The sequence below is a fragment of the Massilia sp. 9096 genome, assembly GCF_000745265.1.
In the GTDB taxonomy this organism is placed as follows: domain Bacteria; phylum Pseudomonadota; class Gammaproteobacteria; order Burkholderiales; family Burkholderiaceae_D; genus Telluria.
Window position 1 is genome coordinate 3,601,617 of record NZ_JQNN01000001.1, and the last position, 57,311, is coordinate 3,658,927.

The 57,311-nt window shown below is 65.2% G+C and carries 48 protein-coding genes (1 of these 48 only partly in view); 22 read left to right on the forward strand and 26 right to left on the reverse strand.

Going from position 1 to position 57,311, the window contains the following annotated elements; genetic code table 11:
• Positions 1-102: 102 nt before the first annotated feature.
• Positions 103-1,548 (reverse strand): hypothetical protein, encoded by a 1,446-nt coding sequence (locus FA90_RS27330; RefSeq protein WP_051971831.1) that lies wholly within the window; start codon positions 1,546-1,548, stop codon positions 103-105.
• On the opposite strand from FA90_RS27330, the gene FA90_RS26530 reads away from it, so the two are divergent.
• A complete protein-coding gene (locus FA90_RS26530) occupies positions 1,541-1,771 on the forward strand; it encodes a hypothetical protein (RefSeq protein ID WP_156116726.1) in 231 nt (76 codons plus the stop codon). The two genes, FA90_RS27330 and FA90_RS26530, sit on opposite strands and share 8 nt — an antisense overlap.
• Before the next feature lie 668 nt (positions 1,772-2,439).
• On the opposite strand, the gene FA90_RS15435 is transcribed toward FA90_RS26530, so the two are convergent.
• From FA90_RS15435 to FA90_RS15470, 8 genes are all read right to left on the reverse strand, one after another.
• Positions 2,440-4,080: a glycosyltransferase family 4 protein gene (locus tag FA90_RS15435; RefSeq protein WP_051971832.1), complete on the reverse strand. Its 1,641-nt coding sequence runs from the start codon at positions 4,078-4,080 to the stop codon at positions 2,440-2,442.
• A gap of 131 nt (positions 4,081-4,211) precedes the next feature.
• Positions 4,212-4,919, reverse strand: a complete 708-nt coding sequence (gene pgeF / locus FA90_RS15440; protein ID WP_051971833.1) for a peptidoglycan editing factor PgeF — start codon at positions 4,917-4,919, stop codon at positions 4,212-4,214.
• A gap of 90 nt (positions 4,920-5,009) precedes the next feature.
• Entirely contained in the window at positions 5,010-6,128 is a 1,119-nt protein-coding gene (locus FA90_RS15445) for a ribonucleotide-diphosphate reductase subunit beta (protein ID WP_036170130.1), read from the reverse strand.
• A 68-nt stretch (positions 6,129-6,196) separates the two neighbouring features.
• On the reverse strand, positions 6,197-9,106 hold the full coding sequence (locus FA90_RS15450) for a ribonucleoside-diphosphate reductase subunit alpha (RefSeq protein WP_036170131.1): 2,910 nt from the start codon (positions 9,104-9,106) through the stop codon (positions 6,197-6,199).
• 420 nt (positions 9,107-9,526) lie between these two features.
• On the reverse strand, positions 9,527-10,999 hold the full coding sequence (locus FA90_RS15455) for a sigma-54 dependent transcriptional regulator (RefSeq protein WP_036170134.1): 1,473 nt from the start codon (positions 10,997-10,999) through the stop codon (positions 9,527-9,529).
• A gap of 33 nt (positions 11,000-11,032) precedes the next feature.
• The gene (locus FA90_RS15460; protein WP_036170137.1) at positions 11,033-12,706 is read right to left on the reverse strand and encodes a PAS domain-containing sensor histidine kinase; all 1,674 of its coding nucleotides are present in this window, start codon (positions 12,704-12,706) and stop codon (positions 11,033-11,035) included.
• A gap of 45 nt (positions 12,707-12,751) precedes the next feature.
• Entirely contained in the window at positions 12,752-13,036 is a 285-nt protein-coding gene (locus tag FA90_RS15465; RefSeq protein WP_036170140.1) for a PP0621 family protein, read from the reverse strand.
• Entirely contained in the window at positions 13,033-13,839 is an 807-nt protein-coding gene (locus FA90_RS15470; protein WP_036170142.1) for an inner membrane protein YpjD, read from the reverse strand. The genes FA90_RS15465 and FA90_RS15470 overlap by 4 nt, the downstream gene beginning before the upstream one ends.
• A 195-nt stretch (positions 13,840-14,034) precedes the next feature.
• On the opposite strand from FA90_RS15470, the gene ffh reads away from it, so the two are divergent.
• A complete protein-coding gene (gene ffh / locus FA90_RS15475; protein WP_036170143.1) occupies positions 14,035-15,402 on the forward strand; it encodes a signal recognition particle protein in 1,368 nt (455 codons plus the stop codon).
• A gap of 265 nt (positions 15,403-15,667) precedes the next feature.
• On the forward strand, positions 15,668-16,072 hold the full coding sequence (locus tag FA90_RS25780; RefSeq protein ID WP_081933873.1) for an SWIB/MDM2 domain-containing protein: 405 nt from the start codon (positions 15,668-15,670) through the stop codon (positions 16,070-16,072).
• 62 nt (positions 16,073-16,134) lie between these two features.
• Here FA90_RS25780 and FA90_RS15485 read toward each other — a convergent pair whose 3' ends face one another.
• Together FA90_RS15485 and FA90_RS15490 are read right to left on the reverse strand one after the other, a co-directional pair.
• Positions 16,135-16,731 (reverse strand): lytic transglycosylase domain-containing protein, encoded by a 597-nt coding sequence (locus tag FA90_RS15485; protein WP_373994639.1) that lies wholly within the window; start codon positions 16,729-16,731, stop codon positions 16,135-16,137.
• A 65-nt stretch (positions 16,732-16,796) separates the two neighbouring features.
• A complete protein-coding gene (locus FA90_RS15490; RefSeq protein ID WP_036170148.1) occupies positions 16,797-18,533 on the reverse strand; it encodes a proline--tRNA ligase in 1,737 nt (578 codons plus the stop codon).
• 333 nt (positions 18,534-18,866) lie between these two features.
• Between FA90_RS15490 and FA90_RS15495 the strand changes: the two genes are divergently transcribed.
• The 4 genes from FA90_RS15495 (at position 18,867) to FA90_RS15510 (ending at position 22,773) form a co-directional block, all read left to right on the forward strand.
• Entirely contained in the window at positions 18,867-19,529 is a 663-nt protein-coding gene (locus FA90_RS15495) for an RNA pyrophosphohydrolase (protein WP_081933874.1), read from the forward strand.
• Between the two features lie 153 nt (positions 19,530-19,682).
• Complete coding sequence (locus FA90_RS15500; RefSeq protein WP_036170151.1) at positions 19,683-21,236, forward strand: retroviral-like aspartic protease family protein; 1,554 nt, start codon at positions 19,683-19,685, stop codon at positions 21,234-21,236.
• A gap of 32 nt (positions 21,237-21,268) precedes the next feature.
• The gene (locus FA90_RS15505) at positions 21,269-22,285 is read left to right on the forward strand and encodes a retroviral-like aspartic protease family protein (protein WP_036170153.1); all 1,017 of its coding nucleotides are present in this window, start codon (positions 21,269-21,271) and stop codon (positions 22,283-22,285) included.
• A gap of 62 nt (positions 22,286-22,347) precedes the next feature.
• Complete coding sequence (locus FA90_RS15510) at positions 22,348-22,773, forward strand: DUF1841 family protein (protein ID WP_036170155.1); 426 nt, start codon at positions 22,348-22,350, stop codon at positions 22,771-22,773.
• Between the two features lie 102 nt (positions 22,774-22,875).
• On the opposite strand, the gene FA90_RS15515 is transcribed toward FA90_RS15510, so the two are convergent.
• From FA90_RS15515 to FA90_RS15525, 3 genes are all read right to left on the reverse strand, one after another.
• Positions 22,876-24,426: a SulP family inorganic anion transporter gene (locus tag FA90_RS15515; RefSeq protein WP_051971835.1), complete on the reverse strand. Its 1,551-nt coding sequence runs from the start codon at positions 24,424-24,426 to the stop codon at positions 22,876-22,878.
• A gap of 94 nt (positions 24,427-24,520) precedes the next feature.
• Positions 24,521-24,877, reverse strand: a complete 357-nt coding sequence (locus FA90_RS15520) for a cytochrome c (protein WP_036170157.1) — start codon at positions 24,875-24,877, stop codon at positions 24,521-24,523.
• 10 nt (positions 24,878-24,887) lie between these two features.
• The gene (locus FA90_RS15525; protein WP_036170159.1) at positions 24,888-25,226 is read right to left on the reverse strand and encodes a c-type cytochrome; all 339 of its coding nucleotides are present in this window, start codon (positions 25,224-25,226) and stop codon (positions 24,888-24,890) included.
• Between the two features lie 170 nt (positions 25,227-25,396).
• On the opposite strand from FA90_RS15525, the gene FA90_RS15530 reads away from it, so the two are divergent.
• On the forward strand, positions 25,397-26,251 hold the full coding sequence (locus FA90_RS15530; protein ID WP_036170161.1) for a MoxR family ATPase: 855 nt from the start codon (positions 25,397-25,399) through the stop codon (positions 26,249-26,251).
• A 102-nt stretch (positions 26,252-26,353) separates the two neighbouring features.
• Positions 26,354-27,523, forward strand: a complete 1,170-nt coding sequence (locus tag FA90_RS15535; protein WP_036175926.1) for a VWA domain-containing protein — start codon at positions 26,354-26,356, stop codon at positions 27,521-27,523.
• A gap of 3 nt (positions 27,524-27,526) precedes the next feature.
• Here the strand turns inward: FA90_RS15535 and FA90_RS25095 are convergent, their stop codons facing one another.
• Positions 27,527-28,147, reverse strand: coding sequence for a CPBP family intramembrane glutamic endopeptidase (locus FA90_RS25095; RefSeq protein WP_197065310.1), 621 nt, complete (start codon positions 28,145-28,147; stop codon positions 27,527-27,529).
• Between the two features lie 375 nt (positions 28,148-28,522).
• Here FA90_RS25095 and FA90_RS15545 point away from each other — a divergent pair, with 375 nt between their 5' ends.
• Positions 28,523-30,595, forward strand: coding sequence for a diguanylate cyclase (locus tag FA90_RS15545; RefSeq protein WP_081933877.1), 2,073 nt, complete (start codon positions 28,523-28,525; stop codon positions 30,593-30,595).
• Positions 30,596-30,604: 9 nt separating this feature from the next.
• On the opposite strand, the gene FA90_RS15550 is transcribed toward FA90_RS15545, so the two are convergent.
• The 3 genes from FA90_RS15550 to FA90_RS15560 all read right to left on the reverse strand — a co-directional run bounded on the left by FA90_RS15550 (position 30,605) and on the right by FA90_RS15560 (position 33,346).
• On the reverse strand, positions 30,605-30,973 hold the full coding sequence (locus FA90_RS15550; RefSeq protein WP_051971837.1) for a hypothetical protein: 369 nt from the start codon (positions 30,971-30,973) through the stop codon (positions 30,605-30,607).
• 101 nt (positions 30,974-31,074) lie between these two features.
• A complete protein-coding gene (locus tag FA90_RS15555; RefSeq protein ID WP_156116727.1) occupies positions 31,075-32,226 on the reverse strand; it encodes a GGDEF domain-containing protein in 1,152 nt (383 codons plus the stop codon).
• 154 nt (positions 32,227-32,380) lie between these two features.
• Complete coding sequence (locus FA90_RS15560) at positions 32,381-33,346, reverse strand: gamma-glutamyl-gamma-aminobutyrate hydrolase family protein (protein ID WP_036170167.1); 966 nt, start codon at positions 33,344-33,346, stop codon at positions 32,381-32,383.
• A gap of 340 nt (positions 33,347-33,686) precedes the next feature.
• On the opposite strand from FA90_RS15560, the gene FA90_RS15565 reads away from it, so the two are divergent.
• Together FA90_RS15565 and parC are read left to right on the forward strand one after the other, a co-directional pair.
• A complete protein-coding gene (locus tag FA90_RS15565; RefSeq protein ID WP_036170169.1) occupies positions 33,687-35,687 on the forward strand; it encodes a DNA topoisomerase IV subunit B in 2,001 nt (666 codons plus the stop codon).
• Between the two features lie 13 nt (positions 35,688-35,700).
• Positions 35,701-38,034, forward strand: coding sequence for a DNA topoisomerase IV subunit A (parC, locus tag FA90_RS15570; protein WP_036170172.1), 2,334 nt, complete (start codon positions 35,701-35,703; stop codon positions 38,032-38,034).
• 160 nt (positions 38,035-38,194) lie between these two features.
• On the opposite strand, the gene FA90_RS15575 is transcribed toward parC, so the two are convergent.
• The 3 genes from FA90_RS15575 to FA90_RS15585 all read right to left on the reverse strand — a co-directional run bounded on the left by FA90_RS15575 (position 38,195) and on the right by FA90_RS15585 (position 40,947).
• Positions 38,195-38,686 carry a hypothetical protein gene (locus tag FA90_RS15575; protein WP_036170174.1) on the reverse strand — a complete coding sequence of 164 codons (492 nt, stop codon included), beginning with the start codon at positions 38,684-38,686 and terminating at the stop codon, positions 38,195-38,197.
• Between the two features lie 151 nt (positions 38,687-38,837).
• Entirely contained in the window at positions 38,838-39,401 is a 564-nt protein-coding gene (locus FA90_RS15580; protein ID WP_036170177.1) for a hypothetical protein, read from the reverse strand.
• Between the two features lie 103 nt (positions 39,402-39,504).
• Positions 39,505-40,947: an IgA Peptidase M64 gene (locus tag FA90_RS15585; RefSeq protein ID WP_036170179.1), complete on the reverse strand. Its 1,443-nt coding sequence runs from the start codon at positions 40,945-40,947 to the stop codon at positions 39,505-39,507.
• Between the two features lie 172 nt (positions 40,948-41,119).
• Here FA90_RS15585 and FA90_RS15590 point away from each other — a divergent pair, with 172 nt between their 5' ends.
• From FA90_RS15590 to FA90_RS15600, 3 genes are all read left to right on the forward strand, one after another.
• Positions 41,120-42,196, forward strand: coding sequence for an alpha/beta fold hydrolase (locus tag FA90_RS15590; protein WP_081934105.1), 1,077 nt, complete (start codon positions 41,120-41,122; stop codon positions 42,194-42,196).
• 128 nt (positions 42,197-42,324) lie between these two features.
• Positions 42,325-42,834 carry a DUF1579 family protein gene (locus tag FA90_RS15595; RefSeq protein WP_051971839.1) on the forward strand — a complete coding sequence of 170 codons (510 nt, stop codon included), beginning with the start codon at positions 42,325-42,327 and terminating at the stop codon, positions 42,832-42,834.
• Positions 42,835-42,909: 75 nt separating this feature from the next.
• Complete coding sequence (locus tag FA90_RS15600; protein ID WP_051971840.1) at positions 42,910-43,494, forward strand: hypothetical protein; 585 nt, start codon at positions 42,910-42,912, stop codon at positions 43,492-43,494.
• A 21-nt stretch (positions 43,495-43,515) separates the two neighbouring features.
• Here the strand turns inward: FA90_RS15600 and FA90_RS15605 are convergent, their stop codons facing one another.
• A complete protein-coding gene (locus FA90_RS15605) occupies positions 43,516-44,685 on the reverse strand; it encodes a cyanophycinase (protein ID WP_239700764.1) in 1,170 nt (389 codons plus the stop codon).
• A 154-nt stretch (positions 44,686-44,839) separates the two neighbouring features.
• The gene (locus tag FA90_RS15610; protein WP_036170184.1) at positions 44,840-45,283 is read right to left on the reverse strand and encodes a GNAT family N-acetyltransferase; all 444 of its coding nucleotides are present in this window, start codon (positions 45,281-45,283) and stop codon (positions 44,840-44,842) included.
• A gap of 170 nt (positions 45,284-45,453) precedes the next feature.
• Between FA90_RS15610 and argH the strand changes: the two genes are divergently transcribed.
• On the forward strand, positions 45,454-46,851 hold the full coding sequence (gene argH / locus FA90_RS15615) for an argininosuccinate lyase (protein ID WP_036170186.1): 1,398 nt from the start codon (positions 45,454-45,456) through the stop codon (positions 46,849-46,851).
• A 74-nt stretch (positions 46,852-46,925) separates the two neighbouring features.
• Here argH and FA90_RS15620 read toward each other — a convergent pair whose 3' ends face one another.
• On the reverse strand, positions 46,926-49,784 hold the full coding sequence (locus FA90_RS15620) for a TonB-dependent siderophore receptor (protein ID WP_036170187.1): 2,859 nt from the start codon (positions 49,782-49,784) through the stop codon (positions 46,926-46,928).
• A 223-nt stretch (positions 49,785-50,007) separates the two neighbouring features.
• On the opposite strand from FA90_RS15620, the gene FA90_RS15625 reads away from it, so the two are divergent.
• Positions 50,008-52,668: a M1 family metallopeptidase gene (locus FA90_RS15625; RefSeq protein WP_051971842.1), complete on the forward strand. Its 2,661-nt coding sequence runs from the start codon at positions 50,008-50,010 to the stop codon at positions 52,666-52,668.
• 90 nt (positions 52,669-52,758) lie between these two features.
• Here FA90_RS15625 and FA90_RS15630 read toward each other — a convergent pair whose 3' ends face one another.
• A complete protein-coding gene (locus FA90_RS15630; RefSeq protein WP_036170189.1) occupies positions 52,759-54,531 on the reverse strand; it encodes a glycoside hydrolase family 16 protein in 1,773 nt (590 codons plus the stop codon).
• Between the two features lie 232 nt (positions 54,532-54,763).
• Here FA90_RS15630 and FA90_RS15635 point away from each other — a divergent pair, with 232 nt between their 5' ends.
• From FA90_RS15635 to FA90_RS15650, 4 genes are all read left to right on the forward strand, one after another.
• Positions 54,764-55,003, forward strand: coding sequence for a hypothetical protein (locus FA90_RS15635; protein ID WP_036170193.1), 240 nt, complete (start codon positions 54,764-54,766; stop codon positions 55,001-55,003).
• Positions 55,004-55,088: 85 nt separating this feature from the next.
• Entirely contained in the window at positions 55,089-55,802 is a 714-nt protein-coding gene (locus FA90_RS15640) for an HAD-IA family hydrolase (RefSeq protein WP_051971843.1), read from the forward strand.
• Positions 55,803-55,871: 69 nt separating this feature from the next.
• Complete coding sequence (locus FA90_RS15645; RefSeq protein WP_156116729.1) at positions 55,872-56,306, forward strand: hypothetical protein; 435 nt, start codon at positions 55,872-55,874, stop codon at positions 56,304-56,306.
• A 32-nt stretch (positions 56,307-56,338) separates the two neighbouring features.
• A complete protein-coding gene (locus FA90_RS15650; protein WP_036170197.1) occupies positions 56,339-56,554 on the forward strand; it encodes a helix-turn-helix transcriptional regulator in 216 nt (71 codons plus the stop codon).
• Here the strand turns inward: FA90_RS15650 and FA90_RS15655 are convergent.
• Positions 56,532-57,131 carry a cupin domain-containing protein gene (locus FA90_RS15655; protein ID WP_081933878.1) on the reverse strand — a complete coding sequence of 200 codons (600 nt, stop codon included), beginning with the start codon at positions 57,129-57,131 and terminating at the stop codon, positions 56,532-56,534. The genes FA90_RS15650 and FA90_RS15655 overlap by 23 nt on opposite strands.
• Positions 57,132-57,294: 163 nt before the next feature.
• Between FA90_RS15655 and FA90_RS15660 the strand changes: the two genes are divergently transcribed.
• Positions 57,295-57,311, forward strand: partial view of a hypothetical protein gene (locus tag FA90_RS15660; protein WP_156116730.1) — the start only. 751 nt of this gene lie beyond the right edge of the window; 17 of the gene's 768 nt are visible here — the first part of the coding sequence; the start codon lies at positions 57,295-57,297; its stop codon lies beyond the right edge, outside the window.

The following is a 57,311-nucleotide window of genomic DNA, read 5'->3' on the forward strand; positions in this document are numbered from 1 at the left end:
GGGCAGCACAAAGACTCCTTGAATAAAAAAACCGCCGTGCGGACGCGTTGCGCGCGCCTCACACAGCGGTATTTTGCCTGAACCAGGCGCGGACTGCCCGGATTACGGACGGCTGCTGGTCGGGAACGGCCAGGCGGCCGGTGCGATCACCGACTTGGCCGCCGGCTGGGCGCCGTCCGACTTGGCGTCGGCCTTGGCTTCCGGCTTGGCGTCGTCTTTGGCTTGCGGTTGGGCGTCGGCCTTCGGCGCAGCCGACTTGGCGGCGCTCGACTTCTTGGCGGCCGGCTTCTTCGCGGCCGGAGTCTTGGCGGCGGTAGTCTTGGCGGCCGGGGCAGCGGCGGCGCTGTCGGCCTTCACTTCCGGCTGGGCTTCGGCGGTCTTGGCGGCGGCGGTCGACTTGGTCGCAGCGGTTTTGGTCGCGGTCGACTTGGTTGCAGCCGACTTGGTGGCAGCCGACTTGGTGGCAGCCGGCTGGGTTGCAGCGGACTTGGTCGCGGTCGATTTGGTTGCAGCCGACTTGGCGGCCGGGGCCTTGGCGGCGGCGGTCGACTTGGTGGCTGCGGTCTTGGTCGCAGTCGCGGTCGATTTGGTTGCAGCCGACTTCGTGGCCGGGGTCTTGGCGGCGGTCGACTTGGTTGGAGCCGATTTGCTTGCGGCCGATTTGCTTGCGGTCGCGGTCGATTTGGTTGCGGTCGCGGTCGATTTGCTTGCAGCCGATTTGCTTGCAGCCGATTTGCTTGCGGTCGCGGTCGACTTGGCGGCCGGCGTCTTGGCGGCGGTCGACTTGGTTGCAGCCGATTTGGTTGCAGCCGATTTGGTTGCAGCCGACTTGGTTGCCGGTGCCTTGGCGGCGGTCGACTTGGTTGCAGCCGACTTGGTTGCAGCCGACTTGGTTGCCGGCGCCTTGGCGGCGGTCGACTTGGTTGCTGCGGTCTTGGTCGCGGTCGAATTGGTCGTAGTCGATTTGGCGGCAGCGCCCTTGGCGGCGGTCTTGGTAGCGGCGCCTTTGGTCGCGCTCGATTTAGCTGCGGTCGATTTAGCTGGGGTCGATTTAGCTGCGGTCGACTTGGTGGCGGTCGATTTAGCTGCGGTCGACTTGGTGGCGGTCGATTTGGCTGCGGTCGATTTGGTTGCTGCCGTCTTGCTTGCGCTCGACTTGGCGGCTGCGCCTTTGGCGGCGGTCTTGGTGGCTGCAGTCTTGGTGGTTGCAGTCTTGGTGGCTGCGGTCTTGGTCGCGGTCGACTTGGCGGCTGCGCCTTTGGCGGCGGTCTTGGAGGCTGCGGTCTTGGTCGCAGCGCCCTTGCTTGCTGCCGACTTGGTGGCAGCCGACTTGGTGGCGGCGCCTTTGGCGGCGGTCGACTTGCTTGCCAGCGTCTTGGCAGCGGCCGATTTGGTGCGCGGCGACTTGGCGGCGGTCGACTTCGAAGCCAGGGTCTTGGCCGCGGTCGATTTGGTAGCGGTCGATTTAGCTGGCGTCGATTTGGCGGCGGTCGATTTGGCGGCGGTCGATTTGGCGGCGGTCGATTTGGCGGCGGTCGACTTGGTCACTGCGGTATTGGTGGCAGCGGTTTTCTTTGCAGCCGGTTTCGCGGCGGGCTTGGCTGCCGGCTTTGCTGCGGCTTTGGCAGCTGGTTTAGCTGCCGGTTTTGCGGCGGCTTTCTTTGCGACGGGTTTTTCTGCTGCTGCAGCTTTTGCGGCCGGCTTAGCGGCGGCTTTTGCTGCTGGTTTCTTAGCGGCTGTTGCCATTTTATGTACTCCTTCTCTGCGATGAGAAAATGCGCTACAAGGTTTGAACCCGTCCAACCCGGTCTGCTTGGTCGGGCGAATTATTCATCGGCGCACACGTGGGTGTACGTCAATGAATCCGGCACCAGCTGAATTGCTGCGACTTCTCAAAGGGAAGCTCGAAAAACCTGTCACAGGTTTTGCGAAATCCCCTAGTTCGCAACGCTTCAGCTATCGTCGTCGCCGACGACCGAAACGACTAAAGTTCGATGGTTCATGCCGCTGATTACATCGCCGCACACAGCGCTGCGAAAAGAAAAAGCCGCCATGCCCGAATCCGGTTCAGGCAATGCGGCTTGTTCTTTTCGCTAAGCTTACGTGCATACTGAATGAATCAGCGTCCCATTTTTGATCGGTTTGCTCCACGTTTGACGCCCTATTCGATTGGCGTGTTCACGTTTTGACAAATTCAATCACGTAAAGTACACGAAAACCTTGTCAGTGCGCAACCCGCACACAATATTTTTCATGCACTTGTCAACGGCGAACCGGCGATATCTTCAATACGAATCAATCGCTGCGATCACGTGCGATTCCTTTCATCCTTCTGCTTAGTCTCCAAAAACAAGCGCGCCCAACAAGTCGGGCAAATAAGGCCACACCCGACTGCAATTTCGCATAGCGCCTTTATCTACGGGCGCTATGCAGCGCCGCTCAAGTTTCCTCGGGCGGCGATATCCTCAATAAATCCATCTTGCACAACCATGCCAGACCGCGCAGCAGCGTCGGCCGATCGCAAGGCCCGAGGGTATCGAGCAGTTCGTCGACCTGCATCGGCTGCGATTCGATCGAGCCGAAGATCAGGCCGAATTCTTCGAGCGTCGGCAGCGATGCTTGCGCAAACCGGTTGATCGCCAGCTCGCGGTACTGGCGCAGCAAAGCCAGCGAAGCGTGCGGCGTCAGTTCCACCAGCGACGCCGGCGTGATGCGCGCACTCGGGTAGCTGGCGAACAGTACGAACGGGTCGAGCCGGTCGGGCTCCACCTGCGCCGGCGCCGGGGTCAGGACCGGATCGGCGCGGCGCCGTTCATCGAGCTCGCTCCACAGCTGGCGGTAACGTCCCAGCACGACCGCCCAATCGTGCGCGCCCTGCGCACGCCGGCGCGCGTTGTCGCCGAGTTCGCGACGCAGGCCGGCGCTTGCACTCAAGCGTTCGTAAGCCTGCGCGAGCGCCGCGCCGTCCACCGCCACCGCATGGCTGGTATGACCGCAATACTGGTCGTAGCTGTCCACGCCATCGTCGTAACGCTGCGCGAGATCAAGCCCGGCGCCCGGTCCGGGCATCACGGTCGGGATCACGATACCCTCGACGCCATCGCGCACGGTGTCGCGGTATGCGCCCCAATCGCTGACCACGCACGGCAGCCCGGCCGCCATCGCCTGCAGCAGCGGCGCGGCGCAGTCCTGCACGCTGTCCGCCATCGCGGTGAAGACGTCGGCCGCGGCCCATGCGTCGACGTGATGGTCGGGATGCGCGTCGAGCATGGTCAGCTTGACCGACGGGGCCAGCACGGCAGCCGCTTCGCGCAAACCGTGTTCGGCGCCGGCTTCGTCGAAGCGCCCGCACAGCAGCAGGTGCACGGCGCGGCCGGCCATGGCGGCGCGCTCCAGCGCGACCAGCATCTGCTGCGGGTGCGCATCGCCGTGGAAGGACAGGCGGCCGGCGTGCAGGAAGGCGACGTCGTCCGCGCCAATGCCGAAGCGCGCGCGCGCGCCGTGGCGTTGGGCGTCGTCGAAGACGAAGTCGCGGCTGTGCACGCCGGGCGCGATCAAAGGCAGCTGCGGCAGCTCGAAGCGCGTGGCGCCGAAGCGCGCGGCCAGGTAGGCCCCCTGGCGCTCGAGGATCGCGCGCACGCTGTCGCGCACCACGCGCGAGGGACAGATCAGCGCGTCCCAGCTGCGCAGCGGCGCGGCAAGCAGGCCGGCGATCGCGCTCATGTCGGCGTGCGCTGCGGTGGCGTGCGCGATGCCGCACAAGCTGTAGCGGCGCCCGCCTGCACCGGCCAGGCCGAGGCGGCGCCAGGCCAGGCGCGCGAGGTCGGGCGAGGTCTGGAGCAGGGTGCCGAAACGTTCGATGTCCTGCGGGCGGCCGGGTGCGATGTGGTCGACACCGCCGCGGTAGCCGAGCTGGCGCAAGGCGTCCTTGAAAGCCCTCGACTGGGCGTCGCCGGCGCCGAAGGCCGCTACCTGCGCCAGGTCGTCGCACTGCGCGATCGCCCGCAGCAGGCCGGCGCGAAAGCCGGCGTCGGCGTCGTCGGCATCGGATGCGACATGCAGGGCGAAGCGGTCGGTCATGCGAAGTCTCCTGGGCCGGTCATGGCTGTGCTGTTCGATTTCAGCGCATGATAGCCTCAGTGCCAAGCTTGTGGAGCACGCGTGCGCACGCGCGTGTGCGCGGGCGCCTCGCAGGCCGCGTCAGCGAACGATCAACGTGGCGCGATGGCGATCGCCGACCAGTGCACGTCGACCACCGGCGTGCGCGTCGCGCGGTCGCGGCGGTAGCTGTGGAAGGTGTGGTGGCCGTCGTCACGCTGGTGGCACATCGTGCATTCGGTGCGCGCATCGATGCTGGCGAACCCGGCGCGCGCAAGCTGCAGGCGCACGATCGCCGGCAGGTCGAGCATGCGCGGACGCGGCGCCACGACCTCGGGGGCGAAGCCCCAGCGCTCGACGAAGCCGTCGACCACTTCCGGTCCGACCTGGTAGCAGCACGCGTGCGCGGCCGGTCCGGCCGCCGCGATCCAGTCGCCGGGCGCGCCCCCGCGCGTGCGCACGAGATCGGCGAACGCATCGACGATGCCGTGCATCGCGCCGCGCCAGCCGGCGTGCAGCGCCGCGACTTCGGCGCCGTCGCGGCGCGCCAGCAGGATCGGCACGCAATCGGCGGTGGCGATCGCCAGCAGCAGGCCGGGCCGGTCGGTGAACATGCCGTCGGCCTCGCCCCCGTCCTGGTTCGGCTCGGTCACGATGGCGATGCGCGTGCCGTGGCGCTCGTGCTGGATCGGGCGGCGCGGCCACAGCGCGGGAAAGCAGGCCGCCAGGTCGTCGTGGCGGGTGCCGAAGCCGTGCAGGATATGCGGGGTCTGGTGCAGGAGCGGACTGGTGAGCATGGCGGCAGGATAGCACGGCCACATGACGCCTCGATGTCCTGCTCCGCCAAAGAAAAAGCCCGCCGGGCGGCGGGCTTTGCAGACGATACGGTCGAGCAGGAAATCAATCCCAGCTTAGTCCCAACTGAGCGCCCCACCCGTCTGGTACTCGGTCACGCGCGTCTCGAAGAAGTTGCGCTCCTTCTTCAGGTCGATCATCTCGCTCATCCACGGGAACGGGTTTTCCTCGTTCGGGAACAGCGGCTCCAGGCCGATCTGGACGGCGCGGCGGTTGGCGATGAAGCGCAGGTAGCCCTTGAACATCGCTGCGTTCAGGCCCAGCACGCCGCGCGGCATGGTGTCTTCGGCGTAGCGGTACTCGAGCTCGACGGCCTTCACGAACAGCTGCTTGATGTCTTCCTTGAATTCAAAGGTCCACAGCTGCGGGTTTTCCATCTTGATCGTGTTGATCAGGTCGATGCCGAAGTTGCAGTGCATCGACTCGTCGCGCAGGATGTACTGGTACTGCTCGGCGGCGCCGGTCATCTTGTTCTGGCGGCCGAGCGCCAGGATCTGCGTGAAGCCGACGTAGAAGAACAGGCCTTCCATCAGGCAGGCGAACACGATGATCGACTTGAGCAGCTTCTGGTCGTTTTCCAGCGTGCCGGTGTGGAATTGCGGATCGTTGATGGCCTCGATGAACGGGATCAGGAACTGGTCCTTGTCGCGGATCGACGGGATCTCGTTGTAGGCGTTGAAGATTTCCTTCTCGTCCAGGCCCAGCGATTCGACGATGTATTGATAGGCGTGGGTGTGGATCGCCTCTTCGAACGCCTGGCGCAGCAGGTACTGGCGGCATTCCGGCGCCGTGATGTGGCGGTAGGTGCCCAGCACGATGTTGTTGGCGGCCAGCGAGTCGGCGGTGACGAAGAAGCCCAGGTTGCGCTTGACGATGCGGCGCTCGTCTTCGGTCAGGCCGTTCGGGTTCTTCCACAGCTCGATGTCGCGCTGCATGTTCACTTCCTGCGGCATCCAGTGGTTGGCGCAGCCGGCCAGGTACTTGTCCCAGGCCCATTTGTATTTGAACGGGACCAGCTGGTTGACGTCGGTCTGGCCGTTGATGATGCGCTTGTCGTCGGCGTTCACGCGCTTGGCGACGTCGGCGGTGGAGGCTTCGGCGGCGCTTGCGTTGGCAACCGCGCCGGCTGCGGGGGCCGGTGCTGCGACCGGTTCATCGTCCCAGGAGAGAGCCATGATGTGTTCCTTCTTGATTATTCGGGTGTGACGCCGCCCTGCACACGCAGGAGCGGCGGATCATAGGATTACTGGCAGGCTTCGCACTCGTCGAAACCGGCGTCGCCCGGACGCAGGTAGCAGGCCGCACCGTCGACGATCTCGGCCGAAGCCGTCGGGGCCGGGGCCGGCGCCGACATCGCCGCACTGGCCGCGGCCGCGGCCGCCGCACCGGCTGCCAGGCCGCCGTCGACCGGCACCGCGTTCAGCGCGCCGGTGCGGGTGGTCGACTTCTCCATGTGCGTCGCCGCGATGGTGCGCAGGTAGTAGGTCGTCTTCAGGCCGCGCAGCCAGGCCAGCTTGTAGGTCTCGTCCAGCTTCTTGCCCGAGGCGCCGGCCATGTAGATGTTCAGCGACTGGGCCTGGTCGATCCACTTCTGGCGGCGCGAGGCGGCTTCGACCAGCCACTTCGGCTCGACTTCGAACGCGGTCGCGTAGATGTCGCGCAGGTCCTGCGGCACACGGTCGATACGCGACAGCGAGCCGTCGAAGTATTTCAGGTCGTTGATCATGACCTCGTCCCACAGGCCGCGCGCCTTCAGGTCGCGCACCAGGTACGAGTTGATCTCGGTGAACTCGCCCGACAGGTTCGACTTCACGTACAGGTTCTGGAAGGTCGGCTCGATGCAGGCCGACACGCCGATGATGTTCGAGATCGTCGCGGTCGGGGCGATCGCCACGCAGTTCGAGTTGCGCATGCCGAACTGCTTGATGCGGTTGCGCACCAGCGGCCAGTCCATGGTCTCGGACGTGTCTTGCTGCAGGTACTCGGCGCCGCGCGCTTCGGCCAGCAGCTTGATCGAATCCTGCGGCAGGATGCCGCGGTCCCACAGCGAACCCTCGTACGAACCGTAGCGGCCGCGCTCTTCGGCCAGCTCGGTCGAGGCCAGGTAGGCGTAGTAGCAGACAGCTTCCATCGAGCGGTCGGCGAATTCCACGGCTTTATCCGACGCGAACGGCACGCGCATCATGTGCAGGCAGTCCTGGAAGCCCATGATGCCCAGTCCGACCGGACGGTGGCGCAGGTTCGAGTTGCGCGCCTTGTCGACGGCGTAGTAATTGATGTCGATGACGTTGTCGAGCATGCGCATCGCGGTGCGGATGGTCTTTTGCAGCTTGACCACGTCCAGGCCGTCGCCCTTCATGTGGGCCGGCATGTTGACCGAACCCAGGTTGCAGACCGCGATCTCTTCCTCGTTGGTGTTGAGGGTGATCTCGGTGCACAGGTTCGACGAGTGCACCACGCCGACGTGCTGCTGCGGCGAACGGATGTTGCACGGATCCTTGAACGTGATCCACGGGTGGCCGGTTTCGAACAGCATCGACAGCATCTTGCGCCACAAGTCGAGCGCTTCGACTTTCTTGTACACGGTCATTTCGCCGCGCGCCGCACGGGCTTCGTACGCCACGTAGGCTTGCTCGAAGTCCTGGCCGACCTTGTCGTGCAGGTCCGGCACTTCGGACGGCGAGAACAGGCTCCAGGAACCCTTTTCCATCACGCGCTTCATGAACAGGTCCGGAATCCAGTTCGCGGTGTTCATGTCGTGGGTGCGGCGGCGGTCGTCGCCGGTGTTCTTGCGCAGGTCGAGGAATTCCTCGATGTCCAGGTGCCAGGTTTCCAGGTAGCCGCAGACCGCGCCCTTGCGCTTGCCGCCCTGGTTGACCGCCACCGCGGTGTCGTTGGCCACTTTCAGGAACGGCACCACGCCTTGCGATTTGCCGTTGGTGCCCTTGATGCGCGAACCCATCGCACGCACCGGGGTCCAGTCGTTGCCCAGGCCGCCGGCGAACTTCGACAGCAGCGCGTTTTCCTTGATCGCGTCGTAGATGCCTTCCAGGTCGTCGGCGACGGTGGTCAGGTAGCACGACGACAGCTGCGAGCGGCGCGTGCCCGAGTTGAACAGGGTCGGGGTCGAGCTCATGAAGTCGAAGGTCGACAGCAGGTTGTAGAACTCGATCGCGCGCGCTTCGCGGTTTTCCTCGCGCAGCGACAGGCCCATCGCGACGCGCATGTAGAACGCCTGCGGCATCTCGATGCGGGTTTCGCGGATGTGCAGGAAGTAGCGGTCGTACAGGGTCTGCAGGCCGATGTAGCCGAATTGCAGGTCGCGGTCGGCGACGATCGCCTTGGCCAGCTTCTGCAGGTCGAACTTGCCGAGTTCCTCGTCGAGCAGCTCGGCGGCTATGCCCTTGGCGATGTACTGCGGGAAGTAGGTGACGTATTCGGCGGCGGCGCCGGCTTGCGGGACTTCCTTGCCGAACACTTCCTTGCGGATCGTGTGCAGCAAGATGCGCGCGGTGACCTGGCTGTAGGCCGGGTCTTTTTCCATCAGCGCGCGCGCAGCCAGGATCGCGGACTTGTGCAGTTCCTCGACCGGCACGCCGTCGTACAGGTTCTTGACGGTCTCGGCCAGGATGGCGTCGGCGTCGACGTGCTTTTCCAGGCCGACGCAGGCAGCGTTGATCAGGCCGGCGACCTCGTTCATGTCGAGCGCGCGGCGCACGCCGCCGTCGACCACCGTGAATTGCGGCGCAGCGCTGCCGTTGGCGCCGGTCGCTTCGCGCGCGGCGCGGCGCTCGTCCATGCGCTTGGCGCGGTACAGCACGTACTCGCGCGCGACTTCATGCTCGCCCGAGCGCATCAGGGACAGTTCCACCTGGTCCTGCACATCTTCGATGTGGAAGGTGCCGCCGTTCGGCTGGCGCCGCACCAGCGCCGACACCGCGTTGTTGGTCAGCTGGGCGACCAGTTCGCGCACGCGCGCCGAGTCGCGGTGCTGTTCGCCGTTCACGGCCAGGAAGGCCTTGGTCAGCGCGACCTCGATCTTGCTGGGCTGGAACGGCACCACGGCGCCGTTGCGGCGGATGATGCGATAGTCGCCGCCTTCAACCAGTTCGGTTGCGTCGGGAAGGGTGGAAATGTCCGTAGATGTTTGCATTGAGCCTCCAGGGATGACGAGCGGCCATCACAGGGTTACAAATGGATGCTGCCAACACGCTAAAGTTGGCAGCCTGATAACTTTTTGGAAACTGGAAAAAGGAGCACCATGTCGAACGCGCCGGGCACGGGCCCCTCTTGCTGCTGTTCCTGCTTCTGTTTCTTTTCTTGGACCGACCACTAGATATAGTGTTCGATCGCTGTATAGGCCTAATTGTAGTCGATATTTGCCAATATCAAAGAGATCGGTCTTCGGATTTTTTTACTGGCTCAGCCTTGACATTTGCCGATGCAAGGAATGTGGGGGCTTCGCATGAAGTGAGCACTAACATGCCGTTCGGAGCGCGCAACCATGGTGCGGAAATCGCACCTTCGACACCACGTTCAATCGTGCGGCATCATGCGGCTTGCATGAGTCATCTCAAGCTTCGGGCGCCTGGATGTCCAGCTTCTGCATCTGGTAGCGCAGCTGGCGCACGCTGATGCCGAGCAGGCCCGCGGCCTGGGTGCGGTTGAACTGGGTCTGGTTCAGGGCGCGCAGGATGATGTCGCGCTCGACCTGGCTCAGGTAGTCCGGCAGGTTGCTGGGCAGCGGATCGGCGGCCGATGGGGTTGCGGGCGCTTCAGCCGTTGCGGGCGCGGCCGGGGCGGTGGCCAACGGCGCCGGGGGCACGGCCTCGGGCGCGGGCGCATGCGCAGGCGCTTGCACGCGCGCAGGCGTGTCCGCGCGCGTGGCCGCGTCGCCCAGGCGCGCGCCCTTGAGCAGCAGGTCGCCGACTTCGATCACGCCATCATCGGCAAAGGCGAGCGCCCGCTCCAGCACGTTTTCCAGTTCGCGCACGTTGCCCGGGAAGGAATAGGCTTGCAGCGCCTCGAGCACGCCGGCGCCGAGGCGCGCCTTGCCCGGTCCGGCCAGGCGCGCCAGGATCGCATCGGTCAGCAACGGCAAGTCGTCCAGGCGTTCGCGCAGCGGCGGCAGGGTCAGCTCGATCACGTTCAGCCGGTAAAACAAGTCCTGGCGAAACCCGCCGTTCTCGACCAGCTTGCCCAGGTCCTTGTGGGTGGCGCTGACGATGCGCACGTCGACCGCTTCCTCGGCCGTGGCGCCGATCTTGCGCACGCGCCGCTCCTGGATCGCGCGCAGCAATTTGACTTGCATCGCCAGCGGCAGGTCGGCCACCTCGTCGAGCATCAGCGTGCCGCCGCTGGCGGCCTGGAAGAAGCCGTCGCGCTCGTCGTTGGCGCCGGTGAAGGCGCCCTTGCGGTAGCCGAAGAACTCGGCTTCCATCAGCGCTTCCGGAATCGCGCCGCAATTGACGGCCACGAACGCCTTGCCGGCGCGCGCGCTCTGGGCGTGGATCTCGCGCGCCGCGAGTTCCTTGCCGCTGCCCGATTCGCCGTTGATGGCGATCGGCGCCTGCGAGCGCGCCAGCCGCTCGATCTGTGCACGCAAGGCCTGCATCGCCTGCGAACCGCCGATCAGGCGCGAACCGCCCGCGTGCGGCGCGCCCTGCGCGCTTTCCGCATCAAGCAGCTTCAGGGCCGAGCGCACCATCCGGCGCAGGTCGTCCAGCACCACCGGCTTGGAGACGTAGTCGAAGGCGCCGGCTTTCAGCGCGACCACCGCGTTCTCGGCGCTGCCGTAGGCGGTGATCACGGCGATCGGCGTATGGCGATGGTTGCCGGCCACCTCGCGCACCAGCTCCAGGCCCATGCCGTCGGGCAGGCGCATGTCGGTCAGCACCAGCGCGTACTCTTTTTGCCCGAGCAGGCCGCGCGCCTCGCGCACGGTGGCGGCGCTGTCGACGTCCAGGCCCATCTTGAGCAGGGTGATCTCGAGCAGCTCGCGCAAATCCGCTTCGTCGTCCACAACCAAAATGCGGGGTGCACTCATCGCAAGCAATCTCCGTGACTATATGGTTGTATTTTAAGATGCCGCGAAAGTGATCACGAAGCGCCCGCCCGCCGTACCGCCGGCGGACTCGTCGGCGCGGTATTCGTAATCGAGCATGGCGCCGTTGTTCAGGCACAGCTCGCGCGCCAGGTACAGTCCCAGGCCGGTGCCCTTGCTCGAGGTCGTATAAAACGGCTCGAACAGGTGGGCGCGCACTTCCGGCGTGATGCCGGGGCCGTCGTCCTGCACGTGCAGCTCGATGCGCCCGGTGGCGTCGGGCACGGGGAACACGCGGATGCTGCCCGGTGCGCCGCTGGCGTAGCGCACCGCGTTGCCGAGCAGGTTGACCAGCACTTCGCGCAGGTGCAGGCCGTCGAAGCGCACGCTGCGGCCGCCATCGGCGCCGATCCAGACCATGTCCGCTTTCAAACCGTGGGTTTCGGTGAACTCGGCCTTGAGCTCGGCCAGGAAGCCGGCCAGCGCCACCGGCTCGCCGTTCGGCTGCACCTTGCGCGACAGCTTGAGGATGTCCTCGACCATGCGGTTCACGCGCGCCACGTTGTCGTTCACGATGCGCAGCAGGCGCTGTTCGGCCGGTCCGTGCAGGTCTTCGGCCAGCAGCGAGGTCGCGTGGCCGATCGCCGACAGCGGATTCCTCACCTCGTGCGCGATGCTGGCGGTCAGGCGCCCCATCGACGCCAGCTTGAGCTGCTGTGCCTGGTTTTCGATCGCGCTCACGTCCTGCAGGAAGATCACGCTGCGCTCGTCGGCGGCGTTGGCGGTGCTGCCCGCCGCATCCACGCGCGCGAAGCGCAACTTGAGGTGCACCGGCTGGTCGAGCCGGCCGCGCGCCGGGCCGTGCGGCTCGTGCCAGCGCTTGACCGTCACGTAGCCGGTGGGTTGCGCCGCCCTGGCATCAAGGCTGCCGAGCCAGGCCTCGAAACTCTGCGCCACCGGCTCGAGCGCGCCGAGGTCGGCCAGGCGCAGGCCCGCGCCCTCCTCGCCCAGCTCGGACTCCAGCCCGAGCATGCGCCGCGCCGCCGGGTTGGCGCCGAACAGGGAGCCGTCGCGCCCGAGCACCAGGATGCCGTCGTCGACGTCGTCCACCACGATGCGGTAGATCGCCTGCTGGATGCGCAGGTCGGCGCCGCGGCGCGCGGCCAGCTCTTCCTGGTTGATCAGGCGCGCCGCCAGGCGGTTCACCACCAGCACCAGCGCAAAAAAGGCGGCGCCGCTGATCCCGGCCTGCATCAGCGCGGCTTCGCCGCCCAGCAGCAGGTTCCAGGCGCTTTCGCCGAGCACGAACAGGGTCGCCAGCGCGGCCGAGAACAGCGCCAGCAGCAGCGGCGCCAGGATCGCCGCGCCGGCCAGCGGGAACAGGTACAGCAGGCCGAGCCCGCTACGCACCCCGCCGGCGGCGACGTACAGCAGCGAGATCACGCCGATGTCGGTCAGGATCTGGCACAGCAGCTGCAGCACGAAGCGGCGGCGCCAGAAGTACGTCAGGCCGGCGAACAGCAGCGCCGCGGCCAGGTAGGCGACACAGGTCTCGGGATAGGTGTCGCCGATGCCGCGGCCGTAGCGCGCGTCGAAGCTGATGTACAGCAGCAGCACCAGCGTGATCACGATCCGCGTCACGGTGAAGGTCTGCAGCGAGCGCCAGAAGGTCGCGCGCGACTCGGCGGACAGCGCGGGCCAGCGCCTCATGCAAAAACCACAACGTGCGGATCGAGCCGGCGCATCAGCGGCGCATCAGTGACGCGCATGCGCGGCGCAGCAGTACTCGCGGCCGTTGGCGCTGACCGCCTCGGACGAGGGAAAATAGACGCCGCACTGGGCGCAGCAGGACATGCGCTCGGACTGGTCCGGGACGCGCTGCCAGTTGGCCTGCGCGCCGGGCTGCGCACCGGGCTGCATATTGGGCTGCGGTCCCGGCACGGGTCCGGGCGAGCGCGGCGCGGTCATCGCGCGCAGTTTGCTGCGTACCGCCATCACCACGAGGACGATGAGCGCAATCCAGAATAACAGCCGCGTCATACGAACCCCCGATGCAGAACGACTTCAAACACGAAACGGCTGCCGACATAAGCCAGCGCCAGGGTGGCGAAACCCGCCAGCGTGAAGCGCAGCGCGGTCTTGCCGCGCCAGCCGCGCCAGCGGCGCCCGGCCAGCAGCGCGGCGAACAGGATCCAGGACAGCAGCGCGAACACGTTCTTGTGGTCCCAGCGCAGCGCGCGCCCGAACAGCTGTTCGGAAAAGACCACGCCCGACAGCACGGTCAGGCTGAGCAGGACGAAGCCGATGCCGATCATCCGGAAGAGCAGCTTTTCCATGGTCAGCAGGGCCGGCAGCTGGTCGATCGCGGCGGCCAGCCAGCCGCCGCCGGCGGCGCCGCGCGTGTGCAGGCGCGACTCCTGGAAGGCCATCAGCACGGCGTGGAAGGCGGCGATGGTGAGCGTGCTGTAGGCCAGCACGGCCACGGCGACGTGCCAGGCGAAGGCCGGCGACTGGTCCTGCACCGGCATCAGGCTGCCCGGGAACAGCGGCGGCAGGATCGCGGCCAGCGCGGCGAACGGCATCACCATGCGGCGCATGCCGTCCAGCGCGAAATTGCGGTTCTCGACCCACCAGGCGGCCACCGAGATCCACAGCGCGGCCGACAGCATGAAGGCGAAGCCGACCCGCAGCGTGCCGTGCGCGAGCATGTCGGGCCACAAGGCCGCGCCGTGCAGCGCCCATGCCAGCGCGGTGACGCCTGAAATGACTGCGCCCTGCCGCGACGGCAGCAGGGTGCATACCGCATACAGGATCGCAGCGGCAATGAAGAAGGTGATTTGCATACGCGCGAGTCTACACCATCCCGGACGGCCGGGAATACCGGGCAGGCGCGGAAACCGAGTCAGCCATGCGCTTGCGTGAGCCCCAACACTCGGTCTTGTCCAGCGAAAATACGCCCCGACATGGGGTAAAATGGCGATTTGGCCGCTCGGAATTTCTTCCCTGAGTCGCACCTATATATCAGTCGAAGGTAGAACATGCTGGATAACTTAACCCAACGTCTTGCCAAGGTCGTCAAGACCATGCGCGGCGAGGCGCGCCTGACCGAAGCCAACACCGCGGAGATGCTGCGCGAAGTGCGCATGGCCCTGCTCGAGGCCGACGTGGCGCTGCCGGCGGTGCGCGAATTCATCGCCAACGTGAAGCAGAAAGCACTGGGCGAGGAAGTCATCGGCTCGCTGTCGCCGGGCCAGGCCCTGGTCGGCGTGGTGCAGAAGGAACTGGCGGCCCTGATGGGCGCCGACCTCGGCCCCGAAGCCGCCCAGCTGTCGTTCGCGCAGCAGCCGCCGGCGATCATCCTGATGGCCGGCCTGCAGGGTGTGGGTAAAACCACCACCACCGGCAAGCTGGCCAAGTACCTCAAGGAACAGAAGAAGAAAAAGGTGCTGACCGTCTCCGCCGACGTGTATCGTCCGGCGGCAATCGCGCAGCTCGAATCGGTTACCAAGCAGGTCGGCGCCGACTTCTTCCCGTCCTCCGCGACCGACAAGCCGGTCGACATCGCGCGCAATGCGCTCGACTGGGCGAAAAAGCACTACCACGACGTCCTGATCATCGACACCGCCGGCCGCCTGGGCATCGACGAGGCGATGATGCAGGAGATCGCCGCGGTGCACGCCGCCGTCAATCCGGTCGAGACGCTGTTCGTGGTCGACGCCATGCTCGGCCAGGACGCGATCAACACCGCCAAGGCCTTCAACGACGCGCTGCCGCTGACCGGCGTGGTGCTGACCAAGCTCGATGGCGATTCGCGCGGCGGCGCGGCGCTGTCGGTGCGCCACGTGACCGGCAAGCCGATCAAGTTCGCCGGCGTCTCGGAAAAGCTGGACGGCCTCGAAGCCTTCGATCCGGCCCGTATGGCCAACCGCGTGCTGGGCATGGGCGACATCCTGGCCCTGGTCGAAGAAGCGCGCAAGGGCGTGGACATGCAGGCCGCGACCGACATGGCCAACAAGATCAAGTCGGGTGGCAAGTTCGACATGAACGACTTCCGCGCCCAACTGAATCAGATGAAGAAGATGGGTGGCATGTCGGGCCTGCTCGACAAGCTGCCGGCCCAGTTCCAGCAGGCCGCGGCCGGCGCCAACATGGACCAGGCCGAGAAGCAGGTGCGCCGCATGTGCGGCATCATCGACTCGATGACGCCGGCCGAACGCGCCAAGCCCGAGCTGATCAAGGCCAACCGCAAGCGCCGCATCGCCGCCGGCGCCGGCGTACAGGTGCAGGAAGTGAACCGCATGCTGGCCCAGTACGACCAGATGAACACGATGATGAAGAAGCTCAAGGGCGGCGGCCTGATGAAGATGATGCGCGGGATGAAGGGCATGATGCCCGGCATGCGCTGATCGTTTTTGGCGTTCAAACGCCATGAAAGCCGTGCCCGGCAAGCGCCGCGCACGGCTTTTTTACGCCCTTCGTTTACCCGCCACTCAGGCCCGAAACAGCGGTTTTTCCCCTCGGGCGCGACACGGGCGGCCCGCTCTGCCATTTTCATGCTTGTTAGAGTGAAAAAATGTCGAAAAAGACTTGCACGAACACTAAAACCCTACCAATATAAGCCGGTGCGTACAAGACGCAACTTTCCAATGAATTCCGTTAGGAGGCTCGAAGATGGCAACAGCCAAAAAATCCACCGCAGCAGCGCCGGCAAAGAAAGCCGCTGCCAAGCCGGCTGCCAAGCCTGCAGCCAAAAAAGCCGCGGCACCCGCCAAGGCAGCAGCAACCAAAGCACCCGCAGCCAAGAAAGCCGCAGCAGCACCGGCCCGCAAGCCGAATGCCGCTTTCATGAAAGAGATGACCCCGTCGGACACCCTGGCCGCCGTCGTTGGCGCCAAGCCGCTGCCGCGCACCGAAGTGACCAAGAAGGTCTGGGATTACATCAAAGAACAAAACCTGCAAGACCCGGAAAACCGTCGCATGATCAATGCCGACGACAAGCTGAAGGCTGTCTTCGGCGGCAAAGGCCAGGTCTCGATGTTCGAGATGACCAAGCTGATTTCGGATCACCTCAAATAATAAGATCAGGCTGCCTCACAGCCGGATACGCAAAAGCCCCGCTCGCGGGGCTTTTTTGTTTTTCAGCGCGACGCCACCACCGTCGGCGCCATGGCCTGCGGCTTGAGTTCCCAGTTCTTCCACGCCGCCAGCACCGCGTTCGGGTACTCGGGCCGGCCGCGGCTGCCGTTGTAGCGGCCCAGGGCCAGGTACAGGCTGCCGCCTTCCATGTCGATGTACATGCGCAGGATCGAGCAGCCGTAGCGCAGGTTGGTCTGCATGTCGAACAGCGCGCGGCGGTTCGAGTCGCCGATGATGCCGGTCCAGAACGGCATCACCTGCATGTAGCCGCGCGCGCCGACCATCGACACCGCGTACTTGCGATACGCCGATTCGACCTGGATCAGGCCCAGCACCAGGCCCGGATCGAGGCCGGCGCGGGTCGCCTCGTACCACGCCGACTCGAGGAACTCGGTGCGCGTCTGTTCGTCCGGCAGGCGGCGCTTCAGGCGCGCCGACACCGTCTCGAACCACTGCTGGTAACGCGCGCGCGCCTGCTCGTCGCGGAAGGTCGGCTTGGGCGGCCGGTTGTCCTGGATCGCGCGCGCGAGCGCCGAGCGGACCGAATCGGCCAACGCTTCTTCCTTCTGGTTGCCGGCACATGCGGCGCCGCTGCTCATCAATAAGATGGACAGCAGCGCGCCGCCGAGCCAGGCCGGCGCCTGGCGCATACGGTGCTTGCGCATCACTTGTTCAATTTACCCTTGATGAAGCCGGCCATGTCGGTGGCCGGGACGGCGGTGGCCTCGGGATCGCGGCGGCCCTGGTATTCCAGGTTGCCTTCCTTGAGACCGCGCTCGCCGATGACGACGCGGTGCGGCACGCCGACCAGTTCCCAGTCGGCGAACATCGCGCCCGGACGCAGGCCGCGGTCGTCGACGATCACGTCGATGCCGGCCGCCTGCAGTTCGGCGTACAGGCGGTCGGTTTCGGTCTTGACCAGCTCGCTGCGGTCGTAGCCCATCGGGCACAGCACCAGCTCGAACGGCGCGATCGAATCCGGCCAGACGATGCCCTTGTCGTCGAAGTTCTGCTCGATCGCAGCGCCCAGGATGCGGGTCACGCCGATGCCGTAGCAACCCATCTGCATCGGCGCCGGCTGGCCCTTCTCGTCCAGGTAGACGCAATTCATCGCGGCGGAATAGGCGGTGCCGAGCTGGAACACATGGCCCACTTCGATGCCGCGCTCGATCGCGAGCGTGCCCTTGCCGTCCGGCGCGGCGTCGCCTTCGACCACGTTGCGCAGGTCGGCCACGACCGGTTCGGCCACGTCGCGGCCCCAGTTGGCCCCTAGCAGGTGGTATTCGGCTTCGTTGGCGCCGCACACGAAATCGGCCATGTTGGCCACGGTGCGGTCGGCCACGATGTTGACCTTGGTCTTGGTGTTGATCGGGCCGAGGTAGCCCGGCACGCTGCCGTAGGCTTCCAGGATCTCGGCTTCGCTGGCGAAGCGGAAGTCCTTCAGGCCCGCGACCTTCGAGACCTTGACTTCGTTCAGCTCATGGTCGCCGCGCAGCAGCAGCAGCCAGTTTTCCTTGGTGACCTTGCCGTCGTCGGCGGTCGTTTCGACGGTCAGCGCGATCGACTTGACGGTCTTGTCCAGGCCAATGCCGAGCAGCCTGGCGACGTCTTCGCACTTGGTGGTCTTGGGGGTCGAGACCTTGGTCAGTTCCTGCGTGGCGGCGGCGCGCGAAGCGATCAGCGCCGGCGCCTCGGCCGCTTCCATGTTGGCCGCGTAGTCCGAATCCGGGTTGTAGACCAGCGCGTCTTCGCCGGTGGAAGCGATCACGTGGAACTCGTGCGAGCCGGTGCCGCCGATGGCGCCGTTGTCGGCCGCGACCGCGCGGAACTTCAGGCCGAAGCGCGTGAAGATCTTGACGTAGGCATTGAACATCGTCTCGTACGACTTCTGCATGCCTTCGACGTCGCGGTCGAACGAATACGCATCCTTCATGGTGAACTCGCGGCCGCGCATCAGGCCGAAGCGCGGACGGCGCTCGTCGCGGAACTTGGTCTGGATGTGATAGAAGTTCAACGGCAGCTGGCGGTAGGACTTGACCTCGTTGCGCACCACGTCGGTGACGACTTCTTCCGAAGTCGGCTGCAGCGCGAAGTCACGGCCGTGGCGGTCCTTCAGGCGCAGCAGTTCCGGGCCCATCTTGTCCCAGCGGCCGGTTTCCTGCCACAGTTCGGCCGGCTGCACCATCGGCATCAGCAACTCGATCGCGCCCGCATTGTTCATCTCTTCGCGAATGATGGCCTCGACCTTGCGGATCACGCGCAGGCCCAGCGGCATGTAGGTGTAGATGCCGGAGCCCAGGCGCTTGATCATCCCGGCGCGCATCATCAGTTTGTGGCTGACGATCTCGGCATCGGAAGGCGCTTCTTTAAGAGTTGAAATAAAAAATCGTGAGGCGCGCATATCGGTGAATTCTTTTTAAAAAGAGAGAGTTATAATCGACCTAATTTTAAAGGATTAGCTGGCCGATGCATCCAATCTTTATACAAATGGGTCCGAAACAAGAGGTGCGTGCCGTTGTTCCTGTGCAAGATTACGACGGTAGTAGCCTAAAAGTGCCTTGCAAAACCGTTGCGAGCGGCCGCAGTTCTGGTTGAGAAGCGCAGCTGTACGGATGTACAGCGAGCATCACAAACCAGAAATGCAACGCGCAGCAGGTTTGGCAAGGTTCTTGGATTTATAAGTAAAAAATTAAGATTTAAGGACTAAGGCCAGCAGAAAGTTTTGAGGTGAATCATGCTCGATCGTGAAGGGTTTCGCCCCAACGTCGGCATCATCCTGCTGAACGCCAACAACGAGGTGTGGTGGGGCAAGCGGGTGCGCGAGCACTCATGGCAATTCCCGCAAGGGGGGATCAAGTACGGCGAGACGCCGGAGCAAGCGATGTACCGCGAGCTCGAGGAAGAGATCGGCCTGCGCCAGGAGCACGTCAAGATCGTGGGCCGCACCCGCGACTGGCTGCGCTATGAAGTGCCCGATCACTTCATCAAGCGCGAAGTGCGCGGACATTACCGCGGCCAGAAGCAGATCTGGTTCCTGCTGCGCATGGTCGCGCGCGACAACGACGTCAACTTGCGCCTGACCGACCATCCCGAGTTCGACGCCTGGCGCTGGCACGACTACTGGGTCCCGCTGGACGTGGTCATCGAGTTCAAGCGCGACGTCTACCAGCGCGCGCTGCAGGAGTTGTCGCGGTTCGTCAGCTGGCCGCCGGGCGGCCAGGAGCGGCGCCAGAGTTCGCGCTACCTGCGCCAGCCGCACGAGCGGCGCGGCCAGAGCAGCCAGGGCAACCGGCAAAGCGGCGGCCCGAACACGCGCGTCGCCGACGTGGCCAGCAAGGCCATCGCCGATGCCGCCGGCAGTTCCAAGCTGGTGCTCGTGGTGCGTGACAAAGAGTGAGAATGCTTCTGTAAAGTAGCACAGAAGCAACACAAACGAAGGCAAGAGCGGTCACACAAAGTCACGCTCTTGCCTTTTGCATTTTTTTTCTTGCTATATTTACAAAACTGCGCAGTAGAATCATTTTCATCATGATTCATTCTGCGTGGTCCGATGAGATTCCTTCTTCCGCGTCTGTGTAACACCGCCGCCCTCCTCGCCTGGGCGCTGTCCGCCTGCGTCCTCCCGGTGGCCGCCCACGCTGACGATGCGGCGCCGCGCTGCCTCTACGTCGACATCGCCGACGTGCCGATCCATTACCTCGGCGCGGGCATGATGCCGGCGGTCGAGGGCGACATCAACGGCAAGCCGGCCACCATGCTGGCCGATACCGGCGCGTCCGAGAGCAGCGTGACCATGAACGGCGCCGTGCGCCTCGACCTCGGGCTGTTCATGACCGGCCGCTACGTCCAGGGCGTGGCCGGCGACGCGCGCCTGTACGCGACGCGCGTCAAGGAAATCGGCATCGGCCCGGCCAAGAGCACCCGCAGCGTCGAGCTGCCGGTGATCGGCCAGGACGACTTCGAATTCGACGCGATCGCCGGCGCCCCCTTCCTGCTGCAGGCCGACCTCGAGATCGACCTGCGCGCCAAGCAGATGCGCTTCTTCCGCTCGCGCGACTGCGGCGACCGCCCGCTGCTGTTGTGGCAGGAGCAGACCACGATGGTGCCGTTCCAGTACCACCGCGACCGCAGCCCGAATCCGCACTTCACGGTCAAGGTCAACGGCCGGGAGCTGGATGCGTTCATCGACACCGGCGCCCACCACACCATCATGACGCTGAGCGCCGCCAGGCGGCTCGGCATCGACGTCGACGGCCCGGGCGTCAAGCGCCTGGGCACCATGCACGGCATCGGCTCCGAGCGCGCGGCGCATTGGGCGGCCCGGCTCGACACCTTCGAGATCGGCGACGAGACCGTCAAGAACGCCGAGATCGGCATCGTCGACATGCAGAGCGACGTGAACGCCGACGTGCTGCTCGGGCAGGACTTCCTGCGCGCGCACCGTGTGCTGTTCGCCATGAGCCAGAAGAAGCTGTACTTCGCCTACCTCGGCGGCGACGCCTTCACGCGCAGCACCGGCATGCCGGCCTGGGTGCGCGCCGAGGCGGAAGGCGGCAGCCCGGACGGCCAGTACGCGCTGGCGCTGGCCTACGCGAACGGCGACGGGGTCGAACGCGACCCGGTCCAGGCGCGCGCCTGGCTGGAAAAATCCGCGGCCGGCCGCCAGCCGCACGCCCAGCTCTGGCTCGGGCGCCAGCAGCTCCAGGCCGGACAGGCCGCCGCGGCGATCCCGCTGCTGCGCGCGGCGCTCGATCAATTGCCGGCCGAGCGCGTGGGCCCGCTCTGGCTCTACCTCGCGCGCGTGCGCAACGGCGAAGCCGCGCTCGCGCAGACCGAGCTGCGCGCTTCCCTGGACCAGCGCCGCGAAAGCGCCTGGCCCGATCCGGTCGCCGAGTTCTATCTCGGCAAGCTGGACGCCGCGCACCTGCTCGAACAAGCCGCCAAGGACAAGACGAGCGCACATGCGCGCAGCTGCATGGCCGACGAGTACATGGCGGAATGGCATGCGGCCCAGGGCCAGCGCGAGCAGGCCGATGCGCTGCGCGCGACGCTGCGTGCGCAGTGCGCACCGGCCCCGGCCGCCAAGCCCGCAGCCGCGCCCTGAACCCGATTCATCCACCTGAAAGCGAGACTCCGATGCCTGCCCTGCGCCACCTCCCAAACCTGCGCCTGTCCCTGGGCGCGCTGGTCTTCTTGTCCACGCTGACGCTGCCGGTGCTGTCACACGCCGCCGGCGAAGCCGGCAGCTGCAAATACGTCCCGATCGCCAAGATCGACGTCGACTATTCCGACCGCACCCGTCGCGTCGTGGTCACGGGCACCATCAACGGCACGCAGGTTCCGATGATGATGGATACCGGTGCCTACGAGACCCTCCTGCTGCGCAATGGCGCCGACCGGCTCGGCCTGAGGCTCGAGGCCACCGGCAAGTACTCCTATGGCCTCGCCGGCGCGACGATCACCTACCGCACCCACGTCAACGATTTCTCGCTCGGGGCCTCCCATACCGGCCGGACAGTGGTGCCGGTGATCGACGTTCCCGGCGAAAAGCGCAATGAAGCCATCGTAGGCGCGGACTACCTGCTGCAGACTGACATGGAGCTGTCGCTGGCGGACAAATACATGCAGTTCTTCCGCGCCAGCGGCTGCGACGACACCTATCTGGCTTACTGGGACCAGAATGCAATGGAAATCCCTTTCATCGGCAAGGAAGGCAAGTCGAACAAGCCTTTCGTGACCGTCGAGCTGAACGGCGTGAAGATGAAAGCCATGCTCGATACCGGCGCGCCACGCACCACGATCGGCCGCCATGCCGCCGAACAGGCTGGCATTAACGTCAACGCGCCAGAGGTCCACAAGATCGGCCAAAGCGGCGGGATCGGGCACGAGCTGCGCGACAACTGGGTTGCCGATTTCAAAAGCTTCAAGATTGGCGACGAAACGGTCAACAACCCCCATATGATCATCCGCGACGACCCGCCGCAGGGCGAAGGCCAGGTCGACGTCCTGCTCGGCATCGACTTCCTGCGGGTCCACCACATCCTGTTCGCGATGAGCCAGCACAAGCTGTACATGAGCTACCTGGGCGGCTCGCTGTTCGGCGCCGGCGAGGAAGGGCCGCAAGTGGCTAAGCAGGTGCCGAAAGCTCCCTGAGCGTCCAAGCGCCCTGACCGCCGGCGCGCTACAATGGTGCCTGTTTCTTTTGCAGGCACCCTATGTTCACCCCCTCTTCCCACGACGTCCGGCGCTTTTTCTGCGAGGCCTACCGCAAGCGCAGCGCCGGCGAAATCCTGACCCCGATGGATGCGATGGCGGCCGACTGGATCGACCAGCATCCCGAATACCACGACGCCCTGCAGGACGCCGACGAGGCCGTCGCGCGCGACTACTCGGTCGAGGGCGGCCAGCCGAATCCCTTCCTGCATCTGTCGATGCACCTGTCGATCACCGAGCAGGTCTCGATCGACCAGCCGCGCGGCATCCGCGCCGCCTACCAAGCCCTGGCCGCGCGCATCGGCGAGCACGACGCCCAGCACGAAGTCATGGAATGCCTGGGCGAGATGATCTGGTCGGCGCAGCGGCACGGCACGCTGCCGGATACCGATGCCTACGTCGAGTGCATCAAGAAACGTATTCGTTGACCAACAAGCCTGCAACGCTTCGCGGCCTTTTGGAAGCGCAGCGAGCATCGCAGCGCTCGGCGCCCCCGCAGCGATGCAACGCCCAGCCGCTGATGACAGGCCTCAATCCAGCTTGTCGTCGGCCACCCGGTAGTTCGGGTCTTCCATCAGGTTCACCTCGATCATGTCGCGCGCACGCGCGAGCAGCGCCTGGCAATCCGGACTCAGGTGCCGCAGGTGCAGCCGCTTGCCGAGCGTGCGATAACGGTCGCTCAGGCTGTCGATCGCCTGGATCGCCGAGTGGTCGGCCACGCGCGCGTCCCTGAATTCGAGCACCACGTCCTGCGGGTCGTCGCGCGGCGTGAACAGCGCCTGGAACGCCGCGGCCGAGGCGAAGAACAGCGTGCCCTCGAGCGCGTACACCTTGCGCCCGAACGCATCGATCGACGTCGCCGCGCGGATCTGCTTGGCGTGCTGCCAGGCGAACACCAGCGCCGACACGATCACGCCCACCACCACCGCAATGGCCAGGTTGAAGGCGAGCGTCACGCCGGCCACGATCACGATCACCAGCGCGTCGGCGCGCGGCACCTTGCCGAACAGGCGGAACGTGCCCCACTCGAAGGTCTTTTCGCACACCACGAACATCACGCCGATCAGCGCCGCCAGCGGGATCTGCTCGATCACGCTCGATCCGAACAGGATGAAGCACAGCAGCGCCGCGCCGGCCGTCATGCCCGCCAGGCGCCCGCGCGCGCCGTTGCCGACGTTGATCATGCTCTGGCCGATCATCGCGCAGCCGCCCATGCCGCCGAACAGGCCGGTGACGACGTTGGCCGCGCCCTGCGCCAGGCTCTCGCGGTTCGGCTGGCCGCGTGTGTCGGTGATCTCGTCGATCAAGGTCAGCGTCAGCAGCGTCTCGATCAGGCCGACGCCGGCCAGCACCAGCGAGTACGGGAACACGATCCTGAGCGTCTCCCAATCGAACGGCACATCCGGCACGTGCAGGCGCGGCAAGCCGCCGGCGATCGAGCCGAGGTCGCCCACTGTGCGCGTCTCGATGTGCAGCAGGTGCGCCAGCAGCGCCACCACGACGATGCCGACCAGCGTCGACGGCACCGCCTTGGTGATGCGCGGCGTCAGGTAGACGATCGCCATCGTAAGCGCGACCAGGCCGAGCATGGTCCACAGCTGGGCGCCGCTCATCCAGTGCGTCGCGCCGTCCGCGCCGAGCGTCTTGAAGTGCTCGAACTGGGCCACGAAGATCACGATCGCCAAGCCGTTCACGAAGCCGAGCATGACCGGATGCGGCACCATGCGGATGAATTTGCCGAGCCGGACAGCCGCGAACAGCATCTGCAGCACGCCCATCAGCACCACGGCGGCGAACAGGTACTGCGCGCCGTGCTGCACCACCAGCGCGACCATCACCACGGCCAGCGCACCGGCCGCGCCCGAGATCATGCCGGGCCGGCCGCCGAAGGCCGAGGTGATGAACGAGACCAGCACGGCGGCGTACAGGCCGGTCAGCGGCGAGACGTGGGCGACCAGGGCAAACGCGATCGCTTCCGGCACCAGGGCCAGTGCGACGGTCAGGCCGCTGAGCAGGTCGGTTTTGCGCTGGGCCAGCGTCGGGGACGGATTGGGTGAAACGGCGGGAACGGCGGACGACAAAGCGGCACTCCAGAAAAAACAAATCCCCGAGCCCGCAAAGGCTGAGGGATTTCACGATCGGAAGCCGCTATTGTAGCGCGATGCGCGCCTGGGCTTATTTGCGCGTCACGAGCGGTCCCGGCAGGCCTTCCAGGTAGGTGGCGATGTCGAGCATGTCGCGGTCCGACAGCGGCTGGGCCATGCCGGCCATGATCGGGTTGTTGCGGCCGCTGATGCCCTTGTTGCCGCGCTTGTACGAGGTGAGCGCGTGCACCAGGTAGTCGGTGTACTGGCCGGCCAGCTTGGGATAGCTCGGGTCGATCGGGGTCTTGTAGTCGGCGCCGTGGCAGGAGGCGCAGTTGTACTTCTTGGTGAGTTCGGCGCCGCGCGCGGCGTCGCCGCCGGCCGAGGCGTTCAGGGATACCGACAACAGGAAGGCGCCGCAGGCCAGCGCAACGGGGACGTTTTTCATGGCGCTTTCCTTATTTGCCGTTGGCGTTCTGGTTCGCGTAATAGGCAGAGATCTCGGCGATGTCCTGGTCCGACAGCAGCTTGGCGGTCGGCGTCATCTGCGGGTGCACGCGGTCGCCTTTTTTATAGGCCTGCAGCGCGGCTTCGATGTATTTGGCGTTCTGGCCGCCGATGCGCGGCACGCGGTAGACCTCGGGGAAGCCGGTTTTATAGTCGGGGATGCCGTGACAACCGATGCACTGCTCGACCTTGTTGCGGGCGTTCTGGGTGGTGAGCGGGCCGGCTGCGCCGGCCGCGCCGGTGGTGCCGAGCGCCGCAGCGAGCAGAAGTACAGCTAATGATGTTTTCATGGTTGGCAATCGTTAGGTGGATCGAATACCGCAAAGCAAAAACTTAGCATTTGTACTATGACTGGCCGATTCTATATGAAGAATATGGCTCAGTCTACCAAGCGCCGGACGGCTCCGGGATGGTGTTCTGGCATATACTCGAAGGCCTCGATCCCCGACAAAAACGCCCCATGCACGCACCTCGACGCTTCGAAGGCAGCGACCAGTACGTCGCCACCGATGACCTGAAACTGGCGGTGAACGCCGCCCTCACCCTGGCCCGGCCGCTGCTGATCAAGGGCGAACCGGGCACCGGCAAGACCATGCTGGCCGAAGAAGTGGCGGCGGCCCTGAACATGCCCCTGCTTCAATGGCATATCAAGTCCACCACGAAAGCGCAGCAGGGTCTGTACGAGTACGACGCGGTCTCGCGCCTGCGCGATTCGCAGCTCGGCGACGAGCGCGTGCGCGACATCCACAACTACATCGTCAAGGGCGTGCTGTGGCAAGCCTTCACCGCGCCCGAGCCGGTGGTGCTGCTGATCGACGAGATCGACAAGGCCGACATCGAGTTCCCGAACGACCTGCTGCGCGAACTCGACCGCATGGAGTTCTACGTCTACGAGACGCGCGAGATGGTGGTGGCCAAGCACCGCCCGCTGGTCATCATCACCTCCAACAACGAAAAGGAACTGCCGGACGCATTCCTGCGCCGCTGCTTCTTCCACTACATCAAATTCCCCGACCGCGACACGATGGCAGACATCGTCAAGGTGCACTACCCGCACCTCAAGCACGACCTGCTGGCCGCGGCGCTGCAGAGCTTTTACGAACTGCGCGACGTGCCGGGCCTGAAGAAAAAGCCGTCGACGTCGGAATTCCTCGACTGGCTCAAGCTGCTGCTGGCCGAGGACATCCCGCCGGAAGCGCTGCGCAGCCAGGACACCCGTGCAGTCGTGCCGCCGCTGCACGGCGCGCTGCTGAAGAACGAGCAGGACGTCAGCCTGTTCGAGCGCCTGGTGGCGATGGCGAGGCACAACCGATGATGCGCGTCGATCCGGCCACCCTGCAATTGAACGGCGTGTGCCTTGAGCCGCTCGTCCGGCACCGCGCGGATGGCCGGCGCGCCGTATAGGCCGGAGCAAGCCATGCTGATCGACTTCTTCTTCACGCTGCGCGACGCCAAGGTCCCGGTCTCGATCAAGGAATTCCTGACCCTGCTCGAGGCGTTGGAAAAGAGCGTGATCGCGCCTTCGCTCGACGAGTTCTACTACCTCGCGCGCCTGACGCTGGTGAAGGACGAGCCCCATTTCGACAAGTTCGACAAGGCCTTCGGCGCCTACTTCAAAGGCATCGAGACGGTGTTCGATACTAAGGCGGAGATTCCGCTCGACTGGCTTGTCAAACGGCTCGAGCGCGAGCTGACGCCCGAGCAGAAAGCCGAGCTGCAAAAACTCGGCTACGACAAATTGATGGCGCGCCTGCAGGAACTGCTGAAGGAGCAGAAGGAGCGCCACGAAGGCGGCAGCAAGTGGATCGGCACCGGCGGTACTTCGCCGTTCGGCAATGGCGGCGCGAACCCGGAAGGCATCCGCATTGGCGGCCAGGGCGGCAAGCGCAGCGCGGTGAAAGTGTGGGACCAGCGCTCGTACCGCGACTACGATGCCGAGCGCGAACTGGGCACGCGCAACATCAAGGTCGCGCTGCGCCGCCTGCGCCGCTTCGCGCGCGTGGGCGCGCACGAGGAGCTGGCGCTCGAGGACACGATCCGCTCGACCGCCAACAACGCCGGCTGGCTCGACATCCGCATGCAGCCCGAGCGGCGCAACCGCATCAAGGTGGTGATGCTGCTGGATGTGGGCGGCAGCATGGACGACCACATCGAACGCACCGAGGAACTGTTTTCGGCGGCCCAGTCCGAGTTCAAGACGATGGAGTTCTTCTACTTCCACAACTGCGTCTACGACCACCTGTGGAAGAACAACCGGCGCCGCCACAGCGAACGCTTCCCGACCTGGGACGTGCTGCGCACCTACCCGCCCGACACGCGCCTGATCTTCGTGGGCGACGCCACCATGAGCCCGTACGAGATCCTGGCGCCGGGCGGCTCGGTCGAGTACAACAACGAGGAGGCCGGCGCCGAATGGCTGGCGCGCTGCTGCAGCGCCTTTCCGAAATTCGCCTGGCTCAACCCCGAGCCCGAGCACCTGTGGAACTACCGGCAGTCCATTTCCATCATCCGGCAGATCCTCAACAACCGCATGTTCCCGGTGACGATCGACGGGCTGGAACGGGCGATGCGGCTGCTGAGCAAGTAAGTTTCAATCGCGCGCCTGGATCACGCTGCGCACCACCAGCAGCCCGACGATGTCGATCCACAGGTGCACCAGCATCGCCGCCAGCAGGCCGACATACTGGTAGATGGTGCCGAGCGCCACGCTGGCAAGGAATACGCCGGCCGCCTGCACCAGCGCCGGCTTGTCCAGGCGCTTCAAACGGTAGACCGGCACGTGCGACGCGAGGAACAGCACCGACACGATCCACACACCCAACAGCGGCTGCAGCGCCGCGCGGAACAGCAGCTCCTCGCCGACGGCGGCGCACAGTGCGATCCACAGCGGGTTGTGGCCGCGCAGGTCGAGCCGCGCATAGCTGGCCACGGTGCGCATGCTCGCTTCCGAATCGGCCGAACGCCGATACAGCAGCCACGATGCGCCGGCAGCCACCAGCGCCAGGCCCTGGCCGATCAGCAACTGCCACAGCGGGTCGAGCGGCTGGCTGAACAGGCGCCAGGGACGCTCGCGCGTGAAGTAAAGAATGAGTCCGGCCAGCAGGCACAGCACCAGGCAGGTCAGCACCTGCGCGGACAGGCGCACGTGCGCGCGCACAGGCGTGGGGCCGACGGCCGACGCCGGATTGGATCGAGGAGGTCGTTGGGTCATTGCGGGCCATTCTATCTGAGTGCGAATCGAACATGCCAATCGAATGGCACGCCGGGTCAGCCACGACCTTGTTAAAACGATCATTTTGTTAAGACTGGCGACGGCTTGCCATTCCGCTTTTACCAAATCGCCTGTAACCGAGATTGCTCATCTTGCACAAAGCAATGATTTTTTGACCACTCAAATATTCTTTCAATACTATGTGGGTGACACATCAATTCAGGCCGTGTCGATCCTCAATGCAGTTCCAGCAATGAAGAGTAACAAAGATGCATTTTGTTGCACATACCACAGTTCAAATCGCCAAGATTCAAGTTGAATTGTGGAATGTATAGTTTCCGGGTGTTACTATTGCAGAGCTGATGTGGAGGAGATATGGCCAAGCGCCGATTATTGGTAGGGCTGCTGTCCTTGTACTGGACAGTCTCGGCGCATGCCGATGCCGCGCGCGACGATTTTACCCGCGACCTTGCCGTCGCCCGCGAACAAGCCTACGTCGCGCCGAGCGAGGCGCTGCGGCAGCTCGAGCTGCTCAAGATCGGGCGCAGTGGACGCGAACTGGGCCAGGTCCTGGCCGAGATGGGCCCCGCCTACTATTGGCAGGGCCACAAGCGCAAGGCGCTCGAGCTTGCCATCCAGGCGGAAAACCTCGCGCGCGCCGAGCATGACGACGCCTTGCTGGCCCGGGCGATGCTGGAACACGGCTTCGCGCTGTCCGATTTCATGCACGACCAGGACACCGCGCATCGTCTCGTGCAGCAGGCGGAACAACTCGCCTCGACCACGCGCGACGCTTACCTGCAGACCAAGGTGCTGGTCACGCAAGGCCTGATCGCCGAGGAAGAAGGCCGCAGCGCCGACGGCATGGAACTGGTCGCGCGCGCCCTCGCCCTGGCGCGCTTCTCCAGCGATCCGGACGCGCTGTCGATGGCGCTGCGCGAACAGGCGCGCCAGCTGGCCGCGGTCGGCGACGACCAGCAGGCCCTCGAACTCACCGACGAACTGGTCGCCCTGGCCGAGAACGGCGGCGTGCCGGCCCAGCTGGCGCGCGCCAAGCTGTCCGAGTACGCCATCGCCGCGCGCATCGGCCGCGGCAGCCGCGCCGAAGCGGCATTGAAAACCGCAGTCGCCACGCTGCAGGACCTGCATGCCGAGGAACGCCTTGCGGTCCCGCTGGCGAACCTGGCCGAACTGAACATCCAGGCCAAGCGCTACCGCGAGGCGCAGCGCGCCAGCCGCACCGCCTTGCGCCTGTCGCGCCAGCTCGACGACCAGCATGGCATCCAGCTGGCCACGTTCCAGCTCGGCATGGCCGAGATCTACCTGGGCGACGTCACCGATGGCAAGACCAAGGCGGAACGCGCGCTCGACGGCCTGGTCAACGACGAACGCTACGTGCGCATGCTGCTCGACTATGGCCATGTGCTGAACCAGGTCGGCGAAAGCGACGCCGCGCTGAACGTGGTCGAGCAGGCCGGCTCGGTGTCGCTGGCCGCCTGGCGCAAGGAAAAGCAGCTGGCCTACCAGGCGCTGCAGCGCGCCCACGCCTTCCAGAAAAAGCAGACCGAGCTGTCCAGGAAGCAGAGCGAACTGGCTGCCCTGCACCACGAAGCCGAACTCAAGGCGGCCGAGCTGGAAAACACCCGGCGCCAGCGCATGCTGTGGGTGCTGCTGAGCGCCACGACTCTGGTCGCGGTCGCGCTGATCGCCCTGCTCTACCGGCGCGTCGCCAAGGCGAACCGCGCGCTGCACGTGAAGAACGAGCAGCTGTTCACGCAGAGCACGCGCGATTCGCTGACCGGCCTGTTCAACCGCCACTATTTTTACGAGCACGTGGTGCCGCTGCACCATGCGGCGGCCGGCATCGCCGATGCGGCGCCGGATCGGCGTGCGCCTGCGGGCGTCGCGGATAGCGCGCAGGGCGGCATGTTCCTGCTGCTCGACATCGACCACTTCAAGTCGATCAACGACCGCTTCGGCCATGCCGCCGGCGACGCCGTGCTGAAGAACGTCGCGGCGCGGCTGTCGGCGACGCTGCGCGAACAGGACGTGCTGATCCGCTGGGGCGGCGAGGAATTCCTGGCCTGGCTGCCGGGCCTGGCCACCGAGGAGACGCGCCAGGTCTGCACGCGTTTGCTGGCGGCGGTGTCGGGTAAGCCGATCGCCGTCGATGCGCAAGCGCTGCAGGTGACGGTCTCGATCGGCTTCTGCCCGAAAGCGGCCGCCGCGCCCGATGTGGCAGCGCCCGGCTGGGAACAGCTGGTGCACCTAGCCGACCTGTGCCTGTACCTGGCCAAGACCGCCGGACGCAACCAGGCCTTCGGCATCAGCGATGCCAGCGCGCTGACGCCGGATGCGATCGCCGCCGCCGATGCGGACATGCGGCAAGCGTCGGACGAGGGCCTGGTGGCGCTGCTGAACGTCAAGACCTCGGGCGCAGCGCCCTGATCGTTTTCTTCACCCCGCCAGCGCCGCCTTGCCCGTCCCCGGGCGCAGGATGCGCGCCAGCAGCGCACGCCGCGGCGGCGCCGGCATGCGGCTGTCGACCAGATCGGCCCAGCGGGTGCGCAATTGCTCGCAGGTGGCGCGCAGCACCGGCTCGGCGTCCGGCAGGCGCGCCAGTGCGTCGAGGTGACGCTCGATCACGGCGGCCAGCTTGACGCAGGGGCCGTCGCCCTCGTCTTGCGCGCCGGATGGACTGTTCGCCCCCGCCGGGCTGCGCATCGTGTACTGCGACATCAGGTGCAGCAGCGCCGCCGTCAACAATGCGTGGCGGGTGCTCGGGCTGCTTGAAACGGGAATATCGTCCAGGAAATCATCGTCCATATCGCCTCCTTTGTTGAGAATGATTCTCATTCAAATTATGAGACTGGGAACTGAGGAAGGCAAGCGATTTTCAAGCGTGCATGCGCAGGTTCGCCGGCAGGCTATACCGCTGCCGGCACGACCCGGTTTTTGCCGGAACGCTTTGCCTGATACAGCGCTTTGTCAGCGGCATCGATGAGCGAGGCGGTATCCGGGCGGTCGGCGCCAAGACTGGCAACGCCGATGCTGACGGTGTACTTCGGCACGCCTTGTGCGATCGATTCTGCAATGCCACTTCGAATACGCTCGGCGATGTCTTGCGCAGCCTCGAGGCCGGTGTGTGGCAGAAGGACCACGAACTCTTCGCCTCCATAACGGCCCATCATGTCGTGGGTGCGCAGCAGCGCCATCGCCCGGCCGGCAAAATCGGCGATGACCTTGTCGCCGGTCAGGTGGCCGTGCGTGTCGTTGATGGCCTTGAAATTGTCCAGGTCCATGATCAACAGCGACAGCGGCGCACCGCGGCGCCGCGCCACGCCGATCTCGCGCTCGAGCACGTCGAGGAAAGCGTCACGCCGGTAGGCGCCCGACATCGGATCATGCAGCGCCTGCGATTCGAGGCGGTGCTGGAGTGCACGGTTGACCATGAGCAGAAATCCCAGGCTCATCGCCACCAGCGAGAACGGGAACGACGAAATATAGATGTCGTGAATCACCGATTTATCGTTTTTCAGCGAGAGCGTACCCGCGGCCATGAGCACGGAAACGCAGCGCACGAGCATGACCAGCGCCGTGCCTGCGTAGATGGTGCAGGTGAACCATTCGGCGAACCGCTTGACGCGGTAGCGGGCGATCGATACGGCGCAGGCGCCGAACAGTACGGTCAGCAGGCCGCTGACGAGAATCACCCGCGCCCGGTAGTCGTCGTCGACGAAGGTGACCCACGCCAGCGCCAGCGCGGTGGCGCCGAGCAGCGTCAGAAAGAGCCGTCCGCGCTGTTTCAGTGCGCCGAACAGGCCGAGGCTGCGGTTCATGGCGACGACACCCGCCGGGATCAGCAGGTTCGGCAGGAAGCTGTGGAACAGCACCGGAAGGGTGCCGCGCGAGGTGAAGCCGCATGCGGCGAATACCATCAGCAGGCATCCCCAGCCCCATTCGGAGAGGCCGCTGATCGACTTCGGAAAGCCGACGCGCAAGGCAAAGAACAGGAAACCGCACAACAACCCGAATGCAGCGGAAATGACGATGAACGAATTTGTGTCAATGCCAAGCACGGCACACAGCCCTTCCCGGGCTGCGCCGGTATCGAAAATCCCCCGTGCCGAAAGAGCCAGCGGCTCACGGGTACCGATGGGCTATGTAACGAGGATATTAATCTTATCACATGATGTTGTGAGAAAGAAAATAAACATCCTGATCAGGTACGTTTTACAACCGGGTTTCACGCGCCGCTCGCAAGAACGCATCCAGCACCGGCGTGCAATCCAGCAGCGCCGTCCCCTTGGCACGATGAAACTCCGGATGCCACTGCAGCCCCATCACGAACGGCGCACGCTGGTAACGGATCGCCTCGACCACCCCATCCGGATCCGACATCGCCTCGACCAGGATGTCGCGTCCCAGGTCCTTCACGGCCTGGTGATGGATCGAATTGACGGTCGGCCGCCGCTGGTCGGGAAACATCTTGCCCAGCGAGGAACCGGGCGGGAACACGATCGCATGCCGGTGCGCGTCGTAATCCTCGTGTACATGGGCCTGGGCCCCGGGCAGGTCGGTCGCGACGTCCTGGTACAGCGTGCCGCCGAACGCGACGTTGATCAGCTGGCAACCGCGGCAGATGCCCAGCACCGGCTTGCCGGCTTCGACGAATTCGTGCAGCAGCTCGAGCTCGTACACGTCGCGCGCGCGGTCGCCGCTCCATTCGGGGCGGCTCGGCGATTCGGCATAGGTCGTCGGCGAGACGTCGGCCCCGCCCTGCAGCACCAGACCGTCCAGGTGGCGCGCGTAGTGGCGCAGCGTGATGTTGCTAGGATGAAGCAGCCCGCTGGTGTTCACGGTCGGCACCATGAAGACCAGCACGTCGCGCGACATCACCCATTGCGCGATCGACTCTTCCAGGTACTGCAGGTTCTTGCTGCGCAGGCCGACGGCGCCCGGCTCGGGGTGGTAGATGCGCGCCGAGACGCCGATGCGCAGCGTGCGCCGCATGAAGTCGCGGCCGAGGCGGTCACCGAGTGCGCGCCAGCGCGAGCGCAGCACGCGGCCGGCCAGGCTCCAGGGCGTGTCGCCCGGACGCAGATAGCGCGAAGCGCCGCCGCCGGCGCGCCGGTCGGGCACGCGTGGCGGGCCGGCCTTGTCGGCGCTGCCATTGTCGTCTGCGTTGTCCTCTGCCATGATTTAAATATAGCCCTGCCATGGCCGCGCACGATTCGGAATCGAAAAAATGGCATCCCGGCAGCGGTGACAGGGCCGTGAAAACTTGCGGCAACGCGCTTCGCCCCCATCTTGCAGAGTGCGCCCGAGCCCGTGCGCATTCGTGACAACCTTGAGAAAACGCACATTCATCGCTTGCAAACTTGCGCCCGACAGGCAAAAATACTGTATTTCCATACAGTCTTATCGCGTCGAACCACGTTGCATAGCCGCCAAGACGGCCCGGTGCCTCATTTTTTGACGTTCCCATTTCCGCGCGACAAGATAGAATGCGCAGCATTCGATTGATTGAATATCCAGCATGGCCACCAAAAAGAATCCGACCGATTACAGCGAATCATCCATCCGTGTCCTCAAGGGACTGGAGCCCGTCAAGCAGCGTCCGGGCATGTACACCCGCACGGAAAATCCGCTGCACATCATCCAGGAAGTGATCGACAACGCCTCCGACGAGGCGCTGGGTGGCCACTGCAAGAACATCGACGTGACGGTGAACGCCGACGGCTCGGTCACGGTCGAGGACGACGGCCGCGGCATCCCGGTCGGCGTCCACCCGGAAGAAGGCGTCTCGACCGTCGAGATCGTCTTCACGCGCCTGCACGCGGGCGGCAAGTTCGACAAGGGTTCGGGCGGCGCCTATGCGTTCTCGGGCGGCCTGCACGGCGTCGGCGTGTCCGTCACCAATGCGCTGTCCAAGCGCCTGGAAATCACCGTCTGGCGCAAGGATGACCAGGGCAACGGCATGCACAAGCTGGCCTTCGAAGCCGGCGACGTGGTCGAACCCCTGAGCTCCGCGCCGGCGGAACGCGGCGGCAAGAAGAACGGCACGCGCGTCACCGCCTGGCCGGACGGCAAATACTTCGATTCGCCCAACATCCCGATGGCCGAGCTGCAGCGCCTGCTGCGCTCGAAGGCCGTGCTGCTGCCGGGCGTGACCGTCACCCTCAAGAACGAAAAGACCGGCGACGTCCAGACCTGGCGCTACGACGAAGGCCTGCGCGGCTACCTGACCGAAGCGCTGGCGCAGACCGCCAACAACGGCCAGACGCTGATCCCGCTGTTCGAAGGCGCGCAGTACGCGGCCGGCGGCGACGACGGCTTTGCCGAAGGCGAAGGCGCGGCCTGGGTCGTGGCCTGGACCGAGGAAGGCGCCGTGGTGCGCGAATCCTACGTCAACCTGATCCCGACCCCGAGCGGCGGCACCCACGAATCCGGCCTGCGCGACGGCCTGTTCGGCGCCGTGAAAAACTTCGTCGAGATGCACTCGCTGCTGCCGAAAGGCGTCAAGCTGCTGCCCGAAGACGTGTTCGCGCGCGTCTCGTTCGTGCTGTCGGCCAAGGTGCTGGACCCGCAATTCCAGGGCCAGACCAAGGAGCGCCTGAATTCGCGCGACGCCGTCAAGCTGGTTTCGACGTTCACCAAACCGCCGCTCGAGCTGTGGCTGAACCAGCACGTCGAATACGGCCGCAAGCTGGCCGAACTCGTGATCAAGCAGGCCCAATCGCGCCTGCGCTCGCTACAGAAAGTCGAAAAAAAGAAATCTTCGGGCGTGGCCGTCCTGCCGGGTAAGCTCACCGATTGCGAATCGACCGACATCACGCGCAACGAACTGTTCCTGGTCGAGGGCGACTCGGCCGGCGGCTCGGCCAAGATGGGCCGCGACAAGGAATACCAGGCGATCCTGCCGCTGCGCGGCAAGGTGCTCAACACCTGGGAAACCGACCGCGACCGCCTGTTCGCCAACAACGAGATCCACGACATCGCGGTGGCGATCGGCGTCGACCCGCACGGCCAGGACGACAATCCGGACCTGACCGGCCTGCGCTACGGCAAAATCTGCATCCTGTCCGATGCGGACGTCGACGGCTCGCACATCCAGGTCCTGCTGCTGACGCTGTTCTTCAAGCACTTCCCGGCCCTGTTCCGCAACGGCCACGTGTGCGTCGCGCGTCCGCCGCTGTACCGCGTCGACGTGCCGGCGCGCGGCAAGAAGCCGATCCAGAAGCTGTACGCCCTGGACGACGGCGAACTGCTGGCCATCGAAGACAAGCTGAAGAAAGAAGGCTTGAAGCAAGGCAGCTGGGGTATCTCGCGCTTCAAGGGCCTGGGCGAGATGAACGCCGAGCAGCTGTGGGAAACCACGATGAACCCGGACACCCGGCGCCTGCTGCCGGTGGCCTTCGGCGACTACAACCTGCAAGAGTCCTCGGCGCGCTTCAACATGCTGATGGGTAAAGGCGAAGCCGCCGCCCGCCGCGCCTGGCTGGAAGAACACGGCAACGAGACCGAAGCGGACATCTGAACCAAACTGAACCATGACGCAAGCGAACCTCTTCGAACAACAAAACGAGCCCGCCGGCGACGCCGGCGAGACGCTCACCCTGTCCACCTTCGCCGAACGCGCCTACCTCGACTACGCGGTCTCGGTCGTGAAAGGCCGCGCGCTGCCGGACGTGGCCGACGGCCAGAAGCCGGTCCAGCGCCGCATCCTGTACGCGATGCACGAACTGGGCCTGGGCCCGACTGCCAAGCCGCGCAAATCGGCGGCCGTGGTCGGCGACGTGCTCGGTAAACTGCACCCGCACGGCGACCAGTCGGTCTACGACGCGCTGGTGCGCATGGCCCAGGACTTTTCGCTGCGCTACCCGCTGATCGACGGCCAGGGCAACTTCGGCTCGCGCGACGGCGACGGCGCGGCGGCGATGCGCTACACCGAAGCGCGCCTGACGCCGATTTCCCGCCTGCTGCTCGACGAGATCGACATGGGCACGGTCGACTTCCAGCCGAACTACGACGGTTCGGTCGAGGAGCCGCGCACCCTGCCCGCGCGCCTGCCGATGCTGCTGCTGAACGGGGCGTCGGGCATCGCGGTCGGCATGGCCACCGAAGTCCCGTCGCACAACCTGCGCGAAGTGGCCGCCGCGGCGGTCGCGATGATCCGCAATCCGAAGATCACCCACGCCGAGCTGATGACGATGGTACTGGGCCCGGACTACCCTGGCGGCGGCCAGATCATCACCCCGGCCACCAACATCGCCGACATCTACGCCTCCGGGCGCGGTTCGCTGAAGGTGCGTGCGCGCTGGAAGATCGAAGAACTGGCGCGCGGCCAGTGGCAGGCGGTCGTCACCGAACTGCCGCCGGGCTGCTCGGCCCAGCGCGTGCTGGAAGAGATCGAAGAGCTGACCAACCCGAAGGTCAAGGTCGGCAAGAAGGCGCTGCTGCCCGAGCAGCTCACGCTCAAGCAGAGCATCCTGGGCGCGCTCGACACCGTGCGCGACGAATCCGGCCGCGAGGCCCCGGTGCGCCTGGTGTTCGAGCCGAAGTCCAAGAACCAGGACCAGGCCGAGTTCATGCTGATGCTGCTGGCGCACACGTCGCTGGAGACCTCGGCGCCGATCAACCTGGTGATGATCGGCGGCGACGGCCGTCCGCGCCAGAAGGGCCTGGGCGAAATCCTGCAGGAGTGGATCGACTACCGCTTCACCACCGTCAAGCGCCGCACCGAGTTCAGGCTGGGCAAGGTCAACGACCGCATCCACATCCTGGAAGGCCGCGAGACCGTCCTGCTCAACATCGACGAAGTCATCGCCATCATCCGCAATTCGGACGATCCGAAGGCGGCGCTGATCGAGCGTTTCCGCCTGTCCGAGCGCCAGGCCGAAGACATCCTCGAGATCCGCCTGCGCCAGCTGGCGCGCCTGGAAGCGATCAAGATCCAGCAGGAGCTGGCCGAGCTGCGCGGCGAAAAGGAAAAGCTGGAAGACATCCTGGCCAATCCGTCGTCGATGAAGCGCCTGGTGATCCGCGAGATCGAGCTTGATGCCAAGCAGTACGGCGACGACCGCCGCACCCTGATCGAGGAAGCGCAGAAGGCCGTGGCCGAGCAGCGCGTCGTCGACGAACCGGTCACCGTCATCGTTTCGGAAAAAGGCTGGGTGCGCGCGCGTACCGGCATCGGCCACGACCCGGCCCAGTTCACGTTCAAGGCCGGCGATTCGCTCGGCGCCGTGTTCGAGTGCCGCACGGTCGACACGCTGCTGTGCATCGGCGACAACGGCAAGGCCTATTCCGTCCCGGTGGCGGCCCTGCCCGGGGCACGCGGCGACGGCGTGCCGATCACGACCCTGGTCGACCTGTCGGGCGGCGGACGCATCCTGTACTACTTCGCCGGCAACGCCGACACGCGCCTGCTGCTGGCCACCACCAGCGGCTTCGGCTTCATCGCCAAGGCCGGCGACATGGTCACGCGCCTGAAGGGCGGCAAGTCCTTCGTCACGCTGGACGACGGCGCGATCCCGCTGGCGCCGCGCGTGGTGCCCGACTCCGCCGGCGCCGTCGCCTGCCTGTCGGAAAAGGGGCGCGTACTGGTGTTCGGCATCGACGAAATGAAGGTGCTGACCAACGGCGGCCGCGGCGTCACGCTGATGGAGCTGGAGCCGAAGGAAACGCTGCTGGCGGCGCAGCCGATCAGCCAGCGCGGCGTCAACGTGGTCGGCACCTGGGCCGGCGACAAGCCGCGCACCGTCGAGCTGTTCGGCGTCGGCCTCGAGCCGCACTTCGGCAAGCGCGCCAAGAAGGGCAAGCCCCTGAGCGCCAAGCTCAAGGCGCGCGAGCTGGCGATGCGCACCACGGGCGACAGCGCTTAAACGGCGCCGCTCAGACGGTCATACAAAAAGGTCGCCCCGGGCAGGCCGGGGTCCACGCTGAGATGAGCGGCATCGCTCACTCAAGGTGGACCCCGGCTTGCACCGGGGCGATGTTTTTTCAGCCGAGCGCCTCGCGCATGCGCGCGAGGCCAGCTAGCGATTACTTGGCGTCAGCCTTGTGCGCGTCGGCGACGGCTTCGGCTTTCTTCTCGGTCGACTTGGCGTGTGCCTTGGCCTTGTCGGCGTTGGCGGCCACGACCTTCTTCTGCGCCTTTTCGTCGGCGGCGATGTCGGTCTTCTGTTCCTTCATGTCGGCCTTGGCGATCTTCTCTTCGGCCTTGGCGCTGGCCTTGGTTTTGTCGTCGGCGTCGGCCTTGGCGACTTTCTCGTTGGCGTCAGCGACTTTCTTGTCGTGCTTGGCCTGGGCCTTGGACTTCTTCTCCGAAGCTTTCGACTCGGCCTTGTTGATCTTGTCGTCAGCCTTGGCGACTTCCTTGGCTTCCTTCTGGTTGGCCTTGTCCATCTTGTCCTGCGCCTTCATGTCGGCGGAGGTCGAGCCCATCGGGGCGTTGGCCGGCATGGTGGTGGTGTTCTGTGCGTAGACCGAGGTAGCGAACAGGCCGGCGATCAGGGTAGCGAGAAGTTTTTTCATGATGTGGTACTCCTATCGTTATGGTGGGGTGGCGCCAGGCGCCGTTCTTTTTTATTAACCGACGAGTTCAGAATATTCCTTTGTATGGCTGAGCTCTGTTCGCCATCGCACGCAGTGCATTCCACTGGGCACTAAGTTGTTACCAGACATTTCAAGAGCCGCTCTTGGCCTGCGCAGCCTTCTGATCGCCCTTGGCTTTCGACTTGGCGTGCTTCTTCTGCGATGCCTCGACCGAAGCATCGGTCTTCATGCGGTCGCCCGGCACTTCGTGCACCGAGCGGGCATTGGCCTTCATGACTTCCTTCTCGGCCTTGGTGCCGGCCTTGCCGCGTCCGCCGCTGGCAGCCGGGCTCGGATCGCTGTTGTTCGGCGAAGTCGTGTTGGTGGCCTGGGCATTGACGTTGTCGCCCTTGCTGCCGATGACCGTGGTGCTCTTGCCGGTGACTTGGCCTTTGCTGTTGACGCCGGCCGCTTCCAGCGCCTGGCCGGTATGGGCCGAGCCGGTGTTGGCCGTGCCGTCGGTGCGCAGGCCGGTGCCCGAGGTGCCCGCTGCGGTCGAGTTGTTGCCCGACACGGCTTGGCCGATGGCGGGCGAGTTGGCCGAGCTGTGACGCTGCGACTCGTGTTGCGGCTTGGCCGTTTCCTGGGTCTGGGCGAAGGCCGAGCCGGCGATCAGCAGGCTGGTCAGGGCGATGAGGGTCTTGTGATGGTTCATGATGTTCTCGCTTTCTATGCTGTTTTGATAGTGAAACGAGAATAGGAGGGCCGCCCGGGTGCATCTGTTCGGCACCGCACCCAGGCACCGTGTTGCGATGTAACTATTTCTTTCCGGCTGGGCGAGCGTACAGGTCGATGATCTCGCTGATGCCGTCGCGGCAGACCTGGCAGAACTGCTCGCTGCGGTCGAACATGATGCACTGCATTGCCGGCCGGTAGTAGCCGCTGGCCTCGTAGTTGGCGCCCTCGAACGCGCCGATCGCCGTGCGGTAGCGCGCGCCGGCGAACAGCTCGCGCGTGCGCGCGAGGTCGTCGCGGAACAGCGCGTTCATCTCCGACTCCGGCCGGTTGGCCGCTCGCAAGGCCGCGCGCTTTTGCTGGTATGCGCGCGAATAGGCTTCGTACTCGGCTTTGGGCCAGGGCGTCGGCAGCGGCGTGCTGGCCTGCACGTGGCGCTTCCACTTCAGGTGTTCGGGGTCGCGCAGCGCGGTCACGTTCGGCTCCCACGGTTCCATCCGCGCCCCGCTCGACTGGTACGCCACCGGCGAGGTGTAGTACTCGTCGGCCAGGCCGGCGAAGTGATGGCCGAACTCGTGCACGAACAGGTAGTTGGCCCATTCGTTGCTCGCCGCGGCCGTGCTGAACTGGCCGAAGATGCCGCCGCCGCCGTAGGTGTCGTTGTTGACCAGGATCTCGATGAATTCGTAGGGCGCATACTGGGCGATGTCGCGCAGCGCGCGGTTGTCCAGCGTCAGCACGTAACGTTCGCTGCCGAAGATGTCGTAGCGCGCCCCCAGCGCGGAGGCGTGGTGCACGCCGGTCGACGGCCGCGAAACGCCCGATTCCTGGCTCGGCACCGCCATCGCCCAGACATTGAAATCGTTCGCACGCTCCTTGAACGGCGAGACCTCGAACAGGTGTTGCGTCAGCCGGCGCGCATCCTGCTCGAACTTCTTCATGTCGCCCTGCGTGTAGCCGTCGCCCAGGATCAGCAGATCGACCTTTTGCGGCGACGGACCGCCGAGATGGATCGGGATCGGCTTGGCTGGGGCCGGCGGCTGCTTGCGCACCACGTCCTGGGCGTCGGCATCGACGTCGACGCTCCAGGCGACCGAAAACTGGTTGCGCTCGTCGCGCTTGAGGATGCGCACGCGCACGGGACGGTCCGGCTTGGGAAATCGCACCGACTCGTGGAAGCCGCGGCTGAGTTTACTGGCTTCGTCCGTGCTCTTCCATTCGCCGAACACGGTCGAGAAATCGCGCGAGTACAGCAGCGCGCCGGTCTTGGCATCGGCCACTTCGACGCGGTTGTTGCCGCGATTGGTGTCGTCGAAGGGCTGTGACATGTCGCCCGGCCAGGGCAAGGGTTCGATCAACACGCGCTCGATGGCGTATTGCTCGGATAGGGTGTTGCCGCTGTGGATGTAGTCGAGGCGGACAGTGGCGGGCGGGCTTGTCGGCTGCGATGCGGCCGCCGCGGCGCCGGTGGCGAGCAGCGTCAGCGTCAGCGTTACGGCGGAAAGCCTGGACAGGAATCGGCGCATTGCATTCCTTGCAAAGTCATTTGAGTAGCACATTGTAGTCCGGCGGCGCCGAAGCTTGATCAGCCCGAGGCCCCTGCCCGGTGATCGTGGCGTCGAGACGCTTATCCATCCCGCATTGACTTTATATTCACAGCGGCAATACGATGCTCCATCGCTACCCATGGAGAATCGCATGCCGCTGCGGCTGATTGCACTTGCCAGCTTGAGTTTGACCGTGGCCGCATTCGCGCCGCACGCCCAGACTGCCGGCGACGACGCGCCGCACCTGTCGAGCGCGGCCTGCACCACGGCTGGCCAGCGCATCGACGAGGAAGGCTACGTCACCATCGGCGGCATCGAGCAATGGGTGCAGGTCAAGGGCGACAGCTGCAGTAACCCGGTGATCCTGCATGTGCACGGCGGCCCCGGCAATCCGGAAACGCCGTACACCGACCACATGTACAAGGAATGGGAGCGCGACTACACCATCGTCCAATGGGACCAGCGCGGCTCGGGCCTGACGTTTGCACGCAACAAGTTGACCGATGACGTGCCACTGCGCATCGAACAGCTGCGCGACGACGGCATCGAGGTCGCGCACTGGGCCATGAAACGCTTCCAGCGGCGCCAGGTGATCCTGATGGGCAGCTCGTGGGGCTCGGCGTTGAGCGTGTTCATGGTCAAGGCCAGCCCGGCGTCGTTCTGCGCCTACGTCGGCACCTCGCAGATCGTCTCGGAAGCGGCGATGCAGCGCCCCAGCTACGAGGCGGCGATGGCGCTGGCGCGCGCAGCCGGCGACCACGATTCGATCGCCAAGCTCGACGCGCTCGGCCCGCCGCCGTGGACCAATCCCCGCAACCCGGGCATCCTGCGCCGCGTGCTGCGCAAGTACGAAGCGACGAGTACCGATCCGATTCCGAAATCCTGGATGACGCCATCGTCGGCGCGCTACACGAGCGCCCAATACGAGACCAATTACACGGCCGGCGAGGATTATTCCTGGCTGCAGTTCGTCGGCTGGAAAGGCGACGGCATCGCTTCGCGTCTCGATTTCTACAAACTGGGCCCGGAGTTCGGCATGCCGGTGTACATGCTGCAGGGCGCGCAGGATCTGCTGACGATGCCGGCGTCGACCAGGCCTTATTTCGACAGCATCGAAGCGCCGCGCAAGGCATATGTGCTGGTGCCGCGCGCGGGACACGATCCGAATCCGCCGATGCTGGCTGCGCAGTTCAAGGTGCTCAGGGAGAATGTGGGGGAATGCAGGTAGTACGCAGGATCGAATAGATTCCGAATGGGCCAGATACAGACGCAGGTTTAGTCCGCGATCGACCGGGAGCCGTCACTCGCTTACCTGACTAACTCGATAACCGCAAAGAAGAGATGACTCCCTTTTACATGAAGCTGACAAAAGCCGTTTCATATTCCTTGTTGTTGTCTTGCGCTGGTAGCACACACGCACAGAACCAAGCCGTCCGTCCGGATTTGCTGGAAAAACTGGACGGCAAGTGGACGATGTTCGGAGATGTTCGAGGCAGGGCCGTCACCTATTCCATGCAGGCCAACCCGACTTTATTGGGGGCATTCACAGAACTGCGGATGCAGGACGTTCAAGTGCCTGCAAAGTATGCTGCCAACGTCTCTATTGCTTATGATAAAGCATCGAAAACCGTCATCGTGCACTGGCTGGACAGCTTCGGGGCCAAGAGCTCGATTCCTCATGGAACCGGTTACATCGATAAAAATACCCTGGTTTTCACCTTCCCCTACGAAGATGGGCAGTTGCGCGATACGTTCACCTTTCATCCCGATGGTGCTTATTGGACCTTTGTGCTGGATGCGATGCAATCGGATGGGAGCTGGAAAAATTTTGCCAAATATAAGGTCGTGAAAGACCCGGCTCCATGATCTGTTCCACGTTTTCCGAGATGGCAAGCGGAGCAAGCTGACCTTGAAGTGCAATCAACGTAATCTCGAGCGCCGATGACCGACTGGACAAGCAAAGCCGCCAGGCACCTCGGCGACATCGCCGTCACGATGCTGGTTTTCCTCGCGCTAAACCGCTTCAACGAGCTTTTGTTCATCCAGTTTGAACACAGCAGTGGCATCAATTGGGTATTCATGCCGGCCGGGATCCGGCTGCTGGCGACGCTGCTGTTCGGATTTGCCGGCTTCGAAGGCCTGCTGCTGGCCGGCTTTTACCTCAACTTCCAGCATTTCGATTTTCACACCGATGCCCGTGCATGGAGCGGCGCCGTGGCGGGCGCGCTCGGGCCTTATCTTGCCTATCTGTTTGCCAAACATTGGTTCAACCTGGGGCCGCGCCTCCAGGGATTGACCATGCCGCGGCTGCTGTTCACCAGCGTGCTGTGCGGAGTCATGAGTCCGATTTCCCATCACGCGTTCATGTGGGTGGAGACCGGCGTCGTGGATTGGCATGGCCTCGGGGTGATGATCAGCGGGGACAGTATCGGCATCGTGATCGTGCTGGTCATCGCCAAGGGTTTGATCGCGCTCGCAGACCGCCACGGTCCAGGCATCCAGCTCGCCAGCCGCTGGCGCCCGTGAGCCGCGCAGGCGCCGGCGTGCTTACTGCTTGTACTGGTACAGCGGCCGCCGGATCAGAATCGGGCGGATATCCAGGCGCAGATTCACGATCGAATACGCATCGGTCGACGCCGACTGGTAGCCCACGCTGTCCCCCGTGCGCGTGAACCGGAACTCGAAGCCGAGATCCGGCTGCACGCCGTTCGGGCTGCCGAGCGTGATGCCGATGGCTTCCGGCTGGTCGCTGTCGATCAGCTTGCTCATCAAATCGACCACCGTACTGTTGCCGAGGATGTCGGCGGAGAACAGGGGTTCGCGGTAGTAGGGCCGCGAGGGGTCGAGCTTGCCGTCGGCCTTGTCTTCGGAGGGCGTGAACTCGTGGGTGGCGATGTTCCAGCGGTCGCCGTTGTCGAGGTAGCTGACGCGCACGCCGCTGACGTTGAAGGCGCCTTCGTGCACGGTGGCGTTGACCAGGTCGAGCACCAGCGCACCCTTGTAGCCGACCACTTCGACGTCGCGGTTGGGCAGCACGACCATCGCCGTGTCCTCGTCGATGCCCAGGCCCAGCTTGTAGCCCTTTTTCAGCATCGCCGGCAGCATGCGCGCGAAGCGGCCGCGCACCAACAGGTGCTGGTCCACAAAAACGTCGTCGCCGATGAAGCCCAGGCCGTCGGTGATTTCCTTGCCCTCTTCCACACCCAGCTTGAGCGTGGCCAGCACCGCGCGCGGGCGGCCGAACATCGTGCTGCTCATGATGGCGGCGCCGGCGCTCGACCCGGCGATCACGCCGCCGCGCCGGTACATGTCCCACAAGGCGTCGAGCACGCGGGTGTTGCTGCCGTCATCGTGGCGCAGCGCGTGCGTGATGCGGCTCTGGTCGCCGCCGGCGAAGAAGGCGCCGTTGGCCGAGCGCACCAGGTCGGCCAGCTTGGGGTCGTCGGCCGCAACCCGGTAGTCGCTACCGGACAATTTGACGGCGACCGGCACGAAAAAGGCTTGCGCGCCGTAAGCGTTGAGGCGGCGCACCAGGTTCTTGCCGTCTTTTTCAGGAAAGCCGGCGGCCGACGGGAACACGGCGATGCGTGCGCCTTTGCCGCCGGCCAGCTGGATGATGCGCTCCCATACCGGCGCGTTGGCAGGCCGCAGGTTGCCGCCGATGATGACCAGCGTTCCCTTGGTTTGACTGTTGTCGGCTGCATTTGCTGCTTCCATCGCTAAAGAGGTCCAAAGCAATATTGACAGCGCAAGGGCGGCACGGAAAGCAAACCGGATCATGGACTCCTCTCCCACGTTTGAGGCGACACCGACCTCGTTAGCCTGATTGTAGAGGAGCGGCGCCGTGTTGAGGCGAATCAGGAGAGCTGAGTCAGGAGAGATAGATATTCGGCAAGACGAGTTCCATCGCCATGTCCGGACGCTGCAGCGGCGTGAAGCCGAACCGCTCGTACAGGCTGTGCGCATCGCTGGTATTGAGGGTGAAGCGGCGCAGGCCCTGCAGGCTCGGATGCTCCATCACCACGCGGATCAATTGCTTGGCATAGCCGTGGCCGCGGTATTCGGGCAGCACGAACACGTCGCACAGGTGGGCCGTGGTGGCATAGTCGGTGACCACGCGCGCGTAGGCGATCTGGCGCCCGTCGATATAGCCGCCGAAGCACAGCGAGCTTTCGATCGCGCGCTCGACCACGGGACGCGTAATGCCTACGGCCCAGGTCGAACTCTCACTCAGGAAGCGGTAGATCATCGGGACGTCGAGCTTGGTGCGGTCGGTACTCACGCGGAAACTCGAGTCGTTGGTTGTTGGAATCATGGACAGGCCAAATCGTTAAATCTGGTAAAAAAGCCAATTCTAGCGCCGATCGCCGTGATCAGGACGATTCCGCCAATCGTGCGAACCATGCTGACCACCGCACGGTCGTCCGAGCCTGGGTGCACAGTTTATAATCAGGAAATCCGAGCACTCTCACCCCCTCCTTCATCATGACCGCACAACTGTCCAAAAAAGCCGAAGCCTGGTCGGCCCGCTTCACCGAACCCGTTTCCGATCTCGTCAAGCGCTACACCGCCTCCGTGTTCTTCGACAAGCGCCTGGCGCTGTTCGACATCCAGGGCTCGCTGGCGCACGCCGAGATGCTGGCCGCGCAGGGCATCATCAGTGACCAGGACCGCGCCGACATCGAACGCGGCATGGCCCAGATCCGCGGCGAGATCGAAGCCGGACAGTTCGAGTGGCTGCTCGACCTGGAAGACGTGCACCTGAACATCGAGAAGCGCCTGACCGAACTGGTGGGCGATGCCGGCAAGCGCCTGCACACGGGCCGTTCCCGCAACGACCAGGTGGCGACCGACATCCGCCTGTACATGCGCGCCGCCATCGACGACGTGCTGGCCTTGCTGAAGGGGCTGCGTGGCGCCCTGACCGATCTGGCCGAGCAGCACTTCGATACCATCATGCCGGGCTTCACGCACCTGCAGGTGGCGCAGCCGGTGACCTTCGGCCACCACCTGCTGGCCTATGTCGAGATGTTCGGCCGCGACGCCGAGCGCATGGCGGACACGCGCCGCCGCGTGAACCGCCTGCCGCTGGGCGCCGCCGCCCTCGCCGGCACCACCTTTCCGATCGACCGCCTGCGCGTGGCCAAGACCCTGGGCTTCGAGGACGTCAGCCACAACTCGCTCGATGCTGTGTCGGACCGCGACTTCGCGATCGAGTTCACGGCAGCCGCATCGGTCTTGATGATGCACATCTCGCGCATGTCGGAAGAGCTGGTGACGTGGATGAGCCCGCGTGTCGGCTTCATCGACATCGCCGACCGCTTCTGCACCGGCTCGTCGATCATGCCGCAGAAGAAAAACCCGGACGTGCCCGAGCTGGCGCGCGGCAAGACCGGCCGCGTCTACGGCCACCTGATGGGCCTGCTCACGCTGATGAAGGGCCAGCCGCTGGCCTACAACAAGGACAACCAGGAAGACAAGGAACCGCTGTTCGACACCGTCGACACCGTGCTGGACACCCTGCGCATCTTTACCGACATGGCGGCCGGCATCAGCGTCAAGGCCGAGAACATGCGCGCCGCCGCGCTGCAGGGCTACGCCACCGCGACCGACCTGGCCGACTACCTGGTCAAGAAGGGCCTGCCGTTCCGCGATGCCCACGAGGCCGTGGCGCACGCGGTGCGCGCCTGCGACGTCGCCGGCTGCGATTTGTCCGAGATGCCGCTCGAACGCCTGCAGGAATTCTCGGCGCTGATCGACGACGACGTGTTCGCCGTGCTGACGCTGGAAGGCTCCGTTGCCGCGCGCGACCACGTGGGCGGCACCGCGCCGAACCAGGTGCGCCAGGCCATCGCGCGGGTGCGCGCGCAGCTGGCTGAATAAACTGGCCGAATGAACCGGCTGGGTGAATAAAAAACGCCGGGACAGCCCGGCGTTTTTTTCGTCCGCGATCCGGCTCAGAACCGGTAATTCGCACCGACGTTGAAGAAACGGCCGACCGCGCCCGCCGAATGCAGCGACAGGTTGTACGGATAGCCGCTGCCGTAGGTGCTGACGTCCACCGGCGGCTGCTGGTTGAACAGGTTGGTGACCGATGCGTGCAGGGTCCACTTCGGATCGACCTTGTAGTTCACGGTCAGGTCGGTCTCCAGGAAACCGTGGACGCGGCAGAACTGGTCCGGCGTATTCCCGCTCGGGAAGACGCCATTCATCGTGCCGCCGTCGGCGCAGGTCAGCTGGCCGCTGGTCGGGTCGGTCAGATCGTAGCCTTTGGTCCAGTGCAGCGTGGTGGCGACGTCCAGCGCGCCGCGTTCCCATTCGAATTCCAGCTGCGCGCGATCCTTTGGATTGGCGGTGTCGGCGCCGATGCCCGCCGGGCCGTGGCCGCCCGCCAGCTCATACGCCTGTCCCGCGATCGTCATCACGTAGCTGAACGCGTGGGTGTACTGCAATTCGGTCCGCAAGCGGCCGTAGCTGCCCAGGTTCCAGCGGTAGCGGGTGTCGAGTTCCAGGCCGCGGGTGCGGGTGCTGTTGGCGTTGATCGGCGTCGCCGGATAGTAGGCGATGCGACCGATCGCCGGCGTGCAGGTGACGGTGCCGCCGTTGCCGTCCGCGCAATCGCCGGGGGCCGGCGCCAGGCGCACCGGCGTGCCCGACAACGGCCCGCCGACGATCTGGTCGTTGACCGTGATCTGGTACAGGTCGAGCGTCGTGCTCCAGCCGCGCACCGGTTCCAGGATCACGCCCAGCGTCGCGGACACCGAGTGCTCCGGCTTCAGGTCGGGGTTGGTCGTCGTCAGGCCGATCAGTGACGCGTTGCACGATGCGATCACGGTGCCGACCGGATAGCGGCCATCCGGCCGGTAGCCGCCCGGGCACAGGATCGGATCGGCGGCGTTGCCCACGCCGCCGCTGCTGGCCGAGTTGCCGTTCTCGGCCGGACCCGGCGCGCGGAAGCCCTTGGCGAGGGTGCCGCGCAAGGCGATCACTTCGTTGGGCGTGAACTTGAAGGCCACCTTCGGCGTGGTCGAGTTGCCGGCCAATTTGTAGTGGTCATAGCGCACGGCGCCGTCGAGTTCGAGGCTCTTGAGCACCGGTGCGCTAAATTCCGCGAACACCGAGCTGACCGTGTCGGAGCCGAACGCGTAGGCGCCGCTGGTGATGCCATCGGCATTCGGCATGGACGGCGCCGACAGCTTGGTATGGAAGATCTGGCCGCCGGCGCTGACCTGCAGATCGCCACCGGCCAGCTTGGCCAGCGAACGGGTCGCATGGCCTTCGGCGAAGTCGAGTTCGGACGTGTCGAACGAGGACGGGGTCGTGGTGATGGACGCCAGGTCGGCCGCGCTCGGGCTGGTGAGAGAGAACGGCGTGCCGCTGCGGTTCAGGGCGGCGTTCAGCGCCGGCACGTTCAGGCTGCCGGGCGCCTTGCGCTCCAGGTTGTCGCGGGTATAGCCGAACGACAAATCGAGGTCCCAAGCGCCCAGGCTGCCGGTGAAATCGGCCACCAGGCGATAGGCTTTCGAATCGGTAATGACGTCATGCTCGGGCGCGCCCGGGATGGCGCCTCGCAGCATGGCCGGCACGCCGAATGGATTGCCGGGGTAGTTGGCCGGTACGCGGATCGCTGGAATCGCCGAGCCGGCGATGTAGTGCGGCGCGATACCCGGCAACATCTCCAGCTGGTTGGCATACGACGATGGGTAATAGGTCGGATCCTGCGGCAGCGTCGCGCGGCTCTCGAACATCGAGGCCTTCAGGTTGGCTTGCCAGTCGCCGCCCAGCTTGCGCGTGTAGCTGGCGAGCAGGTTGATGTTCTCGGTGCGCGGCTGGATCACCTTGTTCGGATTGGTGAAGGCGCAGCCGCCGCCCGCCAGCTGGGCATAGCTGGCGCAGGCGGTGCCCGGCAGGAAGGCGAAAGCCGCGCTGTTGTCGGCGCCCGGCACGCGCGTCACGTTCGGGTTGACCAGGTAGGGCGAGAGCGTGTTCGGCGCCGTGTTTTGCGGCGTGATCATCCCGGGCATGCTGTTGTTGCCGCCGAAAGGCGACATGTCGAGCTGCTGCCAGATGCCGCGCCCCTGGCGCTGGGTGTAGAAGATCGGATCCTGGTGGCGGTATTCGGCACTGACGTAGGCGTTGTAGCCGTCGGCATCGAGGTCGCCCATGCCGTGCGTCACGCTGAAGTGCTGGGTCTTGCCGCCGCCTTCGGTGGCGCGGCCGCCCTCGGCCGACAACATCGTGCCGGTGAGGTTTTTCTTCAGGATCACGTTGACCACGCCCGCCATCGCATCCGAACCATACAGGGCCGAAGCGCCGTCCTTCAGGATCTCGATGCGCTCGATCGAATCGAAAGGGATGTTGGAAATGTCGACAAACGAGCGCGAGCCATCGTCCGCCAGCGGATACGACGTCATGCGGTGACCGTCGATCAGCACCAGGGTCGCGTTGTCGTTCAAGCCGCGCAGCGAAATGCCGCTGGCGCCACCGGCGAAACCGCCGGTGAAATTCTGGCTCAAGGTACCGGCGCCGTTGGCGGTGATGTGCTGCAGCACTTCGGCGACCGAGGTGTAGCCGGAATTCTTCAATTCCTTGGTGCTGATGACCTGCACCGGGCTGGTCGTCTCGGCGTCGGCGCGCCGGATGTAGGAACCGGTGACCTCGACGCGCTGCACGGGGCCGTTGGCGCCCAGGCCATCGGCTTGCGGATCGCTCGGCTGCTGCTGGGCCAGCGCGCCGGCGGCGAAGGTGGCGGAGAAGGCGCCGGCCGCCACCAGCTGGGCGATCGTGCGCGGCAAAATTTTCAGATGACTCGACATGGGTTTCCTGGCTCTCTTGGTTGACTACGCGTTTATTTGCTGAAAACAGCTCTCTTTAAATTTATTTACTAATAAAAATTTTCTCGTGTCAAAAGAGTTCTGAAAGGAGTGTTGTGTTCACTGAAATGTAATGAAACAACGTTTCCCAGGTTGAATTATGATTGACATGCTCCTGAGGCAAGACTAAGTTTTTGGATCGTTTCAACCGAAGAGGTGTCGTTCCATGCGCAGGATCCCATTCGCGACCGCCGTCTTGTGCGCGGCCATCGGCTTGTCGTTCAACCCGGGCGCGCAGGCGGCGCCGGACGCGTCGCAGGCGCCGTTCTCGTTCGCCAAGGCCCCCGGCCACCTGTCCAAGAACGTCGTCCCGCTCGACTACACGGTCGCCATCACGCCGGACGTCGACAAGCGCACGCTGCACGGCACCGAGTCCGTCAAGTTGCAGTTCAAGGCAAGCAGCGACACGATCCAGTTCAATGCGATCGGCATGCGCTTCGAAAACGTGCGCCTGGACGGCAAGCCGGTCAAGAACGTCGCCATCGACGAGACGCGCCAGATGGTCACGGTGACGCTGGCGGCGCCGGCCAAACCGGGCACGCACGTGCTCAGCCTGGCCTACGACGCTAAGATCGAAACCGGCCCGCGCGGCCTGTTCGCCCAGCCTTTCCAGAAGCCGGACGGCAGCCGCGACGTCCTGCTCTCGACCCAGTTCGAAGCGACCGACGCGCGCCGCATGTTCCCCTGCTGGGACGAGCCGGCCTTCCGTGCGCGCTTCCAGCTCAGCGCGACGGTTCCGGCCAAGTGGGCGGCGATCTCGAACATGCCGATCGAGCGCCGCGTGGTGCACGGCGACACCGCCACCACGACCTTCAAGCGCTCGCCGGCGATGGCCTCCTACCTGGTCGAATTCACCGGCGGCGACATGGCCAGCATCTCGACCCGCGCCGGCGACACCGCGATCAACCTGTGGGCCGTGCGCGGCCAGGAAAACAACGGCAAGGTCGCGCTCGAGGACGCGCGCCAGATCCTGCTCGACTACAACGACTACTTCGGCATCCCCTTCCCGCTGCCCAAGCTGGACGCGATCGCGGTGCCGGGCGGCTTCCAGGGCGCGATGGAAAACTGGGGGGCGATCACCTACAACGACCAGACCTTGCTGCTGACGCCGACGTCGACCATCGACAACCGCCAGCTGGTGTTCAGCATCGAGGCGCACGAGATGGCGCACCAATGGTTCGGCGACCTGGTGACGATGGGCTGGTGGGACGACATCTGGCTCAACGAAAGCTTCGCTTCCTGGGGCGCGGCCAAGGAAACCGACCGCCGCAACCCGAGCTGGCACGCGCGCGAATCCGAGGACGCCGGCAAGGAAGCGGCGATGCGCGTCGACGCGCGCCTCGGCTCGCACGCGGTGCACTATCCGGTCGAGGACGAGCTGCAGCCGCAAAACAATTCCGACCCGCTGATCATCTACAACAAGGGGCAAGCGGTGCTGCGCATGCTCGAGGCCTACGTCGGCGCCGACAAATTCCGCGACGGTATCCGCGCCTACATGAAGGCGCGCCAGTATTCGAACGCCACCAGCACCGACCTGTGGAACGCGCTCGGTGCGGCCAGCGGCCAGGACATCGGGGCGCTGGCGCGCGCCTGGACCGAGCAGCCCGGCTTCCCGCTGGTGACCGCAACGGCCGAATGCAGCGGCGACGCGCGCACGCTGGTGCTGAGCCAGCAGCGCTTCCTGCTGCACGGCCAGGACACGACGCGCGCGCACTGGGCGGTGCCGCTGCGCCTGCGCGTCGGCGCCGGCGGCACGCCGCAATCGGTGCTGCTGACCCAGGATAAGCAGCGTATCCCGGCCGGCCGCTGCGACCAGCCGGTCTCGCTCAACGCCGACGCCGACGGCTTTTTCCGCGTGGCCTACGACGAGCGCCTGCTGGAACTGAACACGCGCCAGTTCGCCGGCTTGCCGGACCGCGACCGCATCGCCCTGCTCGACGACGAGTGGGCGCTGGTCGAAAGCGGCGCGCAGCCGCTGTCGCGCTACCTGGCGCTGGCCGCGGCGATGGGCACCAACCCGAACGAACGCGCCTGGAACCAGGTGCTGGGCGCATTCGACACCATCGAACGCGCCGAGCGCGGCACGCCAGGGCACGATGCCTTCGTCGCGTGGGCGCGCGGCGTGGTCAAGCCGGTCGCCGGGCGCATGGGCTGGACTCCGGCGCCGGACGAAACGGCCGGCGTGCAGCGCCTGCGCCGCACCCTGATCGCGCACCTGGGCGCCTGGGGCGATGGGGCCGTGGTGGCCGAGGCACGCAAGCGCTTCGCGGCGTTCGTGGCCGACCGCAACAGCCTGGCGCCGGACGACCAGGGCACGATCCTGACCATCGTCGCGCAGAACGCCGATGCCGCCACCTTCGAGCAACTGCACGCGATCGCGCGCGGCGCGAAAAACGAGACCGAGGTGCGGCGCTTCTACCCGGTGCTGATGCGCGTACGTGATCCGCAGCTGGCGGCGCAGGCGGCGCAGATCGCGCTCTCCCCCGAGATCCCGCCGCAGGCCGACGTGCTGCGCCTGGGCCTGGTGCTCACGCTATCGGCCGAGAACCCGCAGCTGGCCTGGTCGACGTTCACGACGCACCTGGACGCGCTGACCGCGGCCAATCCCGGCAACCGCCCGAACGTGCTGGCCAAGACCGTGCCGGAAGTGTTCTGGAGCAGCGTGCCGCTCGACACCCTGCAGGCCTGGGTCAAGGATCACGTCGAGCCGGGCATGGCCGGGACGCTCGCCGACAGCATGGAAACGGCGCGCTTCCGCCTCGACGAGAAGGTGCGCCTGGTGCAGGCGGCGGACCAGGCGGTCCAGCAGGGGCAGGAGCGGCGCTGAACGAAAAAAGGCCGGCGCGAGGCCGGCCAATCCCGTCGGAAGCTGAAACGGCCCCGGCCCGGCGCATGTCCGGTCCGGGGCTTTTTCGCATCAATGCATCGTGTAGCTCTGCGCGGCGGTATCGACCGCGTAGTTCTTGCCGGCGTCCCAGTAGGTGAAGCTGTACTGGACCACGTCGCCGATCTTCAGCCCGCCCGCCGTGTAGGTGTTGGTGCTGCCGCCGAGCTGCATGCGCACGTTCTGCTGCGCGCCACCGTTGACCGTATAGTGCACGTCGGCCCAGCTGCCGGTGTTGGCGGTGAACTGCAGCATCGTCGCCGAGGTCTGCGTGACCGAGGTCAGGGTGGACGGCGGCGGCGTGGTGCTGGCGGTGCCGGAGTCATAGTAGACATCGTCGATCGCGAACTGGAAGGCCGAACCCGGCAGGTTGTTGGCGTCGCTCGAGATCATGAAGACGTCCAGCAGCGACTGCGCCGCCACCTTGGCGCCGAGCAGCGTCGAGACCGGGATCGAGGCCTGGGCCCAATCGCCGTTGCGCACCAGGCCGTAGGCGGTGGTGTTGGCCGGGAAGTTGACGTAGTTCTGGTTGGTGTAGGTGTCGCCCACGCCGATGTTGAACGAGACGTTGGCCGGGATCTTGATGCGGAACTTCAGCGTGCCGTTGCGGAAGTTGGACAGGTCGCGCGCCTGGCGCGACTGCACGCCGCCGCCCCACCACTGACCCGGCGTCGTGTAAGCCCAGGCGATCACGTTGCTGCCCTCGTACGGGGCGGTGTTGCCGGCGCCGCTCGACGCGCTGTTCCACAGGTAGATGTCGGAACTGGTGCCGGCCACCAGCTTGTTGTTGACCGCCGTGTTATCGGTGAACACGCCGAACTTGCCGGTTTCGGGCTGGATCTGGTTGCCCAGCTTGACCGAACCCTTGCCGTCCAGCTGATACACGCGCACGTAATCGACGTACATCGTGCCCGGCAGCGGCGCCGTGACCTGGCTGGCCGAGGTGGCGTCGGTGAAGTTGCCGCCCACCGCCAGGTTGAGCAGCAGGTAGAACGGCGCCTGCAGCGAGGCCGAATTGACCGGCAGGACGTTGTTGTACATGTTGTACTCGACGCCGTTGTCGACCACCGTGAAGCGCATCTCGCTCTCGGTCCAGTACAGGCGGTATTTCACGAAACGGCCCGCCAGCGAGGTGCTCGGGACGTACCAGTTCTTGGTCTGCCAGGCGGTCGAGGCGGCGCAGCTCTCGTTGCCGGTGACGCAGGCCGATTGCTGCCAGGTGATCACGTTCGAGCCGACGAAGTTGTTGGTCGACGGCGAGCCGGCCGCCGTGCGCTGCGAGGCGCTATGGCCCTGCTCCATGATGTCGATCTCGCCGTTGCGCGGCCAAGTCTGCGCGGCGGTGCCGAGCATCCACGCGGCCGGCCACAAGCCGGTGGCGACGTTCGGCGCGGCCATGCGGATCTCGACCATGCCGTACTGGACCTGCACCTTGCCATGGGTGTCGAGCTTGCCCGAGGTGAAGACGTTACTGCCCACCGTCTGCCTTTGCGCTTTGATCGCGAGCGCGCGCGTGCCGGCCTCGAAGGGCACGTCGACGATCGACAGGTTGTTCGGGCTGTAGTACTCGAGCTCGGCGTTGCCGTAGCCGCACAGGTTGATCTGGCAGCCATTGCCGTCGGTGGCGGTCCAGGTGGCCGTGTTCAAGGTCGAGCCATTGAACTCTTCCGACCACAGCAGCTGGCCGATGACCGGGTTGCTGACGCTGGCCGAGGCCTGCGATGCCGCGCAGGCCAGGACACACCCGGCTGCGATGGCTTGGAAACGATCCCAAACCGCCTGACGTTTTTGATGTTGGTTATTCACTTCGACTCCTCTTTTCACTTCAAAGAAAATGCGGCACACCTCTACGGGCGGGTCGCGCTGTGCCAACTTCGCTTGTTGGTCTTTGATGATCTGCAGGTAGCTAAAGGCGGTGGAAAGGTTTCCAAGTATGTACGAGAAATATAAACCCGTTTAACGAACTCTGCAATGGATTTGACATGTATCAGATCGCGTGTCGGATACAATCGGCTCTCGGGTTTCGGAGGATGGCAGCATGGAACGCTACAAGAACCACGGCGGCGAATCGGGCGTGGTCGCCTACGACATCGACGCCGGCCAGATCATCGTCGAGTTTCACGACGGCAAGCGCTACCTCTACACCGAGGACAGCGCCGGCGCGGCCAACGTCGCCAGGATGCAGGAGCTGGCCCGAGCCGGCGAAGGCCTGGGCGCCTTCATCAACCGGCACGTGCGCGACCACTACGCGAAACAGATCAAGTGGGGGCCGCTGTAGGCGCACTCGGGCGCACGCGGGCGTGCGCGGCATGGTCGGGGCGGAGCCGTTACACTGGCGGGCTCGATCCGTTTCCAGGAAAGCCATGTCCGTCACTTCATCCGCCCTGCCCCAGTCGTCCCAGCTGCCTGAGCGTTCCTTCGCCGCCTTCCTGTTCGACATGGACGGCACCATCCTCACCTCGATCAAGGCCGCCGAACGCGTCTGGGGCGAATGGGCCGCCGGCCACGGCCTCGACGTCGCCGCCTTCCTGCCGACCATCCACGGCAAGCGCACCGAAGAAACCATCCGCGCACTCGCGCTGCCGGGCGTCGACCCGGTGCGCGAGGCCGCCGCCATCACCCGCGCCGAGATCGACGACGTGGCCGGCATCGAAGCGATCGTCGGCGCCCACGATTTCCTGTCCAGCCTGCCGCGCGAGCGCTGGGCGATCGTCACCTCGGCCCCGCGCGCGCTGGCGCAGGCGCGCATCGCCGCCGCCGGGCTGCCGATGCCGGCCGTGCTGGTGGCCGCCGAGGACGTCGAGCGCGGCAAGCCGGCGCCCGATCCCTTCCTGCTCGGCGCCAGCAAGCTGGGCGTGCCACCCGGCGACTGCCTGGTGTTCGAGGATACGCTGGCCGGGCTGCGCTCGGCCGCTGCCGCGGGCATGGCCAGCATCGTCGTCACCACGACGCATGCGCATCCGCTCGAGACGGCGCAGCTGGACGACATCGCGGATGTGCTCGACTACGAGCACATCCGCGCAGTGACGGGCGCGGACGGCATGCTGCGCGTCACGCGCCCGACCCGTCAGAATTGATAGGTAACCGATCGGTGACATTGAGAAGGATAGGTTACATTAAATCATCAAGTTACCGATGGAGACACCATGTCCGCAACGACTTCCGAACACACCGAGCAACTCGTCCGGTATTCGCGGCGCCAGCTCTGGTCCGTGCTTTTCATCCTTTTGCTGGTGGGCGCCCTCTTTTTGGTCGATATGATGTTTGCGGTGCGCCTGCCGGGCGTGGTCATCGTGCCCATCGCGATTGCGGCGGCGTTCATCCGCCCGCTCAGGACGAAAGGGCTCGATTTCTCGAAGTCGAGCCCGGCAATGGCAGCATTGCGCAACGACGAGCTGCGCCAGGCGGCGCAAGCCAAGGCCTTCCGTAACGGGTTTTTCGTGCTGCTGGCCTATCCGCCCCTGTGTGCATTCGCGCTGACCGGGCTGTCTGTCCCAAATGCGCTGCCGATCGTGGTCGAAAGCGGCGCCTGGCTCGGCGTCGTAACCTCCCTGGCCAGCCTGCTCTGGTACGACCGCTGATGGACAGGACGGTTCAGCCGATGAGTCAGCCGATGAGCGAGCACCTGGTCACCACCATGAAGCTTCAGCGCGCCCGCCTGGACCTGACCCAGGCCGAACTGGCCCAGCGCGCCGGCGTCACACGCAAGTCGATCAACGCGATCGAGACCGGCAACATGGCGCCCTCCACCCTGCTTGCACTGAAGCTGGCCAAGGTGCTGGGCGTGACGGTGGAAGACCTGTTCGCTATCGAGGTTCGCCCGGCTTGACCGCGTCCTGCTCGCCGTGGTCGGCGCGGAACACGCGTGGCTCGAGCGTTTCCTCTTCGATCGGCAGCTGGGCCGCCAGTGGACTGTCGCCGTGCGCGCCGGACGGTCCGGCGGCGCCCGCTTTCGGGTAGGGCGTGCCGTCGCGGTGCAGGTAGCTGTCCGTCTTGCCGTCGTATTTCAGGTCGATGTCCGGGTACTCGGCCGAATCTTCCGGGATGCGCGAGCCGACCGCCAGGAACAGCGCCGTGCCCCAGCTGCGATTGACCAGGTGGTGGCCGTTGGGGCGCCCTGCAGGAAAGGCGGCGCAATCGCCGGCGCGCATCAGGGTTTCGCCTTCGTCGGTGATCAGGGTCAGCTCGCCTGATACGATCATGACGAACTCGTCCTCGTGCGTGTGCCAATGGCGCTGCGACGACGCCGCGCCGGGCTGCAGCTCGACCAGGTTGACGCCGAACTGCGTCAGGCCGCCGGCATCGCCCAGCACCTGCTTGCTGCGGCCGTTGACGGCTTCCGCGAAGGCTTCGGGGTAACCGGTGCCGGTCAACACGGGGATACTGCTCAGGTCTAGCCGCGACATGGACGATGCTCCTTGTTTGGATGATTGGGTTGATGGGATCAGGATAGCGTAACTTGGCATCAAGTCCGCGTACTGATGACGAAGCGCTGAGCTGGGTGGAAATGTGCGCATCTTGCGCCGGTTCGAGCTGCTATCGTGTCTCGATTCCGATACGGAGGCGACGATGACGGCAGAGGAACG

What these genes read in the sequence shown, in the direction of transcription:
- FA90_RS15435 (WP_051971832.1), bottom strand. Translation starts at nt 4,080, where the DNA reads ATGACCGACCGCTTCGCCCTGCATGTCGCATCCGATGCCGACGACGCC.
- pgeF (WP_051971833.1), bottom strand. Translation starts at nt 4,919, where the DNA reads ATGTGGCCGTGCTATCCTGCCGCCATGCTCACCAGTCCGCTCCTGCAC.
- FA90_RS15445 (WP_036170130.1), bottom strand. Translation starts at nt 6,128, where the DNA reads ATGGCTCTCTCCTGGGACGATGAACCGGTCGCAGCACCGGCCCCCGCA.
- FA90_RS15450 (WP_036170131.1), bottom strand. Translation starts at nt 9,106, where the DNA reads ATGCAAACATCTACGGACATTTCCACCCTTCCCGACGCAACCGAACTG.
- FA90_RS15455 (WP_036170134.1), bottom strand. Translation starts at nt 10,999, where the DNA reads ATGAGTGCACCCCGCATTTTGGTTGTGGACGACGAAGCGGATTTGCGC.
- FA90_RS15460 (WP_036170137.1), bottom strand. Translation starts at nt 12,706, where the DNA reads ATGAGGCGCTGGCCCGCGCTGTCCGCCGAGTCGCGCGCGACCTTCTGG.
- FA90_RS15465 (WP_036170140.1), bottom strand. Translation starts at nt 13,036, where the DNA reads ATGACGCGGCTGTTATTCTGGATTGCGCTCATCGTCCTCGTGGTGATG.
- FA90_RS15470 (WP_036170142.1), bottom strand. Translation starts at nt 13,839, where the DNA reads ATGCAAATCACCTTCTTCATTGCCGCTGCGATCCTGTATGCGGTATGC.
- ffh (WP_036170143.1), top strand. Translation starts at nt 14,035, where the DNA reads ATGCTGGATAACTTAACCCAACGTCTTGCCAAGGTCGTCAAGACCATG.
- FA90_RS25780 (WP_081933873.1), top strand. Translation starts at nt 15,668, where the DNA reads ATGGCAACAGCCAAAAAATCCACCGCAGCAGCGCCGGCAAAGAAAGCC.
- FA90_RS15485 (WP_373994639.1), bottom strand. Translation starts at nt 16,731, where the DNA reads ATGAGCAGCGGCGCCGCATGTGCCGGCAACCAGAAGGAAGAAGCGTTG.
- FA90_RS15490 (WP_036170148.1), bottom strand. Translation starts at nt 18,533, where the DNA reads ATGCGCGCCTCACGATTTTTTATTTCAACTCTTAAAGAAGCGCCTTCC.
- FA90_RS15495 (WP_081933874.1), top strand. Translation starts at nt 18,867, where the DNA reads ATGCTCGATCGTGAAGGGTTTCGCCCCAACGTCGGCATCATCCTGCTG.
- FA90_RS15500 (WP_036170151.1), top strand. Translation starts at nt 19,683, where the DNA reads ATGAGATTCCTTCTTCCGCGTCTGTGTAACACCGCCGCCCTCCTCGCC.
- FA90_RS15505 (WP_036170153.1), top strand. Translation starts at nt 21,269, where the DNA reads ATGCCTGCCCTGCGCCACCTCCCAAACCTGCGCCTGTCCCTGGGCGCG.
- FA90_RS15510 (WP_036170155.1), top strand. Translation starts at nt 22,348, where the DNA reads ATGTTCACCCCCTCTTCCCACGACGTCCGGCGCTTTTTCTGCGAGGCC.
- FA90_RS15520 (WP_036170157.1), bottom strand. Translation starts at nt 24,877, where the DNA reads ATGAAAAACGTCCCCGTTGCGCTGGCCTGCGGCGCCTTCCTGTTGTCG.
- FA90_RS15525 (WP_036170159.1), bottom strand. Translation starts at nt 25,226, where the DNA reads ATGAAAACATCATTAGCTGTACTTCTGCTCGCTGCGGCGCTCGGCACC.
- FA90_RS15530 (WP_036170161.1), top strand. Translation starts at nt 25,397, where the DNA reads ATGCACGCACCTCGACGCTTCGAAGGCAGCGACCAGTACGTCGCCACC.
- FA90_RS15535 (WP_036175926.1), top strand. Translation starts at nt 26,354, where the DNA reads ATGCTGATCGACTTCTTCTTCACGCTGCGCGACGCCAAGGTCCCGGTC.
- FA90_RS25095 (WP_197065310.1), bottom strand. Translation starts at nt 28,147, where the DNA reads ATGACCCAACGACCTCCTCGATCCAATCCGGCGTCGGCCGTCGGCCCC.
- FA90_RS15545 (WP_081933877.1), top strand. Translation starts at nt 28,523, where the DNA reads ATGGCCAAGCGCCGATTATTGGTAGGGCTGCTGTCCTTGTACTGGACA.
- FA90_RS15550 (WP_051971837.1), bottom strand. Translation starts at nt 30,973, where the DNA reads ATGGACGATGATTTCCTGGACGATATTCCCGTTTCAAGCAGCCCGAGC.
- FA90_RS15560 (WP_036170167.1), bottom strand. Translation starts at nt 33,346, where the DNA reads ATGGCAGAGGACAACGCAGACGACAATGGCAGCGCCGACAAGGCCGGC.
- FA90_RS15565 (WP_036170169.1), top strand. Translation starts at nt 33,687, where the DNA reads ATGGCCACCAAAAAGAATCCGACCGATTACAGCGAATCATCCATCCGT.
- parC (WP_036170172.1), top strand. Translation starts at nt 35,701, where the DNA reads ATGACGCAAGCGAACCTCTTCGAACAACAAAACGAGCCCGCCGGCGAC.
- FA90_RS15575 (WP_036170174.1), bottom strand. Translation starts at nt 38,686, where the DNA reads ATGAAAAAACTTCTCGCTACCCTGATCGCCGGCCTGTTCGCTACCTCG.
- FA90_RS15580 (WP_036170177.1), bottom strand. Translation starts at nt 39,401, where the DNA reads ATGAACCATCACAAGACCCTCATCGCCCTGACCAGCCTGCTGATCGCC.
- FA90_RS15585 (WP_036170179.1), bottom strand. Translation starts at nt 40,947, where the DNA reads ATGCGCCGATTCCTGTCCAGGCTTTCCGCCGTAACGCTGACGCTGACG.
- FA90_RS15590 (WP_081934105.1), top strand. Translation starts at nt 41,120, where the DNA reads ATGCCGCTGCGGCTGATTGCACTTGCCAGCTTGAGTTTGACCGTGGCC.
- FA90_RS15595 (WP_051971839.1), top strand. Translation starts at nt 42,325, where the DNA reads ATGAAGCTGACAAAAGCCGTTTCATATTCCTTGTTGTTGTCTTGCGCT.
- FA90_RS15600 (WP_051971840.1), top strand. Translation starts at nt 42,910, where the DNA reads ATGACCGACTGGACAAGCAAAGCCGCCAGGCACCTCGGCGACATCGCC.
- FA90_RS15605 (WP_239700764.1), bottom strand. Translation starts at nt 44,685, where the DNA reads ATGGAAGCAGCAAATGCAGCCGACAACAGTCAAACCAAGGGAACGCTG.
- FA90_RS15610 (WP_036170184.1), bottom strand. Translation starts at nt 45,283, where the DNA reads ATGATTCCAACAACCAACGACTCGAGTTTCCGCGTGAGTACCGACCGC.
- argH (WP_036170186.1), top strand. Translation starts at nt 45,454, where the DNA reads ATGACCGCACAACTGTCCAAAAAAGCCGAAGCCTGGTCGGCCCGCTTC.
- FA90_RS15620 (WP_036170187.1), bottom strand. Translation starts at nt 49,784, where the DNA reads ATGTCGAGTCATCTGAAAATTTTGCCGCGCACGATCGCCCAGCTGGTG.
- FA90_RS15625 (WP_051971842.1), top strand. Translation starts at nt 50,008, where the DNA reads ATGCGCAGGATCCCATTCGCGACCGCCGTCTTGTGCGCGGCCATCGGC.
- FA90_RS15635 (WP_036170193.1), top strand. Translation starts at nt 54,764, where the DNA reads ATGGAACGCTACAAGAACCACGGCGGCGAATCGGGCGTGGTCGCCTAC.
- FA90_RS15640 (WP_051971843.1), top strand. Translation starts at nt 55,089, where the DNA reads ATGTCCGTCACTTCATCCGCCCTGCCCCAGTCGTCCCAGCTGCCTGAG.
- FA90_RS15645 (WP_156116729.1), top strand. Translation starts at nt 55,872, where the DNA reads ATGTCCGCAACGACTTCCGAACACACCGAGCAACTCGTCCGGTATTCG.
- FA90_RS15650 (WP_036170197.1), top strand. Translation starts at nt 56,339, where the DNA reads ATGAGCGAGCACCTGGTCACCACCATGAAGCTTCAGCGCGCCCGCCTG.
- FA90_RS15655 (WP_081933878.1), bottom strand. Translation starts at nt 57,131, where the DNA reads ATGTCGCGGCTAGACCTGAGCAGTATCCCCGTGTTGACCGGCACCGGT.